Raw genomic sequence first — 56849 nt, 5'->3', positions numbered from 1 at the left:
CGATATATTCGGCGATCGCCAGCACGATCAGGACGATCGAGACGAGCAGAAGCGTGAAGACATTCGGGACGCCGAGACGGCGGGCCGCGCTTTCGCCGCCGATTTGCATGACCGAAAGCAACAGCACGAAAGCGATCGACGCGAAGCCGTTGAAACGCGCCAGGAAAACCATCGGGACGACCATCAGCGCATAGGCCGGATTCCAGTTCGCACGAACATTGCCCTGGACGCCGAGAATGTCGATCGCACCGCCCATGCCGCATAATCCTGCGGAAATGGCAAACACCGCCACGGTCAACAGCGGAACGCCGAGACCGGAGTGAACGGCGGCGCGCGGGTTCGCGCCGACGATCCGCAGCTTCAGGCCGAAAGCCGTGCGGGTCATCATCAGATGGACCGCGATGATGGCGACCAACGCGAAGACCAGGCCGCTGGTGATCGTGGTGTCGAACAGGCGCGGCAAACGGTCGGTCACCGGCAACGTCCGTGTCTGCGGCACTGTCGTCGACGGATCGAGGAACACGAGCTTGACCATGACATTGGCAAACGACGTCCCGAGAAAGGTCATCATCAAGGTCGTGATAATCTCGTTGATGCCCTGGTAGGCACGCAGCAATGCGGGGACCAACGACCAAGCGACAGCGATCAGGGTGGCAAGCAAAAAGGCTAGAACGACAGCCAGCCAGACCGGCAGGAAATCGGCGAGATACGGCGCCGCCGCAGCCGCCGTCACCGCTCCGAGGAGGAACTGCCCGTCGGCGCCAAGGTTCCAGATGCCGGCCCGAAAGGCAACGATCAGCCCTGCCGCGATGAAAAGCAGTGGTGCCATGCGGGTCAGCGTTTGCTGGACCCCCGACGGCGAGAACAGCCCGCGATCGATGACATAGCTGTAGTAGGTCAGCGGATTTATGCCAAAGGCGAGCAACAGGAGGCCGGCGATCACGAGCGCGATCAGGATTGGCCCGAGGGTCATGGCGATGCGCTTCAAGAAGGCCTTGCGCGCCTGTTTCGCATGCGACGCGTCGATATCCGTTGCGGCGTTCGTTGTTGCAGTGTGCGCGCTCATTCTTCCAGACCAATCATCAGCCGGCCAATTTCCGTCCGGGCGTTTTCACCATTGTTGACCATGCCAACCAGTTTCCCCTCCGCCATGACCGCGATCCGGTCGCAGAGCCCGAGGAGTTCCTCCAGATCGGTCGAGATCAGAAGAACGCCTTTCCCTTCGGCCGCGATGTCGAGGATGCGCTGACGGATCGCGAGCGTGTTGGCGAGATCGAGGCCATATGTCGGCTTGTTGAAGATGACGAGCCGCGCACCCTCGGCAAGTTCGCGGGCCAGCACGACCTTCTGGATATTGCCGCCGGACAGGCGGCCGACCGGCGTATGGCCGCGCGGCGTGCGCACGTCGTATTCTGCAATCAGCCGCTCGGCATGCTTTTCAATGTCGGAGGTCTTTTCGAAACCCTTGTTCCAGAGCGGCGGCTTGCCGACTTCCTTCAGCAAAAAGTTCATTGAGACCGGGAACGTCCCTACCGTACCTTCACCAAGCCGGTCGTCCGTCAGATAACGCAAACCGGCATCGCGCCGTCCGCCCACGGAAAGCGATTCCACGTTGCGTCCGTCGAGGACAATCTTACCGCTTGCGCCGCTGATCTGACCGGCCAGGACTTCGGCCAGTTGCTTCTGGCCGTTGCCGTCGATACCGGCGATCCCCAGCAATTCGCCTTCGCGAACATCGAAGGAAATATTGTGCAGGCCCGGAGACGTCTGGGTCGCGGGAAGGTTCACCCCATCGACGGCAAGAACGGTCTTCGCGTCTTCGGCGATGGTTGTGCCGGCGCGTTTGCCGTTTTCCGGGTCATCGCTGCGCTTGCCGAACATCATGTCCACGATCTCCGTGACGAGATCGTCCTCATGCAGCGCCTGGAAGCGTTCCGGCGTGATTTCCCCCACCTTGCGGCCGAGCTTGAGGACCGAGATCCGGTCACCGAATGCTGCCGCCTCGCGCAGCTTGTGGGTGATGAAGACGATGGCGAGGCCACGCTCGACCAGACGGCGCATCAGCGCGCCGAGTTCCTCAATACCGGACGGTGTCAGCATCGATGTCGACTCGTCCAGAATGACCATACGACTGTTGCGCAGAAGCGCGCGCATGATCTCGACGAATTGCTGCTCACCGAGCGACAGATCGGATGCGACCGCGTCGAGATCGACCTGCATGCCGAGGGATTTTGAGAGCGCCTCAACCTCGGTGCGCAGGCTTTCCTTCCGGGGCCGCTGCCACCAGGGCGCGCCAAGCAGAAGGTTTTCGGCGACCGTCAGCGTCGGCACCAGCATGGTATGCTGGAACACCGTGCCGATACCGAGTGCGAGCGCGTTGCGCGGCGATGTGATCGCACGCACCTCGCCGTCGATCAGGATGCGCCCTTCGTCCGGCTGCTGCAGCCCTGAGAGCATGCCGATGAGAGTTGATTTTCCCGCACCGTTCTCGCCCAAAAGGACGTGGACTTCGCTAGGCCGGATTTCAAGATTGACGGCATCATTGGCGACAACGCCGGGAAACCGCTTGGTCACGCCCTCGAGCGTTATGATGGGCTTGTCGCCGGGACTGACTGATCGTTCGGATAGCACGCGCATTTCCAGAATCTGTATTTGTTTGCTTCATGAGGCGGGGAGGAGCGGCAACGCCCCTCCCCGTTTTTGGCTCATTCCTTGACGTCGCTCATCAGGGCACGTACCTGCGTGGCTTCAAAAATCGGCTCGACCTTGATCGCGCCGGAGATGACGTCTTCGCGAAGGGTCTGCACCTTCGCCCAGACATCGTCGGGAATCTGCGGCGTCTTGAGCAGCTTGAGCGAGTCGTCCGCGAGGCCGATCGAGTAGCTCTTGGTGCCGAAGGTGTCGTTCTTCAGGTCTTCGATCATGGCCGCGTAGACCGGCTCGATGTTCCAGATCACCGACGACAGGAGATAACCCTTGTCGATGGGTGACTTGTCGCCGATCACATCGATGAAGTAGACCTTGCCGCCGTCGGTCGCCTTGGTGGTTTCCACCGCCTGCAGCATCCCGAAGCTGGAGCCGTTGCCCTGGCCAAAGATGATGTCGGCACCGGCAGCGATTACGCTCTCGGTCACGCGCTTGCCGCCTGCGGCGTCGCTGTATGCTGCGGGCCCGATCACGGCATAGATCACCTTGACGTCCGGATTTTCCGCCTTGACGCCCTGAGCGAATGCAGCCGACTGCGAATTCCAGGACGGCGGCTCACCGGAAACGACGATGCCAACAGCCTTGGTGCGGCTCATCATGGCTGCCATGCGGCCGGCAAGATAGGCGCCTTCATGGCCGGACAGGGTGTAATCGGCGACGAGACCCTTCTTCATTGCGGAGGGGTTATCGACGATGGCGACCGGCACTCCGGTTTCCTCGGCGATTTCCGGCGCTGCCGTATTGTAGCCGCTGGCATGGGCGATCATCAGGCTAGCGCCCCCTTCGGCCAATTCACGCAGGGTCGGACGGACATCGCCGTAGCCGAGCCCCTGGGCAACGATCGCCTCGATGCCTGCTGCCTTGGCCGCGGCCTTGGCCCCATCGACACCTTGCTGGTTCCAGCCGTAGTCAGTACCTTCTTCCGGCGTAAGAATGGCTATCGATTTGACTTCCGCAGCAAAAGCTCCGCTAAGCATAACGCCAGATAATATTATGGCGCTCGCAGTAGAGATTATGTAATTTTTCATCTGTACCTCCAAGTTGGCTGTTGTTGTATCGTTGATACTACGATAGTGTCCCGCCCGTGATCAGTCTTTTAATCTCATTTGGATGGGCATTATGTTGAAGCTCGCATTGGTTGTTCAAACTGCAGCCTTTCTCACCTGCACTGTTCCCTCGGAAGCGGTCGAGCTCAGACCGGTTTCGGTGCGCAAGGGAACCGAAGGACTCGTCAACACACCGTTGGTGGTCGCAAATTCGGGCTCGGTACAGCTGGCCTGCAAAGCAAACCTCGCGCACTGGTACTCGACCGAAATCGCAACTGTGGCTCCGGACGCTACGGCACGGATCGACCTGTGGTTCGACCCGAAGACCGGCACGTACACGCTGCTCAACGACAAGCGAGAGAACATGCCGGTTGAGGCGCTCTGGTGCGGAATCGACGGCCGCGCATACGCCACCCGCGCGCGCCTGCCGCTCGACCGCCGGCTGGCAGCCGAGCATTCCGCGAACACCGTGCGGTGTTCGGCAGATGCGGGGCGAACGGTCTGCGAATAGCGGGCCATCGCGCTTACTTCGCAGCCTTTGCGTCGACCAGCGCCTTCATCTGGTCGTATTCCGCCTTCACCGCCGGATCGGCATCCACCAGCTTGGTGGCGAGATCGGCGAACTCGGCTTCCATCTTGGACTGGTCTTCATCCGACAGGTGGTTCACGACACCGCCATTGTCCGTCCAGATCTTGTAAGTGCGCTCGACGTTCTTGATGCCCCACGGAAAGACCGCGGTTTCAGCAGCTCGGCCGGCGTCGATGATCGCTTGGCGGACATCTTCCGGCTGCTGCTGAAACCAGTCTTCGTTGACGACGGTCACCGAAACGATCTCGGCGAAACGAAGATCGGTGATGTTCTTGCCGATATCGTAATACTTGAACGCGGTAAGGATCGGCATCCCGACGAGCAGGCCGTCGAGACCGCCATTCTCCAGCGCCGGAACGACTTCGGTCAGTGCGAGCGGCAGCGGCGTAACACCGAGAAGCTCCATCGGCTTGACCTGCATCGGGGACGCGAAGGTGCGGATTTTCAACCCCTTCATCTCGTCCAGCTTGGTCACCGGCTTCATGGTGAAGACCACGGTCGGGCTGTTGTAGATCGCACCGATCACACGCAGGCCCTTGTCGAGGAACATCGTCTCCATGTGGTTGCGATATTCCGGATCATGGATTGCGGCGTCGACATCCTGCGGCGTCTTGAAGAGACCCGGGACATCGAATGCCTGGAATCGCGGATCGACGTTCGTCATGAACGATGTCGGTGTGGTGAATGCCTCGATCGTGCCAAGCAATACGCCTTCCGCCATACGGGGGATCGGGCCCAGCTGGCTCGCCGGATAGATTTCGGTCGTGACCTTGTCGCCGATGCGCTGCTTGAGTTCCTCGGCGAACACTTTCTGCCACTCATGCTGAACATCGTTGATGGTTGCCGAAGCGAGCTTCATCGTGGACGCCTGGGTGGTTGTCACCGATGCGCTCATCAACAGCAACGCCATGGACGTGCCGACGGCCGCGGCGCGAATGAATGACTTGATCATGCGTGTTCTCCTTCGGGTCAAAGTGAAGCACCGAGCATCAGGGATAGCTGCGGGACATAGGTGATGATGACGAGCGCGATGATCTGCACCGCGACGAACGGCAGAACGCCGCGATAAAGCGAATGAACCGGCAGGTTGGTCACGGTCTGCGCGACGAAGAGGTTGAGGCCGAAAGGCGGCGTGAACATCCCGATCGCAAGATTGACCGTCATGATGATGCCGAAGTGGATCGGATCGACACCCACCGAAACCGCGATCGGAACCAGCAGCGGCGCCAACACAAGGATCGCCGAGGTCGGATCGAGGAAGCAGCCGACGACCAGCAGCACGAGGTTGACCGCGAGCAGGAAGGTCACGAGGCTCATGTTCATCGCCTCCATGCCCGCCACGATTGCCTGCGGCACGCCCTGGGTGGTCAACAACCAGGTCAGTACGCCAGCGGCGGCGACGATGATCATGATCTGCGCCGATAGCATCGCCGAGTTGGCGGCACTGCGGATGATCTCCGCCCAGGTCATCGAGCGGTAGATGAAGCGCGCGACGATCATTGCGTAGAGGCAGGCAAAGCCACCGGCTTCAGTCGGCGAGAACCAGCCATTGTAGATACCGCCGAGGATCACGACCGGCATCAGGATCGCCCAGACCGCACCCTTGGTCGCGCTCCAGATCTCGCGTGGATCGAAGGATCCGGAAATTGGCAGTTTCTTGACCACAGCGACGGCCACGATGAAGGTCGCCATCAGCAGCGCGATCAACAGGCCGGGAAGAACTCCCGCCACGAACAGACGCGGGATCGATTGTTCGGCCGCAAGACCGTAAAGGATCATCGCGATACTCGGCGGAATGACGATGTCGATCGCGCCGGCCGATGCGAGTAGGCCCGCTGATCGCTCGGTTCCGTATCCGGCGCCGACGAGTTTGGGATAAAGCGTCTTCCCGAGGGCCGCGACCGCTGCGGCGCTGGAGCCCGAGATCGCACCGATGGCTGCCGATGCGCCCACGGTTGCGACACCAAGACTTCCGGGCAGCCGACCGGTCAGCGCGAGCACGAAGACGATCAGGCGTGAGGCGATACCGCTTGCCGCCATCAGTTCGCCGGCGAAGACGAAAAACGGGACCGCGAGCAACGCGTAATTGTCGAGTCCGCCGAAAATAACTTGGTGCAAGACCACCGGTGGGGTCGGCAGAACGAAGAAGAGCGTCAGAACCGCGCCTGATAGAAAGACGAGAAAGACCGGCGTACCGAGCGCGAGGAATACGACGGGTATGACAGCGAGCGTGAAGATCATGCGCTGTCCCCCCGGCGGGCATCGCTGGCGGGCGCACCGGCGAGAAGGAACAGGTCCCGGATCAGGCACACGAACGAGATCACGGCCATCGCACCAAAACCGATGAGGAGCGCGGAATGCGGGATCGTCATCGGAATGCCGAGCGTCATGCTCTTCGTTCCAAGTCGCGCGATCTTCGATACGAACAACCACGACGCATGGAAGGCGTAGGATGTGGCCGCGAGCCCAATCAGGTCATGGACGACATACAGAAAATGGAGCCGGCGGCCCGTCGCGTAGGACGGCAACAGGTTGACGCAGATGTGCCGGCGGCCGGCGAGCGCGAGAACCGCGCCCACCATGACGACGAAGATCATGATGAACACCATGAGCTCGTCGGCGCCCGTCATCGAGGCCGAGAAGAGATACCGGCCGGTAGCGTTGACAACGTTGATAAGGACAACCCCGATCAACACCAGACCCAGCACCCACTCGACGGCGGAACCGAGATGGCCCAGCGGCCCCTTGGAACCGCCATCGTCGGCCTTGATATCCCGGTATGCCGCCGATTTGCCCATTGAATCAGCTCCGGCCTTCCAGAATGCGGCGCACAGCGATCAGCTTGCTGGCCCTGTCCGCCTGGAGTTCGGCGATCCTGTCCGGCGTGTAGCTGTAGATCCCCTCTCCCGACTTGATGCCCAACCTGCCGGCCTCCGTCTTCTCCGTGACGATCGGAGCCACGTCGTTGCGGTTTGCGAGGTCTTGGTTGAGGAAGGAGGATACGGACCGGTAGATATCGAGCCCTGCCATGTCGAGCAGGGCCATCGGGCCGACCACCGCGATCTTGTAGCCGATGCCCCACGAAACGCAGGTATCGATATCCTCAGGCTCGATCACGCCGCGCTCGACCAGGTCGACAGCCTCGCGCAACAGCGCGTAAAGGACGCGGTTTTCGACGAAGCCCGGCACGTCCTTCTTGACGACCACCGGCAGAAGCCCCAGCGAGCGAATGAGGTCGCGAATCGTTGCGACGGTTTCCGGCGCGGTCTGCTCGCCGGCGATTACCTCGATCATCGGGATGATGTGCGGCGGGTTCGACCAGTGCATTCCGACAAAGCGGCCGGGATTGGAGATATTTGCCTGCAGCTTGGTGATCGGTATGCCGGAAGTGTCGGTGGCGACGATCACGTCGGAACCGATATGCTTCTCGATCTCCCGATAGGTCTCGGCCTTGATCTCGGCGTTTTCGGGCACGTTCTCGATCACGAGATCCGCGCCATCGACCGCTTCGGCGATCGAGGCCGCCATTTTCACGGTCCCCTCGCCGCTCTCGGGTGCGACAATCTCCAACCTGTCGAGCACGCCGGCCGCGACACCGAGCATCGCGTTTGCGCGCTCGATCGCCGCTTGCGACACATCAAAAGCAACCACATCCAGGCCGCCCCGCGTCAACCGCGCGGCAATGCCGGGACCCATCGTCCCGAGACCGATGAGGGCTACCCGCCGGATCGTCATCAGGCAACCTTTGCGGCTGCGCTGGCACCGGTTGCGCGCTCGAAGGCCGGACGCGCTTCCATTGCGGCGACCCAGCGTTCGAGGTTCGGCAGGGCCGGACGATCGATCTTGAAGCCGATGCAGCGCTTGATCACCGGGGCGCAGGCGATATCGGCGATCGTCAGCTTGTCGAGCGCAAAGAAGTCCTTGCCGGCCAGATGTGCATCCATGATTTTGAGCTGATCGACCAGCCCCTTGACTTCAGCCTTGTAGGCATCCGTGTGCTCTTCCGGCGGAAGCTTCGCGCCCTTGAACGCGGCGAGATAGCCGGCATTGACGGCGGCGAGCAGGAAATCCATCCAGCGCTCGACTTCGGCCTTTTCGGCCGGTGTCGAGCCGGTCAGTTCCGGTGCGGCGACGTTGGCGATGTAGCGCAGGATGGTGTTGGATTCCCAGATCACCACATCACCATCGATGAAGGTCGGAACCTTCGACGTCGGGTTCATCGCCTTGTATTCGGCGGTCTGCGTATTCTCGAACTGGCGACCATAGTCTTCGCGTTCGTAGGCAGTGCCCATTTCCTCGAGCATGAAGAGGACTTTCTGGACATTGCCGGAGGTTTGGCGGCCTAGAATTTTGTACATATGAATTTCTCCTCGATCCGGGTTCCGGCTCAGCTCTTCTTGGAGAGCGGCTTGTAGACGATGGCGTCCATTTCGATTTTGGTGCTGATAACCGCCCTGGCCTCGACCGTGGTACGCGCCAGGACCGCGTCGCCAATGCCTTCGAGAAATGCGCGGTTATAGCGGCCGAAGTCGCGTGTATCCTCGAGGTAGGTCGTAATGCGCACGACATCCGAGAGCGTTGCCCCTTCATGGGCGATCACGCGTTCGATGGTCTTGAGCGTCGCGAGTGTCTCTTCCTCGATCGTGCCGGAGATCATGTTGTTGTTCTCGTCCTTGGCCACCTGGCCCGAGACGAAAATGAAGTCGCCGGCGCGGACTGCTGGATGGAATGGCAGGTTCGGATTCTTGTTGCCGATCGCGTAATGCGTATCCGATTTCTTTGATTTGTCTGACACAAGCGTCTCCTAGAAAACCGATGTCTCGATGATGTCGACGCCGCGAATCCGATCGATGAGATAGATGATTCCGCGATCGTCGATGGTCACGTCATTGGACGAGGAACGCTCCGCGCCCTCCGGCGCGTCCGGCATGAAATGCCCCACTTCCTTCGGCGCGAAGGGGTCCGCGATATCGACCAGACGCAGGCCCTGGGCGAACCATGCAAACGGAATAATCGACCCCTTGAAGCGTTCGGAGGGCTGGTGGCAACCGGTCATTGGCGGCTGAGGCGCGCCGTCCGGATCGATCCCCGGCACCTGGAAGGTCGAGATCGGCAGCGGATTTGTCTCGTCCGTGATATCGTAGATCCATGCGAACGACGGCGGCGACGGATGGAGCTTGGCCACGTCCTCGTCCGCGACGACCATGATGTTGCGCCCCTTCAAGGGCTGCGGGATCGGCAGGCAGGTATGCGTCGGATGCGGGAAGGACGGACTCGAATTCATGTGCGCGATAGCGCGCGGCTTGGTCATGTCCGAGATATCGAGAATGAACAGTCCATGATGCCAGTAGCTGACATAGAGCCGGTCACCCATGCGCAACGGATGGTGGCAACGCGGCGTGACGTAATTGTGCCAGGGATATTCCTCGCCGCCGCCGGTCCACTGACCGGGGATCCACCAGCGCCCGACTTCCACCGGATTGGCGGGATCGATCAGATCGAGGATCATCACGATATTGCCGACGTAGCCATCCGCGGTCGGCGAGATATAGGCGTAGCGGCCATCGTAATCGTATCGATGAACGCCCTTGCCGCCGGTGATCCATTTGGAGATCAGCTTCGGCTCGGCCGGCTTGCTGGTATCGTATATCGCGAGGCCACCGCCGAATTCAGCCGGCCCCTCGTTTCCGAAGCGCTCGTGGTTGATGATCATCAGGCCGTCCTTGACCCGCACCTTGTGCGAGTGCCAGCCCGGCGGGACGTCGATCGTGGTAATTTTCTTCGGATTCCGTGGATCGGATATATCGACCAGGGTCGTCCCGCTGGGCGGACGCATGTGGCCAATATAAAGGATGTTTCCGTCCACCCACACCTGACCGCCGCCGGGGCAATCAATGTGGCCGAGAAGCTTTGTGTTTAACGCTGAAACCAACTGATTTTCACTTTCAAGAATCCGGAACGTGAACCAAAGGGTCACGCCCCGCGGCAGCGCGGGGCGTGACGTTCATTCGGATCATGCGAGACGCAGCAGATCGCCGGCCTGGTTGCGGCCGTAACGCTTATAGAGGTGAAGATGCTTCTGGGTCGGCGCATCGGTTGCACCGAAGAAGATCACCGGTTCGGTCGGCGATTCATTGACATGTTCGACCCAGCAGCCGCCCGGGATGGCGATCGTATCGAACTGATCCCAGTCAAAACGCTCACCGTCGATGATCGAGTGACCCTTCCCGCGGAACGGGGCGAGCAGGAGGCTCGCGGTTTCCCGCTGCGGCAAGGTCTTTTCGCCGGGACGCAGCATCTGGACATAGAAATTGATGGTCTGGAAGACCGGGCCGCCGGTGGTCGGATCGATATAATCCACCACAATGCCTTCATGCGGATCACCGTCCCAATCCTTGTGGGCGTCCAGGACAGCCTCCATCACTTCCCAGCGATAGACATACATGGGCGAGGACAGGCCGCCGCCGCGCTTATGGTCGACGAAACGAGGCATCATGCCGCCAGCGCCATAGATCCGCTGCGAGTAATCCGTCGGATAACGCGCGGTCTGCACCTTCCTGGCGACTTCCTTGCCGTCTTCGATCTCGGTGTAGTTGTGGTCGAAATGCACGGCATGCAGGGTTTCCACCAGCGGAAGGTCGAGAACCGAGAGGTTCACCGCTTGCTCGCCGCCGACAGTGCCATGATTGTGCCAGGCATCGTTGGGGGTCAGGACCATGTCGCCGGGTCCGAAGGTCACGTCCTCGCCCTCGACGCCCGTGAAGTTGCCCTCGCCGGTCAGGCCGAACCGGATGGCGCTCGGCGAGTGCTTGTGCGGCGGCATGATCTCGTCAGGATCGTTCAACCGGTAAGCCGTATACATCGTCGATACCGATGCGCGCTTCGGCGCGAGACCGGGATTGACCAGAATCAGGGAGCGGCGCTCGCTGTCGTCCATCGTCACCAGCTGAGCGGCGCGCTGCAGCAAAGGCTCGATGTCGGAATATTTCCAGACGAACGGGATTGCCTTCGAGGTCGCCATCAGCTGGGCGATCTCGTCATGCTCCACGCCTTCCGACGTCGCCCAGAAGGGGAACATGTTCTTGGAATAGAGGTCGTCATAAAGCCCCTTGAGCGCCGCCTTCTTATTGCTGATCGCGTCGTTCGCCGTTTGCGTATGAGACATATCAACCACCTTCACTACCGGAGAGAATTTTTCTTAACCAAGATAACCGTAGCAGATTGGTTGAGTGCATCAATACAGAAATTTGCATCCGGTTAAGTTTTTTTGGTTGAGGCTACAACCACCTGCCTCATAAGGCGTCACGCGATGGCGCTTTAAAATCTTTCTGTTATATAACAAAGAGTTATAAGAGAATTTATTGTGCATCCGGGACTTGTCCCGTCACCCGGAACGATCCGAAGAATGGCCGCGAAAAGATTCAACCAATAGCAATTTGGTTGAATTCCACCAAAAGGCGTCAGGCAGCAACCTTTTGCCTGGCAGCGGCCCTGATCAAGTCTGACGCCTTCTCCGCGATCATGATCACGGCGGCGTTGATATTGCCGCTGGGCAGATCCGGCATCACCGAAGCGTCAACCACCCTCAGCCCCTCGACACCGCGCAGCATCAGGTCCGAATCGACCACGGATGTCTTGTCCACCCCCATCCGGCATGTCCCCGCGGGATGGTGGACCGTAATCGACGTATCGCGGATATGGGCATCGATCGCCTCGTCCGTCCGGCAATCGGGACCCGGGAAAAACTCGGCATCCACGAATGGTTGCATCGACGGTTGCGCGGCGAGCGTGCGGGCCACCCCCAGGCCGTAGCGAAGCGACTGCCAGTCCCTTTCGGACGACAGGAAGTTCTGGTGGATGCGCGGCGCCTCGAACGGGTCTGCAGAAGAGAGCCCGACATACCCCCGGCTTTCGGGTTGAACCGCAACGATTCGGGTGGCGAAACCATCCGTGAACGGCTGCTTGAAAGGTGGGAAATAGGGCCAGGCGGCCAGCGGCGCCGCAGTGAACAGCAGCTGCACATCCGCCACGGGACGGCTCTCGTCACTCTTCAGGAATGCAACCACGCCCCCCGGCACATCGGCCGAAAAACCACGCCCGGTCAGGTACGTTTTCGCGAAATCCAGGCCAATCCGATCGGCTCGCATCATCTTGAGGAACGGCCCCGGTTCCTTGCGCCGGTACATCAGGATCACCGATACGTGATCCTGCAGGTTCGCACCGACATTCGGTGAAGAAACAACGGCTTGAATACCCAACTCGCCGAGTTTGCGACCATCCCCGATGCCTGAAAGCATGAGAAGCTGCGGCGTGTTGATGACCCCACCGGACAGGACCACTTCGCGCCGCGCACTGGCCGTTTTCGCGACACCGCCCTGCTGGTAATCGATCCCTGTGGCGCGTCCGCCCTCCAGCCTGATCCTGGTCGCCATCGCCTTGGTCGCAACCTTGAGGTTGGGCCGGCGCATGGCCGGCCGCAAATAGGCCGAGGCGGTGGAGTTGCGGCGTCCGTTGGCGATCGTCATCTGCAGCCGGCCGAAGCCTTCGTGCTCAGCGCCGTTGTAGTCCTCGGTTTGCGGATAACCGGCGGTTCTGCTCGCCTCGGCGAAGGCATCGATCAGTTCGTCCTTGTAGCGGCAGACCTGGGTGCGCACCGGGCCGTTTCCGCCGCGATATTCACTCTCGCCGCCTTCCCAGCTTTCCTGCTTCTTGAAGTAGGGGAGAACCTTCTCGAACGACCAGTCCGTCAGTCCGGTTTGCGCCCACCGGTCGAAATCCGCGCGATCGCCGCGCACATAGGCCATGGCGTTTGTTGACGAGCACCCACCTATGACCTTGCCGCGGGCGCACTCGACCTTGCGGCCGCCGACATTGGCCTCCGGTTCGCAGAAATACATCCAGTCATGGCGGCGTTCAGTGAGGATCTTGCCCCAGCCAAGCGGAATATGGATCATCGGATCGCGATCCCAGTCGCCGGCCTCGAGCAGCAGCACCGATACCGCCGGATCCTCCGTCAACCGATTCGCGAGCACGCACCCGGCAGAGCCGGCGCCAACGATGACATAGTCAAATTCCTCGGTCGCCGTCATGCCATGTCCTTGAAAAATATGAAGTGGTTGTGAAGCTGCTCATGCCGGCAGGCATCCGACGCCTCATTTCAAATCAACCACGCGGTTGGGCCGGTTGTCAACCATGAGAAAACCAGCTAAAAGATGGTTGAGTACGAATCTCTGTTGGCTTCCGCGCGATCACATGACATCGCAAACAGGCGCCAAATATTTCTGTTGGACTTCACGTGAGGGGAGACTGCTTTGTCGGTTACAGGTGACGCAAACCAGTCGCATGACGTGGACGGGATCATTGAGGCCGTCAAACAATTCCAGAAAGAGGGAGAAAAGCTCCCGTCCGAGCGAGTGCTGGCCGACCGGTTGAATGTCAAGCGCCACCAGCTGCGCAAGGCGCTAGCCGTGTTGCGCGAGAGCGGAGACCTGCATCAGGTCCAGCCGCGCCGGGTGCCTGCGCCCCATCCCCGCTACAGCGAGGAACTGGTTCGCATCACCAACCCGCTGGAAGTCCTTGAGATGCGCATGCTGATTGAACCCGGCCTTGCGCGCCTTGCATCTCTGCGCGCTTCGGCGCTGGAGATCAAACAGATCAGGGAAGCGGCCAAAACGCCGGAAAACGCAAACTCGGGCGCGGTCGACCTCAGTTTTCATCTGGCGATCGTCAGCGCCGCCCGAAATCATCTCGCGGGCGAATTCTACAAGATGCTGCGCCAGGTGGGCGTGGATTCGCGCGTCCGGGTCGCGCGCTTGACGCCGACGACCTGCCCCAAACGCATCGCCCAGCGCGACCAGGAACACTTGCTGATTGCCGAAGCGATTGCCCAGCGCGATCCGGAAGCGGCAGAAGCCGCCATGCGCGCGCACCTCCAATCCGTACAGCAACAAATCAACGAACGCTCCAGCGCCTACGCCGCATAGTTCTCGTTCGGTTTCCCGGCCGAAAGCGATGCTGGCGAGCGTGCTGACGGTCATCACGTACGCCTGCGATAATTCCCGCCATCCGCCGTTTTCCACGAGGAACACACCCCATGAAGCAACATTACGACGTCCTTGTCATTGGCGCGGGAACGGCGGGATCGGTTGTCGCCGCAAGGCTAAGTGAGGATGCCGGATGCGACGTCTGCCTGATCGAGGCCGGTGATTTTCCATCCGACCCGGATATCCGTGAACCGGGCAAATGGCCTTCCCTGCCCGGTCGCGCCTTCGACTGGGCCTACAGCACCGTTCCGCAGCCCCATACCGCGAACCGCGTTCATGACTGGCCGCGCGGCCGCGTCGTCGGCGGTTCGAGCTGCATGCACGCCATGGCGCATGTGCGCGGCCACCGCGACGACTTCGAAGCCTGGCGGGAAGCCGGTGGCGACCGCTGGTCATATGACGGGTTGTTGCCGGGATTCATACGCAGCGAATCCTTTTCCGCATTCCGGTCGGAAACACGCGGTTCCGCTGGCCCGCTCGATGTCTATCTGCCGGACGATGAAGTCAGCCCTGTCGTCCGCGCCTATATTGCCGCCGGCAACGCCCTCGGTGTTCCGCAACTCAGCGACCACAACAGTGGTCCGATCCTCGGCACATCGCCCAATTCACTGACAATCCGCAACGGCGAACGCGTGAGCCTTGCCGACGCCTACCTGACGGACGAAGTCCTCGCCCGTAACAACCTGACACTCGTCACGGGCTGCGAGATCGAGAACCTTGTCCTGGACGGCGCCAGGGCGACCGGCGTCGTCGCCTTGCGTGACGGTGAGGAACTGACGCTGACCGCCGACAGGATCGTCCTCAGCGCGGGCTCAATCGCCACGCCGCTTCTGCTCATGCGATCAGGCATCGGCGACCGCAAGGTGCTCCGGCAGGCCGACATCAATTGCAAGATCGAGAACCCCGAGATCGGTTCCAACCTGCAGGACCATCTGCTTGTATTGGGCAATGTCTACGCCGCGCGGCAACCGGTACCCGCGTCGAGGCTGCAGCATTCCGAGTCGCTGATGTACCTGAACAGCGCAGACATCACCGAAACGGAAGGGAGCCCGGACATCGTTCTGGCTTGCGTGGTTGCGCCCAGCGTCAGCGCCGAGTTCACACCACCGGCCTTTGGATCGGCCTTCACCATCCTTTGCGGCGTGACGCACCCGACCAGCCGCGGCTCGCTCCGCCCTGGCGGCCCCGGACGCCATGACCATCCGATCATCGACCCGAAATACCTGGATACCGAATACGACCGGACGACCTTCCGCAGGGCTTTCCGGATGGCGCGCCGGATCGGGCATCACGAGGCGCTTGCAGAATGGCGCAAGGCCGAAGCGATTCCAGGCATGGATGCGCAGACGGATGCGGAAATCGACGCATTCATCGCGAACGCCGCCTCGACGCATCACCATCCCTGCGGCACGTGCAGGATGGGCAAGGACGAGCGCGCGGTGGTCGATCCCGACCTGCGCCTGAATGGTCTCGACAACGTCTATGTCGTCGACGCCTCGATCATTCCCAAGATTCCCTGCGGACCGATCAACGCCGCGGTCGTGGCGATCGCGGAGACATGGTCCGCACTGGACATCAACAAGTCCGGGCGGTGAAAATCGCGAGCGGCTCTGCCGCTCAAGGGACCAGGCTTCGACGCGCTTCGTTTACACCGAAGATGTCGGGAGTTCGAACTTCTCACCGCCCACAAATCTTTTCAATGGCTTAGCGGATTGACTTCCAGCATCCGCCACGAAAACTGCCCCGAAACTCCGGGCTTTCGACGTTCGGAAACGGCAGAAAAGCGTCCTTACGTGCCGGAGTCTTTGACTGTCAGATGACGGATTTCGACGCCTTTTCGAAGTCGGCGAACCATCTGTCCTCGATCGCCTTCGCGGCCTCCCGAAGGGACGGTGCCATGCCCGTGCTGTCGGCGCCCCGGGTCACTCCCGGGATATGCCCCTGATAGCTCCAGAACCACGGTCCGGAGGTCGGGCCGTGCGCGTGCAGACAGATGCGTCCGACGTTGCCGCGGTGTTCCGGCGCAGCGCATGCGAAGTCGTGGTTCCTGTCGGGCCACGTGCGCCGCCAGTTCAGCTTGAGTTCGATGTCCGAGTCCTTGCCCATGGCCGTCCAGCATACCGCCCGTACGGGAACGGGGCAAGAACGTCGCCGTACCCGCGCCGCCGATTCGCGTTCGCTGGCTTCCCGGGTCAGGCCGCTTCGTCGGTTTCGACCATTTCGCGGTAAGCCGCGATCTCGACATCGCATCCTAGGATTCCTATCCGATCGGCTTCCTCGACCGCGATGCCAGCGACGAGGAGAACAAGCGCCGCTATCTTGGCGTCGGCGATCCCGACAACCAGGCGCTGCACCACGATCTCTACCACGCATGTGGCCAGGTGCGGAACGGCGAGTCCGAAGGACGCTGGTGGGTGATGGAACATGATCCTCCCCCAATGAGTTGGTCCACCGTTATGTTTAGGAAAACGGAGGATCAAAGATGGGAAACAAGCGACACAAGCCAGAGGAAATTGTCACGAAGCTGCGGCAAGTTGAGGTGCTTGTCGGCCGGGGAATGGCGCGGCCGCGAGCCACTTATCTATCTTCCCTCATCGTCGTTTCGGCCTTGATAGAGTGAATGTTCACTTCGGCGATGGCAGGCGACGTCAGCGCTGCAGAAATACTTTCACTGGCCGTTTCTTGAAATGTACTGGAACGGGGATAACCTTAATTAAGTCTAACCAAATCCCGAGTGAACACAGCATGTTCGTACAGCGTTGCCGCTATACAACCCTGCTAACGCAGTTGTGTAAGTGCATCCGGCACTGGTGAAGAAGCCAGTGCAAGTTTCAAACGCCGTATAGCCGGTTCGATTCCCTGCGCGATCCGCCTGAATTATAGGTGTTATGCTTCGAGTACGATTGCACCTGTCGTGCGTCCGGACTCGAGTTCGGAATGGACGCGGGCGACATCCTCGATCGGCGCTAATTGCGGCGGTGGGATATTTAGGAAACCCCTCTCGATCGCGGAGAACAGCCGCTCAGCCTGCATGGTCATCATCGTTCGGTCGGCGATGTAGTGGCCGTAATTGGGACGTGAAAGAGTCAGCGACTTACTCGCCATCGGTCCGATTTCGCGCGCACCTATGTCGCCCGACGCCTGACCGAAAGAGACGAGATGACCGCGCACTGCGAGCGCCGCCATCGAGGCATCGAAACTGTCCCGGCCGATCGCATCGTAGACAACATCGGCTCCGCGGTCGCCGGTTAGCCGCCTGACGCGGTCGACAAATTCCGGTCCGCGGCCGATGATGACATCGTCGGCTCCGCTCGCTTCCGCCAGCCGCGCCTTCTCCGCATCCGATACCGTGGCGATGACCCGTGCGCCGAGTGCCGCCGCCCACTGGGTAAGCAAGGATCCGACACCGCCCGCTGCGGCGTGGACAACGACCCATTCGCCACGTGCGATCGGGTGGACATCGTGCAGCAGGAAACCGGCGGCCACCCCCTTTAGCAAACCGGCCGCCGCATGTGCCGTATCGAGCCAGTCGGGAATACGCACCACCAAATCGGCGTTCATCGTTCGTACCGAGGCATAAGACCCCGCGGGGGGACAGGCGTAGGCCACCCGGTCGCCTGCGGCGAGATGGGAAACGCCCGATCCCACGCTTTCGACCGTCCCTGCCGCCTCCATGCCCGGAACGCCCGGCGGTGTGACCAGATCGAAGTACCCCGTCCGGCAGTAAACATCGATGAAATTGACCCCGACATGGCTCTGCCGGATCCGGACTTCGCCCGGCCCCGGCGTCGGAACGTCGATGTCGCGCAGCGAAAGGACCTCGGGGCCGCCGTGCCGGTCCATCACTACCGCGCGGGCTTTCAGGCTTCCTGCAGCATCGGTTGCGGGTTCGACTGTGGCTTCAACCGGGTGCACCGGTAGCAGTTTCTCACGTGGCGCAGCCGGCGTGCCTTCTGTTGCGCGCGCGACACGTAGAACACCGTTGCCGCCCTCCCCGGGCCCGGCACGCAATCGCCGCTCGAGACCGCGCATCCCGGCACGGTAGATGTCGTTTGCAACCAAGGCGACGAGTTCGCGCGCCCGGTCGCGCGGCGGGTTGAATTCGCTTTCCCATTGCCAGAACGTGGCGCCGGTATCGGTCACCGGCAGGAGCCGAATCGTCGCGACGTAGCCGTAGAGCGGGATCGGGGAGTCGATCAGGCAGTAGCTGAGTTCATGCAGCTCGTCGTCGAGGCTCAGCAGCTGTTCGCGCAGAAAGCTGCCATCCTTGAGCGTGAAGGCGCGGACGGCGCCGACCGTATCGGCGGGCAAGCCATTCTCGATCTCGCTGTCGTCGATCGCGGGATGCCAGTCCCGATGGCTGTTGAAGTCCCTCAGCCAGCGCCAGACCTCCACGATCGGAACGTCAACGATCGCGCTCTCACGCACCCGCGCCAAGACCGCCCTCCTGTATCTTACGGGTCGGGATCGAAACAACCATCGTCAGCGGCCGCCGAAGGATTGCCTGAGCGCGTTGAAAGCTGCTTGGAACACGTTCTTGCCGATCTGGTCGATCAGCGCCTGCTCGCGCTCCGGGGCGCAGTCGAAGTCTGCCTGCCACTGGGCGAAGGTGACGTTCCCGTCGGTCACCGGCGTGAGCGACAATTTCGCGATATAGTCCTCCACCCCCATCGGGCTTTCGAGGATCGAGTAGGTGCAGCTCATGTCGTAATCGGACAGAGCCAGCAACTGCTCGCGGATAGTGCCGCCGTCGGTCAGGATAAAGTTGCGGATGCACCCCACCTTGTCCGACGGCAGGCCCTGTTCGATCCGGCTTTCGGCGACGAATGGCGTCCATTCGGGCAAGCCGTTGAAATCGCGCACTCGCCGCCAGACACTTGCCGCCGGCGCGGGGATGACGCTCGAGACATAGACGCGAGTCATGACCGACTCCGCTGGTGACTATCGCCTACAACAGCCCTAGCGGTCACGGTCGCGATCCCGGTCGTCGTCATCGCTCGCCGCTTCCGTGCCCTTGGCCTTCTTGCCGTCGGCCTTGTCGACCAGCGAAGCCATGTCCTTGGCATCGCGCAATACGTCGGTCATTCGCCCAATCGAGCCACCCTCGATGCCAATCTCCTTCATCAGGTTATCGATCATCGGGGCCTGGACCCGGTAGCGAAGCGCCGAATCGATCACCTCGTCGGTGACGTTCTTTCGGTTGCCGTCATGCCCGTTCATGCCATCGACATGGAGGATCTTGATGCCCTCGATCTTTTCCATGGGACGGACGCTCTCCCGGACGATACCTTCGAGCCGCTCAAGCAGCTTCTCGCGGATCCGGGCCTGGCGGGCGTTGTCGGACAGCGCATTCTCGCTCTCGTTGAGCGCGCGCTGGCCGTCGGCGTCGACCTTGTAGCGTTCGCTGGCAGCAAGCGCGGCGATCTTTTCGGCTTCCGCTTTGGCGGCAGCCGCGATCTTCTGTGCCTCGGCCAGGCTCTTGGCTGCCTTCATTTCGGCATCGGCACGTCCGGTAACCCGTAGCGTTTCGCGCGCCACTTCCCGCTCGGTGGCAATCCGCTCCGTCAGGCTGCGGCGCTCGGCGATCTCCTTCTCGCGGGTGGTGAGCGCCTGTTCCTCAGCCTGCACGGCCTTGCCCCGGACAGCCGCCGCGGCCGCGAGCGCGGAGGACCGCTCCTGCGATTTCTTGGCCAGTTCCACCGCCTTCTCGATCTCGGCGATCTCGACGGCGCGGTCGCGATTGACCCGTGCGGTCGAGATCTCGCGCTCATTGACGATGCGGGCCTCGGCCACAGCCCGTTCGGTGGCGAGTCGGGCCCGTTCCACCTCCTCGGACATTGCCAGTTCGGCTTCCTCGAAAGCCTGCCGCTTGGCAATCTGCAGGGCGTCGAGCCTGCGTTCCCGTTCGATCCGAACTTCGTCCAGCGCGCGGTCCTGGGCGACACGTTCGGCCTCGGTCAACTGGTTCTGGACGATCTCGTTCCGTTGCTTCTCGGCCTCGGCGCTGGCCAGTTCCACCGCCTTCTCCGCGATGGCGATCTGGCGTTCGAGAGCGTGAATCTCGATCGCCTTCTCGCTTGCGATCTCCCGTTCCCGGCGATCGAGATCGCGGGCAATGCGGACCTTTTCGAGCTCGAGTTCGAGATTGATCTGCTCGCGTTCTGTCTTTTCGCGGCTCTTGATCTCGGCCTCGTCAATTGCGCGGCGGCGCGCGATCTCCCGGCGCTGGGTCTCTTCCTCGGACTTGATGCGCTCGTCGGTGATCGCCCGCTCCTGAGCAAGCCGCGCCTTTTCGACCGCCTCGCGGGATGCTAATTGCGCCTGCTCGCTCTCCTGTTCCTTCAGAGCTCGTTCACGCACCAGTTCGGACCGCTGCGCCGCACGGCGGATTTCAAGTTCCCGCTCCTGTTCGAGACGGGCATATTCCTGGTCCCTGTCGATGTCGAAGACCTGCTTCTGGGCCGCCAGGTTTTGCGTCCGGATCTCCACCAGCGTTCGCTGCTCGATCTCGTTGCGCATCTTGCGCCTAGTCTCTATCGACTCGGTGATCTGAGTGAGGCCCTCGGCGTCGAAGGCGTTGGACGGATCGAAGAACTCGAGCCCAGTCTGGTCAAGATCTGCGATGGCCACGGCGTCGAGGTCGAGTCCGTTGCGGGACAGGGACTGGGAGGCGAGTTCCTTCACCGCGTCGGCATATTCGCCGCGCTGTTCGTGCATTTCCTCGAGTGTCATCCGGGCAGCGACCGTCCGCATGGCCCCGGCGAATTTGCCTTCGAGCAGCGAGATAAGCCCGTCTTCCTGCATGGTGCGGCTACCCAGAGTCTGGGCGGCGGCGGCGACCGCTTCCCGCGACGAGCCGACCTGAACGAAGAACTCGGCTGTGATGTCGACGCGCATGCGGTTGCGGGTGATCAGCGCCTGTTCGTCGCGGCGAGGCACCTCGATCCGCATCACGTTCATGTTCACCGGCGTGATTTCATGCAGGACCGGGATGACAAAGGCGCCACCGTTGACGACCACCTTTTCACCCAGAAAACCGGTGCGGACGAAGGCCACTTCCTTGGTTGATCTCCGATAAAGCCATCTGAGTATGTAGACGGCCACCACAATGGCGATGACGACCACCACCAGCCAGATCAGCGTCTGACCAATCAATTCGCCTGACATTTCTATCCTCCCTTCTCGCGACGACCCGGACCGAACGGTCTCAGAAAGTCACCGCCTTGAACTTCTTCGTCTGTTCGGTCAGTGCGGTTTCCGTTGGCAGCCGTTCCATTGAGGACGCGCCGTAGAAACCGTGACAATTCGTGGCGCGGTTGAGCACGTAGCTCGCATCCTCCGGCGAGGACACCGGACCGCCGTGCACCAGGATGATCGCATCCTTGTTGACCTTCAGCGCCGCTTCCGACCATTCGTCGACAAGCGCCGGGCATTCCTCCAGCTTGAGCGCCGTCTCGGCTCCGATCGAACCGCCCGTCGTCAGCCCGAGATGGCAGACGATGATGTCTGCGCCTGCCTTTGCCATTTCCGCCGCGTCGTCCGGCGAGAAGACGTAGGGCGTGGTCAGAAGATCGAAGTCACGAGCCATGCGGATAACGTCGACTTCCTGTCCGTAGGACATCCCCGTCTCCTCGAGATTGGCCCGGAAGGTCCCGTCGATCAGTCCGACGGTCGGAAAATTCTGGATTCCGGCGAAACCAATATCCTTGAGTTGCCTGAGGAAGGGCTCGAACATGCAGAAGGGGTCTGTGCCGTTCACCCCCGCGAGCACCGGCGTCTTCTTTACTACCGGTAGGATTTCGCTCGCCATCTCGACCACGATCTCGTTGGCGTTGCCGTAGGCAAGCAGGCCCGACAACGAACCGCGGCCGGCCATCCGGTAGCGGCCCGAATTGTAGATGACGATGAGGTCGATGCCGCCTGCCTCTTCGCACTTGGCCGAAAGACCGGTGCCCGCGCCGCCACCGACGATCGGTACCCGGTCGCGCTTCATCTGCTGGAATTTCTCGACCAGTTCTCTTCGTTCAAATCTCGGCACTAGGCAGACCTCCTCATCGGACCGGCGACCGCGGAAAATGCGTTTACGACTGCATCGGAGAATGCCGGATCGTTGATGTTAGCGTTGACGCGAATGACTTGGCGCCGGGCGGTCTGACGTACCGTTCCCTCGATGGCGTCGAATAGAGCCTTGTCGGCGGCGGGTTCAAAAAAAGGCGCTCCGGGCTTGTCGAGAATCGACACTCCGCCCTCGGGAATGAGGAAACGCACCGGCCCTTCCATCTGGTTGATCCGCTCGGCGATCCATTCGCCGAAGGCGCGGTTTTCCTCAGGCGTCGTCCGCATCAGCGTCACGGATGGATTGTGGATGACGAAATTCCGCCCATTGAACCGTTCGGGCACCGTGTCGCGCGCTCCGAAATTGACCATGTCGAGAGCGCCGCAGGATCCGACCCACGGCAGGCCCGTCGCGATCGCCGCCCCGAAACGCTGGCGGTCGCATGGGAAGACGCCGCCGACGATCATGTCGGCGACTTCGGTGGTCGTGATGTCGATAATACCCGCCAGCAGGCCGGAATGGCCAATTGTCTCCATCGCCTTGCCACCGGTGCCGGTCGCGTGGAAGACGAGGCAGTCGTAATCTTGCTCTAGCGATTTCTGCACCGCCTGGACGCAAGGCGTTGTCACGCCAAACATGGTTATGCCGACCGCCGGCCGCGCGCTGGCCTGGCGCGCCGCAATCTCCTCGCCGCTCGGCATCCGCGCGACCATCCCGGCCAGCGCATGAGCCGCGTTGGCGAGCACCCGTTCGGAGATCAGATTGAGCCCCTGAACATCGGTAACCGAATGGAACATGTTGATGTCGGACGCCCCGACATAGGCGCGCGTGTCGCCGGAGGCGACCGTCGAGACCATGACTTTCGGAATGCCGATCGGCAGCGCCCGCATGCCGGCGGTCGCGATCGATGTGCCACCGGATCCACCTGCGGAGATCAGCCCGCCAACACCGCGTTGGGCAGCCATGTAGCGCGCAAATGCCTCGGCCATTGCTGCCACTGACTTGCCCCGGTCGTCGCCGAATACCGCCGATGCCCCCTGTAGATGGTAGCCCGCAACCTGGAGTGGCGTGACATCCGCGCGAGACGGCTTCTGTGAGGTCGACAGATCGATCGTCCGGACCGGGATCCCGAGCTTCTTGAGACAATCGCGTATGTAGCCCAGTTCCTGACCCTTAGTGTCGAAGGTTCCGGCGACAAACGCTATCTTTCCGATCCGCTCCGAATAAGGGATCTGAAAGACCTTCCTGCCGTCCGATTCCGCCGCCGGTTTGCGCCGATCGACCATTTCGTCACGCAGACTGGTCGCCGACAGGTTCCAGCGGTTGGGGATCTGCGAGACGGTCTGGATGGTGCCCGAAGAGGAGGGCGCACCGCCGCGCTCCCCGCGCGAGACGACAAAAACTCCGGCCATCCGTTCGGCGGCACTCTCGCGAGGCGCGGCTGCTTCCAGGACCGGTTCTTCCAGCTCATCGGCATGCCGCCCGACCCCCAGGAGGCGTTGCTGAAGATCGCGGTCGGCGGCGAGAACGCTCGCTTCCATCGTCCGGTTGATCTGGCCGTTGACCATGATCGCGACCGTGTCGGACACCGAGGTCGCGACGCCGATGTTCTGCTCGATGACGAGGATCGCCATGTCGCCGTCATGACCGAGTTGCAGCAGCATGTCGGCGACCTGGTCGACGATGACCGGTGCCAACCCTTCCGTTGGCTCGTCCATCACCAGGAGCTTAGGATTGGCGAGAAGCGCGCGCGAGATAGCCAGCATCTGCTGTTCGCCGCCAGACAACTGGGAACCGCCATTGGTCCGCCGCTCGTGGAGTCGCGGAAAGGTCTGGTAGACGCGGTCGAGGGTCCAGGCGGCATCGTTCCCGCCGGCTGCGGCGAGCCGCAAATGCTCGTCGACGCTGAGGCTCGGCCAGACCCGCCGTCCCTGAGGCACATATGCGACGCCGGCATTGTGGATCTGGTGCGGCTCGAGGCGCGAAATCTCGCGACCATGCAGCCGGATCGAGCCTGAGCGGGCTTCCTTGAGCCCCGTGATCGTATTGCAGAGCGTTGTCTTGCCCATGCCGTTGCGGCCGACAACGCTCATTACGCCCGCCTCCAGCGAAAGGGAGACGCCCTGGACCACATGCGCTTCGCCGTAGAAGACGTGCAGGTCGTCGATCGCCAGCGCCGCGCGCGGTCTGGTTTCCGGCCGTCTAGCCATGCCGGTGCCCTCCTCCAAGATAGATTTCCTGGACGGTCGGATCGTTCTCGATCTCCTCGGGCGTGCCCTCCTTGAATAGCCGACCATTGTGCATCATCGAGACGTATTCGGAGACGCGGAGCGCTACGTCGAGGTCGTGCTCGATAATGATGTAGCCGATGTGTTTCGGCAGGGCGTTGAGGATGTCGATCAGGTCTCGCCGTTCGGTCGGCGACAGGCCGGCCGCCGGCTCGTCGAAGAGGATGAAGCGCGGCGCGCCGGCCAGCGCAAGCGCGATTTCGAGTTGCCGCTGCTGGCCGTGCGAGAGCGTGCCGACCATCGCATCCTTCTCTCCGTCGAGATGGACCGCATGCACGATCGATTCCGCCTGCGCCATCGCCCCGTCGGAGGCCCTCGGCCTCAACAGGGAATACCGGCGGCGCGAAACGCCACGACAGGCGAGATATACCGATTCAAGCACCGTGAGATTGGTGAAGAGTTGCGAAATCTGGTAGGTGCGACGAAGCCCGCGGCGTATCCGTTCGTGGGCGGCGAGCGTGGTGATGTCCTCGCCAAAGAAGCGGATGGTACCGCTCGTCGGGTTGAAGTCGCCCGTGATCGTGTTGAACAGCGTGGTCTTTCCCGCACCGTTCGAGCCGAGGACCGCGCGCCGTTCCCCGGCCGCGATCCTCATCGATATGCCAGAGAGGGCCGCCAGCGCCCCGAACTGCCGGCCGACGCCATCGAGTTCCAGCGCGTTGGTGCCGGTTCCCTGCAAGCGTGATGCGGCGACATTCGTTGCCATGGTCGGGCCCTCTTCTGTCCGTGCGCCTTACGGGCAGCTCGGGTTTTCGCGGCTGACCGCGCCGAGCGCCAGGAACTCGTCCTTCGGGATACCGAGCGTCTGGTTGACCTGCGGCGTAACCTTGATGAGCTTGTTGACGAGCGTTCCGTCGCCGGCTTCGGTCACTTCCGTCAGGAACATGTCGGCGATCGCGTTGCGATTCTCGTCCAGCGACACCTTGCCGGTCGGCGTCTCGAATTCGAGGCCCGACAAGACCTCGCGCAACTTCTTGCCGCCGTCAGAAACGTCACCATTGACTTCCTGGAGCCCCAGAAGCGCCGCCTTCATGTTGATGTAATAGGCATGGGCGAACAGCGACGGTGACGGGAACGCGCCGTTCTGCTTCTTGTAGGCTTCGGAGAATTCCTTCCAGGCCGGATCGTCATTGGTGTCGGCGGTCGGACCGGCCGCCGGCGTGCCGACCAGCACGTCATGCAGGCGCCCCTTGGCTGTCAGCACGGTCTGGTCCACCGTGATGGAACCGCCGATAAGCGGCGCCTGGCCACCGGCGTCGTTGTACTGGGACAGGAAGTTGACGGCGTCCGCTCCGCCGAGCGCGACATAGATGGCGTCGACGTCGTCCGGAATGGCCGCGATGACTGAGGAATAGTCCTTGTTGCCGATCGGCACCCAGGATTTCGACGGAACGTGACCACCGGCCTTGCAGAACTCGGCCATGAAGCCGAAGACCTGCGTGTAGGGGAAGGAATAGTCTTCCGCCACCGTGGCCACCGTCTTGTAGCCCTTCTCGTTGAACGCGTAGTCGCCGAGACCCGCCATCCATTGCGCGCCGTCGGTCGAGAAGCGGAAGAAATTCGACGCCGGATCACGCAGCGTCGTGTCCTGCGCGGCCGAGCTGCCGTTGAGGAATGTCACGTCCGGCTGGGTCTTGGCATAGTCCTTGATGGCGATGCCCTCGTCGCCGGAAAGCGGCCCGATGAGAACCTTCACGCCGTCCTGCTCAACGAGCTTGCGCGCAGCGCGCACAGCGCTGTCCGGGGACGCGTCCGACGATCCCTTGACGATCTCGATGTCCTTGCCGGCGACCTTGCCGCCGAACTCGTCGACCGCGGTCATCGCGCCGCGTTCACTGTCCTCGCCGAGAACCGTAAAGGCGCCTTCGAACGTGGCCAGCAGTCCGATCTTGATAGATTCGGCCTGCGCCACGGCGAGTGTCGGAGCGCTCATGCCAGTTGCCAACGCAAGCGCAAGCAGTGTGCGTCTGTTGATGTTCATGCATTCCTCCCTTGGTTTTCACTTTTGTTCGCGGCCTTTTTGAACGACCGCCAATTATCCCGGCCCTCTTGCGGTTTGAACCGCTCCCACAGACCGAGAATTCCATCCGGTGATATGAAGACGATCACCAGAAAAACGAGACCGATGAGCGTATTGAATCGCTCCGCACCGACGAGATCGATCGCGAACGTCTGCATCAGGACCACAATGACAGCTCCAAGAAACGGTCCGATCGGGTGACGAAGGCCGCCGATGATGGCAATGACGAGGATATTGATCGACGGCCCGACGGCGATGGTTCCGGGCGAGATCCGCCCGTTGAACCAGACGAGCAGTATGCCCGCAGCCCCCGCGATCAGGCCCGCCAACCACCAGGCGAAGACCTTGTGCGCGGTCACGTTGAAGCCGATGGCGCGCATTCGGCGCTGGTTGTCGCGGATCGCCTGGAGGGTCAGGCCGAAAGTCGAGCGCGCCCCGTAAAGGACGGCGACATAGGCGACGACCGCATTGGCGAGACACAGGTAATAGAACGGCACCGGATCGCGCCAGTAGACGCCAAAGAATTCCGGCGCCCGCAGACCGTTGTAGCCGGGAAAACCGTTGAACAGCGCGTAATTTTGCTGGGCGAAATAGAAGCAGGCCGTCGCGACCGCCAGCGTGATCATGATGGTGTAGATGCCCTCGGTCCTAACCGCGATCCATCCGATCAGGGCCGACATCATTGACGCGATCATGATGGCGAGCGGCCCGTAGATCCACCAAGGCCAGCCAAAGCCATAGACCCCCGAATTGTTCTCGCCAAAAATTGCGACCACATAGCCGGCCGCCCCTGCCACCGTGATCTGCGCCAGTGACACCATACCCCCGTAACCAGCCAGCAACATCAGCGACAGCGCGATCATCCCGAGAACCAGCGAATAGCCGCCGATTTGGGTGAGGAAGAAATCGCTCGCCATGGCCGGGTAGATGAGTAGGAACAAGGCAAGCAGGATATGGCCGATACCGGCCTTCTCGATCCAGTTCTGCGACTGGAGTCGGTTCCGCGTCGGATTGAGGGTTAAGTCCGTCACATCGACCTCCCCATGATGCCGTGGGGCCGGATCGCCAAGGTGACGACCATGATGACGAAGGTCAGCACGACACCGTAGGTCGGGAAGTAGACGAGGCCGATCTGCTCGGCGAGGCCGATGATCAGCGCGCCGATTGCCGCACCGGTGATCGAGCCCATGCCGCCGACGATGACGACGACGAGAGACGCGAGCAGGTAACGTACGTCCTCGCCGGGCGCGACGGAGAGCGCCGAGCCGCCGACGACACCGGCCAGGCCTGCGAGCCCCGCACCGAGCGCGAAGACGATTGCGAAGACGAAGTGGACGTTGACGCCCGAGGCCGAAAGCATGTCGCGGTCGTCGACCCCGGCGCGGATCATCGAGCCGATCCGCGTGCGGTTGATGAGCAGCCAGAGCCCGATGCCAATGACAATCGCCGACAAAAGCACGACCAGTCGGTAAAACGGGTAGACGAGAAAGACTTCCGTGCCGTTCGACCGCACTGCGGTCACCACGGGCAACTTGATCGCACCGCTAAGCCAACCCGGCGTCAGGATCTGATAGGTGGTGCCACCCCAATAGGCGAGCATCAGATCGGCAGCGACCACCGAAATGCCGATCGTGACGAGCGTCTGGCGCAAATCGTCGCCCTCGAGCCGCCGGAAGACGAGGATCTGCATGACAAGCCCGACCACCGCGAGAATGATGAAACCCGCCGCCACGCCGATCAACCAGTAGCCCGTCCATTCAGCGAATTCGTAGCCGATATAGGCGCCCAAGAGGTAGAGCGATCCGTGCGCGAGGTTGACGTTGCGCATCAGCCCGAAAACCAGCGTGAAACCGCTGGCGACGAGAAAATAGAGTCCGGCGAGCGTCAGCCCGTTCAGGATAGCCGACAGGAACGCCTTCTTGGAGATCAGGATCGAATTCAGCCAATCGGGCCATTGCGCGAAAACCATCCAAATCAAGACAGCCGCGATCACGAGCACGGCGATGCCCCAAACCTGACGACGGGTCATGCCCTGGCTCTGGGCGAGCGGATTGGAGTGGCTGCCGGATGTATCGACCATGGCGGATCAGGCTGTCAGCCGGCGGCGGGTTTCGTTGGCACGCGGCGCTTTATGGAATTTACCGTCCTTCATGATGGCAAGAATTCGGTCCCTGTTCTGCAGGATGCGGACATCAGCCAGCGGATCCCCGTCAATCAGCAGGAGGTCGGCCAGGTAGCCTTCCTTGATCATGCCGAGTTCGGATTCCATGTTCATTATCTCGCCGCCATATTTCGTCGCGGCCTGGATCGCTTCCATCGGCGAGAAGCCGAGTATTTCGACGAATGTCTGAATGTCCTTGGCATTGGTGCCCTGTGGGGTCCACGCGAAGCCGTAATCGCCGCCGATACAGATGCGAATGCCGCGACGGTGCATCTTCTTCATCGTGTCGATGCACATCTCCAGTTCCCGCTCGTAGAGCATCGAGATTTGCGAACCGGGCTTGATGCCCCACTCCTCTGCATGGCGGGCCGTATTGATCAGCCAGGCAATCCCCGGCGCAACGATATGCCTGTCGCGGGCCGCTTCCAGTGCATCAAGCGCTTCTTCGTTGGCGAACGAGGCGTGGTAGATGTTCTGAATGCCGTGGCGAATACATTGCATCACTGAGCCCGATGAACGGGCATGGGCGGAAAGTACGCGATTTCGGCAGCGCGCCTCGGAAGCCGCCATTGCCACTTCCTCTTCCGCCATCGGCGTTTCCTCAGCACCCATGCCGGTTATCTCCTCGCCGGACAGGTTGAGCTTGATGGAATCCACGCCGTATTTGATCAGTGTGCGGACAACCCGCCGCACTTCCTCGGGCCCCGAAACCACGATCCCGAGATTGAGCCCTTCGTGTGGAATGTGCGAAGGCGCGGAATCACCCAGACCACCGACGGTGGTTATCTCCGGACCCGCGGCGAGATAGCGCGGTCCGGGGAAGCGCCCCTCATTGATGAAGCGTTTGGCGACCACATCGAGACGTGGCTTGGCAGCTGCTGCACCCCGACCCGCGGTGAAGCCGGCATCGAGCACCAGCTTCGCCATCTCCATGGTCACCAGCATGTGCTCCTCGAGTTCCATCATCTGGATGGGGTCGATGCCAGGCGCGTTATTCCAGGACAGGTGAAGGTGGGCATCGATCATACCCGGCATCAACGTCGCGCCCATGCCGTCGATCACGGTCGCGCCGGTCGATGTCACCGGTTGTGACAAGCGCGAAGAACCGCGGGTGATTTGTTTGATCCGGTTGCCTTGGACAAGCACCTCGCCCGAATAGGGCATCTCGCCGGTGGCATCGAGAATGCGCACATTAGTGAACAGGACGGAACCGCCGTTCCCGTTCCAGCTGTTCGAATAGTCAGCCATTCGTTCCTCCCTTGCTCCGCCGGCTCTCCCGGGCCTGGCGGCAATTGTTATTGCGCATCGGTCATGCTCTCCCGACGAATTCGGCGATTAGCCGCCTGCAGTCGGCCGGCTTTTCTATCGGCGTCCAGTGGCCACAGCCCGGCAGGATCACCGCCCTGCCGTGTCCCACCTCATCAGCCAACTGATGAGCGACGGAGGGCGGCCCCACAGCATCTTCCTCACCCGTCACAACCAGAACCGGCATTTTCAGCGCCCTGACGTCTGCCTTGTTGGCGCCGGCAAGCGCCTCGCATGACTTGGCGAAACCCTCGTTGTCTTGACGCATGTGGCTTTCACGCACGAAGGCGACCGCCGCGGAATTTGTTTCGTCGGAGCCTGATGCCAGTCCCGCCGCTGCAACCTGGTCGGCGACCACGGCCATACCCTCGTCTCGGGCCAGTTGCGCCCTACCCTTGAGGCGTTCGCGCGCCGAGTCGGCCGGCTCGATAATGGGACCGAAAAGGGTAAGCGTGCGGGCCAAGGCGGGCCGTGCCTGAGCCACGTGTTGGGCGACAAGCGATCCAAAGGAATGGCCGACGAGATCGGCTTCGTCGATGCCAAGATCGGAGCACGCCTTGATGATTGCATCGACGATTGATCGAACGTCGAGCGCTCCCCGTGGCGTCTGCGACCGACCGGCGCCTGGCAGGTCCGGACGCACGACCCGTCGCCCCCGAAGCGCCGGCATCAACGGCTGGAACGAGTTCGATGTCGCGCCAAGCCCGTGGAGAAGGATTATCGCCGGCCCCTCCCCGTCCTGTTCGATGCTCATTCCGGCGGTTACCGTTGTCGTCATGGCCGACGCTCCGAGAACCGGTTTTCGAGTGTACCAATGCCGGAAATGTCGACTCGAACCACGTCGCCGTCGCGCAGGTATTTTGGCGGCTTGAAACCGATACCCACGCCTTCCGGCGTTCCTGTCGCAATGATGTCGCCTGGCTTGAGCGTCACACCAGCAGAAATCGTCGCGATAATGGTCGGTACGTCGAAGATCAGGTCGCGTGTGTTGGCGTTTTGGCGCATCTCGCCATTCACCCAACTCGTCACGGCGGTATCAGAAATGTCGATCTCATCGGCAGTTACTGCGAAAGGCCCCATCGGACAGAAGGTGTCCTGCGACTTGCCGATCAACCACTGGCTATACTTGCCTTGCAGGTCGCGGGCCGTGACATCGTTGATGATTGTGTAGCCCCAGACATGTTCCATCGCATCTTCCGCGCGGATACCCCTCCCGCCCTTGCCGATAATGACTGCAAGCTCAGCCTCGTAGTCGATGGCGTCGGAAATCTTTGGATCGATGATAACCGGCATGCCCGAGGCGATCACGGTCTCGGGCACCTTTGAAAAGATGATCGGGTGAGCCGGCACCTCGCTTTGGGCAGCCGACGAATCGAAACCGCTGCGCGAAAATTCGCGGGCATGGGCGTGATAGTTCTTGCCGACGCAGAAGATGTTGCGGCACGGCCGCGGGAACGGCGCTTCCACTTCGACTTCGGACAGGGGTAGCGGCGACAGGGTTGCAAGCGTCGTTGGATCCTTGCCGATCAGCGCCAAGACGCCATGCTCGGCCTCTTCCATCGAAAGCGCGACCGGAGCGATCGATTGCCCGTCTTCGCTGACGATACCGACACGCCTCTCCCCGGCATGCCTGATCGAGGCTACCCTCATGCTTGATCCTCCCATATGCACCAATTTTCCATTGGCTTATTATTGAAGTTAGCTTATGGGGACCAATCTGGCGCTGCAAGTACGTATTCATTGAATAATTTGCGCCAATGTGCAGAAAGTTGGACGAATTGGTTCGCTTTAAGTGAACCATTCCTGGATTGGATCACCGGAGCAGACCGTTATGCCCGTCAAGAAAGCACCGATGCTGAGCGCGGACTTGCAACACCGGCTTGAAGGCGGCGAATGGCTGCCGGGAGAACTGATGCCAAACGAGCGGGCATTGGCGAGCGAATACGGCGTGGCCCGGAACACGGTTCGCAAAATATTGGCGCAGATGGAGGAGGACGGGCTTATCGAGCGGCAGGTCGGTCGCGGAACCATCGTGCTTGACCGGCCCGATACGCAGTTCACCGACATACTAGATCATTTTCTAGACGCAAGCCCGATCGACATCCTCAACCTGCGCATTTTCATCGAGCCCCATTGCGCCGAGGCCGCGGCGCGAAACGCCTCGTCCGCCGAACTCGAAGCGATCCTCGATGCGGACACGAAATGCGCCGAAGCCACCGATCTCGTCAAGTATGAGCACTGGGACAGCCAGTTCCACAAGCGCATCTACCAAGCGGCACACAACGCCTTCCTCACCGACTTCTTCGATCTCCTGTCGATCATCCGCTATCAGCGCCCGATGATGGAAATACGCCGCCGATCGTTCACCGAGGAACGTCGGCTCGCCTACGATCGCGAACATGAGGAAATCGTCACCGCGCTCCGGAACTGGGACGGCAAAGCGGCGGCGCACGCCATGCGTAATCATCTCCTGTCCCGTCGCCGCAACTATTTCGGTCAGTAGATTCGTTTTAGGAGATCAAATTTCATGCCCGCCCATCCGAAGCTCCGCAATATCGTCTCCACCGCCGGCACGACACGCGATTTCATCGCTATTCTCAAGCGGCTGGCAGGTGCCAGCCCGGCAGACATCCTGGCTGTACGCCTGATCATCGAGCCCCAAGCAGCAGCTGCAGTTGTATCGAGCGCGACCGGTGCCGAAATCAAACTGATACGCGATGCCCACGAACACGCAGTAAGCGCGGAAGACCTCGCCAGCTTCGAACGCTGGGATGCCGAGTTGCATAGTCGCATCTACGCTGCCACGCGGAACGAACTTTTGATCAGTTTGAACAACTTGCTCGGCGACATCCGCAACCGTACGCCTTGGATCCGATTGAAGAAGAAAGTAATCACGGAGGCCAAACGCAGGGAATATTGCGGCCATCACGAGGAAATCGTTGAGGCGATCGCCCGGCGCGATTCCGATAGCGCGTCGGCGGCCATGGACCGTCACATCTCGATCATCATCGAGGATCTGTTTCCCCGTCAAATCTCGACAATACGCCGCCTTTGAAATTGCACACACAGTGGGGCGCGTCGAAAAACCTTCGCAGACGTGCCGTGAAAGCGTTACTCCAAATGTCCGGCCGCCTTGGCATCCGGTTCCCAAGTCGCGCCCAGGAGCGCATAGAGAGCTCTTTCATTCCGCACGAGATCGGCCAGCGTGTACTTGTCGAAGACCGCAAGCCAGGCTTCGAGCGCTTCCTTCACCACCGTTTTCAAGCGGCATGACGGAGAAATCAGGCATGCTCCGCCGTCCTCCTGCAGACATTCGACCAGCGCGAAATCCGCTTCCATCCGGCGAATGACGCTACCCAGGTTGATGTCTGCCGGAACGATCGCAAGACGTATGCCACCGGATCGTCCGCGGGTCGCTTCGATGAGCCCGGACTTGCGGAGCCTCGCTGCCACTTTCAGAAGGTGGTTGCGAGACAGGCCGAAGCGTTCGGCGACGTCGTTGACCGTACACGGGCGGCCGTTGCCCACAGCGAGATGGATCAGCATTCTGAGCGCATAATCCGTATGGGATGTCATCCGCATAAAATATTCACCCGCCGTCAGGCCGCCGGCAGCCGAAAAAACATCGCATATTGCAGGCTTCTCGCAATCAACTCGGCTCTCTCATTGAACACACGCGAAACTTCCGGCGCGCAGAGGTCGCGAGTGGTTTCCCTGAAGATGCCGAGCCAGATCTGGAAATCGTCCTCGGTCACGTCCGCGAGTTTCGTGTGAGCCGGAACCGGGCGTCCGTGATAATTTCCGGTCTTCAAAATAACGGAGCACCAGAATTCGGTCATCTTCTCCAGGTGCGGCTCCCAATCGCCTTCGATCTCCCGCGCAAAAATCGGACCGAGCCTGGCATCCAAACGCACGCGACGATAAAACTCCCGTACCAATTGCCCGATGAAATTCCTGTCCACGCTTTCATCGCCCAGCGGCTTTTCCTGTACCGGCCGGGCTTGCTCGATTCTCACATTCACGGTCAGCACTCCATAAGTGGTATTTTAAACACCACTTTAATGCCGTTCGACGACGTCCGCAACGCAAAACAGGCTCCGCCCGAAGCCATTCCACAAGTCACGTTTTCCGGATTCGGGTCTCTCATCGCTCTCTAGACGCGGTCGGCCCGGAAACGGCTTGCACGAGCCCGCTGACCATTGGATCGATCAGCGACTCGCTGCGGTCCTCTCGGACAATCACCCAGGCGGGCAACTCGAAAACCGGCGCATCGGGAACGACAAACAGTGTTTTCTCGGCAATCCGGCGCTCGACGAGACGGCGCGGAAAATACCCGCATCCGCCATTCCGCTTGAGGTTCTGCAGGCCAAGCCATCCGATGTTCACAGTGATCGCCGGTCCGGGGAATTCGGGAAAGCTGGCGCTGAACTGGTTGTCGAACTCCGGCCCCCAATCCACGTGGATATAGGCTTCCGGCCGCATTGCGCCATCCGGCGCCGAAGTCACCATGACGAGGCGTTCTGTGAGCAATGGGCGGATTGTGAGATTGGGTCTGCGCTGGGGCGTGAACATGACGCCTATGTCGATGCGCCCCTCGACCAGCCCCTGCATGAGTTCCGGCTCAAATCCGATTTCCGCACGGAATGAAACAAAGGGGTATCCGGAAGGCAGTCCGGCGAACCAATCCACCATCGCGCCGTCCCAAAGACCGATCCTGGCCCCGATGACGACGCGGTCCCGGAATTGTTTCGGCAAGCCGATATCCTGACGCGCGCGTTCCATGGTGCGCACGAGCTGGCCGGCATATCTCAGGAACCGCCCGCCGGAACTGGTCAGCGTGGCGCCGGACTTGTTGCGTACAAACAGTCTTGCGCCAAGCGTTTCCTCCAGCGAACCGATGCGCGCGCTCACCGTGGACTGAGTCACATGCAGTCGTTCGGCAGCTGAAACAAAGCTGCCGGTATCGGCCACCGCGAGAAAGGTTCTGGCTTGTTCGATGTTCATGGCAGAGCTCAATGTATCGCTATTCTCGATGTTATCTACAATTAAAATTCGCTTTCACAATATTTGAAGCCGGAGGAGAATGCGAAATGCGCGGGACGCGCTTTCGACGCCCGCGGTAGCAGGAAAGCATCCGCAATGAGCAACTCGACAGTTTCATCGCCACCCTGTTTCGCTCACGAACTTGAAGCGGGCTGGAACGGCTTCGAGGCCGTTGATCCTCAGACGCAAATTGATGTCGCGCGCTGGCGAAAGGGAGAACGTGCCCGGCTGATCGCAGCGCGTCTGGCTGTCCCGGTCGAAGAACGCGTGACCGTGGCGAAGCGGGTAACGGCGGCGTTGACCGGGCTTACAACCGTGTTCCCGCGCGCCGTCGTAGGTCTCTACTGGCCATTTCGCGGCGAACTGGACCTGCGGGACTGGATGAAGGATCTCGCCGGACAGGGAGCCCGGATTGCTCTGCCCGTCGTTGTTGCAAAGGGTGAGCCGCTTGTCTTTCGCGAATGGCGACCGGGTTGCCGGATGGAGCGCGGCGTTTGGAATATCCCTGTTCCGGCGGCGGATCGGCCACTCGTTCCGGAAATCGTGATCTCTCCCGTCGTCGGTGCAGACCGTGCAGGCTACCGTCTCGGTTATGGCGGCGGTTTCTACGACAGGACACTCGCGAACCTCCCCCACCGCGCGCTGACGATCGGCGTCGGCCATCCGGTTGCCGAAATCGACACCATATTTCCCCAACCGCACGATGTGCCGCTGGACTGGATAATCCTCGGCGACAAGCAATGGGAACGGCCCCGATGACGGACATTCGGGTCAAACGCGCCTACCGCGCCGCACGGATTTCCGATGGACAGCGGATACTGGTGGATCGCATCTGGCCACGCGGGATGACTCGGGAACGCCTGCGTATCGCCGAATGGGCGAAAGACATCGCGCCAAGTCCCAATCTCCGGCGCTGGTTCGGCCATGATCCCGGAAAATGGGACGGGTTCCGGACGGCCTATTTCCGGGAATTGGACGGCAAAAAGCCAGAGACAAAGCGAATCCTGGAGAGCCTCCGGAACGGTCCGGTTACCCTCGTTTACGGTGCGAAAAACGACGAAATGAACAACGCCGTCGCGCTGAAGGAATACCTGGAACGGCAATTGTCGGCGTGCAGCGCATCAGCGGCAGACGTCGAGGACAATCAAGCCGTTCGCATGTCTGACCAGGAGACTTCCCGAAACTTCGAAGGAGGAAAAGACCGTGGCTGGCAACACGCGAAGCTTGCATGACGGTGAGAAGCTGCTGCTGGCGGGGCTCGGATCGGCTCTCCTTGGCATCGTTTTCTACTGCGCCGGAAATGCAGTGGCAGGTCAGGACCTTCTGCCCTTCATGACACCCGAGACCGGCGGCGGCATCATCGCTACCGGCATCCTGATGTGGCTGTCGGGCGCAATCCTGCTGTCATTGGAGCACTGAGACCAATTCGATATCGACCCCGCTCATTTGACACCGGAATTGCGAATTGCTCAGGGTTTCAGGGAAGTTGTTCTCCGTCGGACGTGGTGCATCCGCTCCCGCGGCGCGAATGCAAGCTCATGATCGACCCTGCCCTGCTCCCGTGCGCTGCGTTCGCCGCCGGAATTCTGAAACCGTGCGACGCAAACTCTATGCGGTCTGCGTGAGGGAAGTCGGGCCGCGACGCTTCAGCTTTATTGTATTCGACACAGCAAAGCGCGCCCGGCCGACATCTATGTCCGCGAGCGTATGCTGGTCGAAAACCGCGACAAAAGCGCCAAGCGCGTCGTTGAGGAGGCCGGGCAACCGGCAGCAATTCGACAGGACACACTCATTGCCGGGCGAAAAGCACTCCACCAGAGCGAAATCAGGCTCGGTTACCCGGATCACTCTGCCAAGGTTGATGTCCTCCGGTTGCTTCGCCAATGTGAAGCCGCCGGATCGGCCTCTCACCCCTCGCAGATAGCCGGCTTTCGTCAGAAGGTTGACCACCTTCATCAGGTGGGCCCTCGAGATGTTGTAGATCGCCGCGGTCTCGTCGATCGTTATCAGTCGGGGTGCCTCGGCGGCGGCGTACATGAGCACCCGCAGCGCATAATCAGAAAATGTGGTCAGTCGCATGGAACCGCCGTCCCTGGCTGATTTCGGCCCTGAAGGTCCGCGCTAACCATCAAACAAAGGCCATTATCGCCAAGGCGCCGATAACGGCCAGAACGAGGCCGATGACAAGCATCGGAAGCAGCGTTCTTTCCTGTTCGGCATCAACGGATGTGTAAGTGGCGATACCCGCTTTTGCGGGGCTTCCATTATCGAGTGTCATCGGTCGTCTCCATAATTGCTCGCGCATTCGCAACCGATAGTCGCGTTCGGCGTCCCCGATGCTGTACTTGATAAAAGATACATATTCAATGTATCTTATTTTGCAAGGGCAACCCGGCGGCGCGAGCAGCGGCGCGAAAGTGGAGCACATCGAGCACAGGCGGTGGAAAAGGTGAACTGCCAATGTCCGGAAAGACAACAGAGCGGGCGATGCTGGTGGAAGTCGGCGACAGGGATCTGACCGTCGATTGCCGAACGCTGGCACCGATGCTCGGTGTCCAACCAGCTGATATTCCAGAGCTCCTGCGCGCCAGGGCGATAACGAGTCTGTGCGAAAAGGGCATCGACGAAAATGAAGGAGAATTCCGCCTGACCTTTTTCTTCAAAGGGAAACGCGCGCGAATACTGGTCGGCCCGTCGGGCAAGGTAATGGGACGTTCCGTCATCAACTTCCGCGATCGCCCGCTTCCTCCAGCTCTCAGGCGCGATCACACATAGGAGAAATTCGTCGCGGGCTCGACCGCCGATCGCGCTCAGCGTATCGTTTGGCGTATTGCAACAGCAGAGATCGCGGCCCACACGAATGTTCGAAGGAACATGGCTCCGACCGTGCGCATTTCAAAAGCCCCGCCCAGGAAAACATGCAACCCGAATGCGACAAGAACCAGTGCCGTACCTCCAGCGATAAGCACTGACAGCCAGCTCGCCCAAAGGCGAAGCGACCACAATCCCGTTCCGGCTGCCACATATGCGAAGCCGGCCGCGAAATTGAACCAAAGCACGAAAGGCACCGCATCGCCGACCGCCGCTCGCGCCACGGCGCCGCCAAAGAGCGCACGACCGCCCGCGGCTATGGTCAACGCCCCGAAAACAATCGCGATCGCGCCAGAAACTTTCAATGCCTTTGCGCGCTGGCAGTTCCCGGTCATTTCTGATCGCCCTCCGCACCGTCGAGCCGGCCGTCCCGTAGATGGAAAAGGCGGTCGAACCGATCGTAGATTTTCTCGTCGTGGGTCACCGCAATGATGCAGGCGTCGTGTTCGGCGGCCAGTTTGCGAAGTAGGTCCATGACGATCCCCGCTCGTTTTGAATCGAGGGCGGCAGTCGGTTCGTCAGCCAGGATAATCCGGGGACTGTTTGCAAGCGCCCTCGCTATCGCAACGCGTTGCGCCTCGCCGCCGGAGAGCAGCGCAGGCATCGAATCCTTGCGATTTCCGACTTCCAGGTAATCTAGCAGTTCGGTAGCCCGTCGCTGCGCCTCGGGTCCGGACTTGCCTGCCAGCTGCAGCACGACCGCCACATTGTCCCGGGCATTGAGAAACGGCAGCAGGTTGTGGAACTGGAAAATGAAGCCGATCTTGTCGAGCCGGAGCCGTCGCAGGTCACCGCGCAGCCAGCGATTGTCATAGACCTCTTCGCCGTCGAGCCGGACATTGCCGATCGTCGGTTCGACGATGCACCCGATGATGTTCAACAGCGTTGTCTTGCCTGAACCGGAAGGGCCCAGCAATGCGACGACCTCCCCTGCGCGGACGGTGAGATCCAGATCACGCAGCGCATCGACCCGCGTGTGTCCTTCGCCATAGTGCTTCGACAGCCCCCTGATTTCGACGATTGCGTCGCGCGTCTGCCCGGACATTTTTCTATCCCCCGATTGCCGTCGCCGGATCGACTTTCAGGGCCGCCCGCACGCCGAGGCCGCTCGCCGCGATACAAACAACCAAGATGATGCCGGCCAGAACCGCAGCGTTGTATGGCTCAAGAAGGACGCGGCGGGGAAAGCCATCCTTTGTCAGCGTGATCAGGGCAAGGCCGAACGCCCAACCGACCATGCCAAGGGCAATCGCCTGCTGAACGATCAAACCGACGATCGTACGATCCGGCGCGCCGATCAGCTTCAGGGTGGCGATTTGCTTGAGCTTTTCCATCGTCATCGTGTAGACGATCAGCGCGATGACGACGGCGGAGACCGTCAGGAGAATTCCCAGGAAAAGGCCGATCTGACGCCTTGCCCTGTCCACAACGGACTTAATCAACAACTGTTCCTGATCCGCTTGCGTCATGGCTGACAAATGTTTCCATTGGCGCACGGTACGCGCCACGGCGTCTATGTCGGCATTTGCCTCAAGGCGTGCGACTACAGCTGCGACGGTCTTCGCGATTTCCGCGCTGGCGCCGCGTGCTGCCTGAACTCGCGCCGCTGGCGGAGCCAATTGGGATTGGAGCGTCTGGGCATCGGCCAGTGTGACAAAGACCACCGGATCGCCGCCGGAATTCATTGTGTCTTCAACCAGCCCGACGACCTTGAACCGATTGCGTCCGAGCCGGATGGTAACCCCCAGGGTCAAACCAGTATCGCGGTCGGCGACCAGTTCGAAATGGCTTTGCACGATTTTGCGACCTTCGACGACGTCGCCAGGACCACCGGGACGATCCCGCTCATAACCGATGACGTAAAGGCGCAATGTCTTTCCTGCAAGGGGGGCTTCGACGGTCTGATAGGTTATGTTTCCGGCTTCGGAGACACCATGCAGTCTTTCCACGGCTTCCCTCGTGTCTTCCGGAATCTTGGACGCTTCGGCGAATGGTCCCTTGGTGCCGGATTCGACGACCCACAGGTCCGCCTGCGGCGCCTTCACCAAATTGAGCGCATCCGCGACGAGCCCGTTGTAGATGCCGATCATCGCCAGAACGACAGACATCAACAGGCCAAGCCCAAGGCACGTCAAAACGAAGCGAAAAAGGTTGTGCCGCACGTCTCGGTAAGCAAGATTCATTGCGCGCTCCCGCCCGTCGCGCGCGCGAGACGCCCCTCGGTCAATCCCTTCACCGGTGCTGACACGATTTCCGCGCCGTCCGGAAGGCCGCTTTCCACTTCCGCGCGGGCGTCCTCCGTCCTGTGGCCGAATAGTAGCGGGACTTGGCTGAGCTTGCCGCCGCGCACTGCCCAGACGAGGCCTTGATGCCCATTGAAACCTTCGATCGCGGTTTCAGGCACCAGAAGGGCGTTGGGGAGTTCGGCAACCGTAATCCATACTTCGGCCTGCTCGCCGAGAAACGCCTCTGGCGGGCAAACGTCGCATGTAATCCATACACGGCGCTCCTCGTTCACGCGGTCGCTTTCGATGCCGATCCGCGAAACCGATCCGGAGAAAACCTCGTGCGGCAATGACCTGAGGCGGATCTCCGCGGTTTGGCCTATTGCGAGACTGCCCGCTCGCTCCTCGTCGATATACGCCAGGGTCCATACGGTCCGGGGATCCATCAAGGTGAAAATCGTATCACCGGCATGCACGACGGTGCCCGCTTCGGAATGGCGCTCGACGACCACGGCATCGAAAGGCGCCTTGAGGACGTGGTGTTCCAGTTGCACCGTTTCAAAGACAAGCGCCGCACGCGCATCAGCGACCCGGGCCTTGGCCACGTCCAACTCGCTTTGCGCAACAGCGAGATCGGCGGCGGCGATGGCCATATCCCGTTGCGCTTCTTCGGCCGCTTGCGCCGAAATCGCACTGCGGCCCACCAGTTCCTGCTGACGCGCATTGGCCGCCTCGCGCTGCGCAAGAACCGCCTTCGTTCGTACGATGACCGCTTCGGACTTGCCAACCCCGGCCTCCGCTGCCTCCAAATCAGCCTTGGCGCGCAACACCTTGGCCTCCTGTTCCGCAGAGTCCAAACGGGCCAGAATCCGGCCCTTGCGGACGATGTCACCGCTGTCTGCCGCCAATTCGGTCAGCGCCGCGCCCACCTCAAATCCTATTTTTGAAACGATCCTCGCTTCGACGGTGCCAAGCCCGTAGACGCGAACCGCGACGTCTTTCTCGGGCATCACGACCGGAACGAGCAGGGGGCGCTCATTGGCAAATAGGTAACCGCCGCCGATTACGGCCAATGCTATAGCCAACCCCAGCAAGATCCGGATCCTTCGGCGCATCATGATGTTTCTCCTGCCGGGCCGGACTGGAACAGTTTGATCTGCGCGTCGAGAAGGCGCCTCCCCTCGGCTTCCATCGAAAATGTGCGCGCCCCGAGCGACCATCGCATCGCCAGCCCCTGGACCAGGGAGATCAGCAGGATCGCACCATCTTCCGGATCGAGGTCCTGGCGGATAATTCCGTCTTTTCTCGCGTCGGCGAGTTCGGCCGTGATGGTCGCGTGAAAACGCGCGAGCACGCCAAGCAATGCCTTCCGCAGCGGTTCGTTGTCTGCTTGCAGTTCGCGCGAGAACAGGATTGCGGGGATCGCCGGATAAGTTTCGATCTGCTTGAGCTGCGCCAGTATCAGGCTTTTGATCCGCTCCCGCGGGTCATCCCCGCTGGACAGCGCATCCTGCCAGGCTGCGCTCATCTTGTCCGCGATCAGTTCGGCGACCGCCTGCCAAAGCGCTTGTTTCGTCGCGAAATGGCGAAAGATTCCCGGCTGGGTCAGACCAACCTCGTCAGCGATCGATTGCGTCGTCAACCGGTCGGGCCCGAGTTTATCGGCAAGGCGCAGCACGGCCATCACGATCTCGGATTTGCGTTCGTCAGCGGGTTTGCGCGCCATATCAAGCCTGCATAGTTAGTTATTGATCACTAACTATGCAGGCTTGAACGCGTTGTCAACAGGCATCCGAGTGGAAGCTGCAGCATCACGTAATCAATAGGGAACTGGGTATGCCCGTAGGCGGAAAAGTCCGCGGCCTTCGCGGAACTTAGTGTGACCGAGATGCCGCGGATCGCGAAATCCGCTGCGGATTCGTACGGCAAGCGAATTCGTCAGATGACGGCGGATCGCGTTCGTCCGGCATGATGTTCTCGGGTTCCGCCAGAGTTTTCATTGCCGCGATTGCCGGAGAGCGCGTTCTCCTCTCCTCGCCCTGGGTGAATGAGTAGGTATCAACGCTTCCTTCCATGTTCGAATGCGCGACTGCCTTTTGGTTGACGCTACGCGCTCATCTTCAATCATATCCTCGCCGTGCGTAATGAATATCCTATGATAATCCAGAGCGAACTATCCGCAGGCTTCAACCGCTTTGCTGACGACATGAAGCGCTCTTACCCCTGTCATGGACGAACTCTTCTCGCCGCCAGTTTGCGCAAGCACAAAGAAGGCAAGTGAATTGTCTCATAAAACCTCGCCATCCAAACCAGGGATGACAAGGAGAACGGAGATGTTCACGAGAAGACAAGCCATGATGACCGCCGGCGTTGCCGCAGTTGTCGCCGCAATGCCCGCCGCAGTGGCAGCAGCCGAAAGGACGGACATCGCCGCTCTTCCGCGCGAGAAGGTGACGCTGGTCGCGCCGCCTTATGTGCATACGCACGATCAGGTTGCCAAGGGCGGCCCGAAGGTCGTCGAATTCATCATGACGATCGAGGAAAAGCCTGTCGTCATCGACGACGAAGGCACGACCCTGCAGGGCATGACTTTCAACGGCTCTATCCCTGGCCCGCTGATGGTCGTCCATGAAGGAGACTATGTCGAACTTACGCTGGTCAATCCGGCCAGCAATTCGATGCCGCACAATATCGACTTCCACGCCGCGACCGGCGGCCTCGGAGGTGGCGCCCTTACGCTTATCAATCCGGGCGAGCAGACTAAGCTCCGTTTCAAGGCGACACGCTCGGGCACTTTTGTTTACCACTGCGCGCCTGGCGGCGCGATGATTCCGTGGCACGTGGTTTCCGGCATGAGCGGCGCGATCATGGTGCTGCCGCGCGACGGCCTGAAGAACGAGAAGGGCGAACCTGTTACAGCATCCGGTTCCGGATAAGCACGCCGATGGTCTCCGGCCACTGCCGCATGATGTCGTCCATGCACAAGTCGGGATTGATCGTCTGCTTGCTTTTCATCGCGTTCTCCTCGCTTTCCTGTTCGAACATGCGGGAAGTGCGGATCGCAGACTTTGTGTCGGGACAAAGAAATAACAGATTGGGCTGCGGCCGCTGCAACCTGAAAGTCAGCTACTTGGCAAATTGCCAGCGTTGGTTCGGTCTGCAGCGAATGTCGCCTTCTCGCCCGTCTCAGACCTTCGATCAGGCCGCGGGGAACGGCCGCATTCGGGACACTAAAATTTGATCGCGAATGGCGGAGATAGGGCGCGTTGCTGACAGGCAGTTCTGGGGCCGGAAGCGGACGGTCTGCTTTTAGTGCGGGGTCGTAAGAAGCGGCCATTCTGTTTTCGACCCATAGCAGACATTCCCGCCCATGGTTGGCGAGATCGGATTGAACCCGATATGAACTTCCGTACCCAAATGTGGCGGGGCTCCACGTAGCCCCGTCGGGAATTGGTCACTGTCTCACCGAACGATGGAAAACCTGGGATCGGTCATAAGTCCCGCAACGTCTCCACTGCGTCTTTGCGGCTATGCGCGCTGGTATAAAACACTGCAGCGACGACCGAGCCCAGAAGCAATACGAGAACGATTCCTAGATAGATCCAAGGGATTGCGAGAGCTTCGGGCGGTGGGTCGAACACGCCGGTCAGGAGCTTGACCAGCATCCAGGCAGTCACCGCTCCGGAGATAACACCGAATACAATACCGGTTGTCGCAACAAGTGCGCCCTCTGCCCAAAGGAAGGCGCCAAGCTGTGCCGGCTTCGCTCCGATCGCCGAGAGTATCGCGAAATCGCGGCTGCGGTCGTTGAAGCCGAGGGCTAGGACAAGGCCGGCGGCAGCAGACGCGAGGATAACAGCGAACAAGAGCTCGATACGCGTCAAGCTGGAGAGATCCACCGCGGTCAGGCTCGAGCCGATGATGTGGGAGACCGTGCCGACATCTTTCACCTGGAGCGCCGGATTGCCGGCGAGAGCCTTGCGCGCCTGATCCGCTAGAACCGCAGGTTCGCCGGAGGCACGCATCAGTACATATTCGGCCGTGTCGTTGCCCGTCATTTTGGCAATGTAGGCGGCATTGGCGACAAGGAACGAATCCTTGGGCGCGGTCGGAAATTCGCGCGCGATGCCAATGAATTTGAAAGGCACGGCATGGTACTGGTTGTTACTCGCGCTTATCAGCCGAAGATTCACCGTATCGCCAGGATTGAGCTGAAAATCCTTCACGGTTTCCTCGGAGACCAAGACACCGTTCGGTGTCTTTGCCAGTCGCGCCAGGATTTCGGATGCTGTTCCGCCGGTGAAATAGGCGTTGGACAGGCTCGTTGCCCTTCCGATAGCCGCCGGGTCGATACCGTAGATGTCCTGCAGGTCCGATCCGACATATGCGAAGCGATGCTGCATGGGTTCGGCAGCAACGACGCCGGGCAGCTTTGCAAGCACTGGTGCATGCGGACCGGCGGGATTCGCGGTCGTTCCAAATACGGTCACGTCTGCGCCGTTGGTAAGTTCCGCGTCGACACGGGCTTGTGCGTTGTATGTCGTGTTGAAGATCGCTGTAGACGTGGCGAAGGATACGGCAAGTGCCGTCATCGCAATGCCGAGCGTGATCCGCCGCGCCTGACGCGACAACGATGCGGCGACCGTTTCCGCCAGCCTTCCGGCAAAGGGCAATGCCAGTGCGCGTAGGAGGCGGCCGTTCGACGAAATGGTCGTCACAGCGATCCGGATGATCAGCAAGGCCGACCCGATCCAGAACAATGCCGGAGTAAGAAAGGCCTTGTAGTCGACCGATGCCGCGGGAACCCCCTCGGGCGCGAGAACGACCTGGTATCCGGTGCTTGCGGACTGCCAGAACAGCAGTCCGGACGCGGCCAGGAAAATGACATCCAGCCAGGCATGCTGCCATAGCGGTGCGGATCGCCGACCAACCGTGCGCCGGGCAGCCGAAACCGTTTCCTGGCGCGATGCAAACCAGGCCGGAAGCAACACCGCAGCCAACGCCACGATGCATCCCGCCACGGCCGCGAATACGGCTGAAAATACCGCGATCCATGCCGAACCGCCAATCTGCAGCCCTAACCGGGCGAAGAGATAGGCGCCTGCGAGACCAAGCAAGACACCCGTTGCTCCGGTTGTCATGGCCTCAGCCGCCGAAAGCGACAGAATTCGCCTTGTTGTCGCGCCGCGCACACGCAACAGGGCTTGTTCGAGTTTGCGCCGGCCGGCCCCGCTCGCGGTGGCGGCGATCGTCAAGGCCGCGGCAAGCGCAACTCCGGGCACGCCGAGGAACAGGAACAGCACGGTCGCGTAGAGAGCATCGCCGCGTACGGCATCAAGGCGCGCCCCGAGATTGTTGGCGACGAGCGCCTGTCCCGCAACCTGGACTTCCAGGTTCTTTACGGCTCCGGCGACCTGAACATACGCGGCAGTCGGCTGCGCGGGGAGGTTTGTATGGTCCAGCCGGACATGGAACTGCAGCCGTGTCGTAGCGGGCCTGACGGCCTGCTGCGGATCGAAAATCCTGTGCCAGTCGGCAAGGGGAAGAATAAGCACGTTGTCCGGCGGCGCCTGCGGCGCGGCCTGTGGCGGCAAGCCCACTGCCTGAAAAAGTGAATCCGCATCCGGAAGGTCCACCACGCCTGTTACGGTCACCGATTCAGGACCAAGCCCAACCCGGTTGATTGTGACCTTGTCGCCGGGTCCCACATGCAGGTTGGCGGCCGTCTGCTGGGCGATCAAGGCACCATCGGGCGTACCGGACAGCGGACGTATCTCTTTCGGGAAATCCTTCAGATAGCCCGCGTCGAAAGCGATGACCTTTCCGGGCCCGGTGGTCTGAATCGTTGCGCCTGTCTTTGCCTCCAGTCCTGTCGTCTGTGCGTAGACCACCTCATGAATCGCGTCTGTCTTGGCCGCTGTGCCTATCGCGTCGTGAATGGCATTTACGTCCGCCGCCGGAACGGCCTCGACCTGCCAATCTATCGGCACCGCTGAGACAGCCCGCTGGGTCATCGAAGCTGAACTGTTGGCCAGGAAGAAGCCGAGGCACGCCAGCAGCGCGACGGTTATTCCGACGCCGAAGGTGGCTCCGGCAAGGCGTACGATCCGATGGCGCACAAGTCCGCTGATCCAGTACATGTTCATGAGTTCAACTCCAGGTGTTCGCGCGGAATGCTCAAATTGCCATGCGCGAGGATCAACCGTCGGTCCATCCGATCGGCTATTCCCAAATCGTGTGTCGCGATAACCAGGGCCGCGCCGGAACCTGTGACGAGTTCGAGTACGGTATCCAGGAATTCGCTCGCCGTCCGGCTGTCGAGTTGCCCGGTCGGTTCGTCTGCGAGGATCAGTTTCGGGGAAATGGCAAGCGCCCGCGCCATCGACACCCGTTGCGCCTGCCCGCCCGAGAGTTCTTCCGGCAATTTTCTGGCAAGATCGGCCAATCCAAACCGCTCCAGCATTGTGTTCGCCCGGACATGCGCGTCCGCAAAGCCACCGGCCAGTATCATTGGAAGCGCCACATTGCGGGCGACCGTCAGGGCGGGAAACAGGCTTGGCGACTGGAAGACAAACTGTACCTTGGATGGCTGAAGATCCGCGCGGGCGCCGAGACCTGGCCAACTGACGGTGCCGCGGGTTGGCTCGATCAAGCCGCCGAGAATATGCATCAGGGTGGATTTGCCGCTGCCCGACGGTCCGAGAAGCGCGATCCTGTCATTGGCACGAATGCTGCAGTCGATGCCCTGCAACACGCTAACCGCGCCACCTCCCGGGATCGGATAATCCTTCGACACTCCATGTGCTGCGACCAAGATACTATTCATCCGTCAGCCTCCCGTCCTTCAGGCGCACAATGCGGTTGGCTCGGTTGGCCAAGGCCTCGCTGTGCGTCGCGATAAGAGTTGCAAGTCCGGCATCCCGGCGCGTGTCGAACTGGTCGAGGAGACGCGATTCCGTCGCTACATCGACCTCGGCTGTTGGCTCGTCCGCAATGAGCAGAGGAGGATTATTGGCAAGCGCGACTGCAAGACCCGCGCGAGCGGTTTCGCCACCGGACAAATGTGCCGGATAAGCATCGGAACGTTTTTCGATGCCTGCGGTTTCGAGCAGGCTGTGCAGCCGTTTCTCGTCTACGGCACCAAGCAGCATCATCTGGAAACGAATGTTTTCAGCGACGGTGAAGTGCTGAAACAAGTTGCCCGATTGAAGGAGAATGCCGCAACTTCGGGCGCGTAACCGTGCCCGCTCGTACTCTGGACGGCGCGACATGCGTTTGCCGTCGATCATCACCATACCGGCGTCCGGTTCGTCGAGGCCCGTCAGGCAATTGAGCAATGTCGATTTGCCGCTGCCGGACAGCCCCATGACCGCGACGGTTTCGCCACGAGCTACGGTCACGCTGACGCCGCGCAGCGCGGCGGTCTCTTCGTCGCCTACGTGGAAAAACCGATAGAGTTCATGCGCTTCAAGAACGGTCACGATCAGTTCCAACGAAACGAGTGCGACATCAATTGCCACTGGTCGACATTGTCGGCACCAAACGGCGCGTAGAGATCGAGCGCGACCAGCTTGCCGCTCTTGAAAAAGAGGTATCGGTTGTTTTCCTGGCGAACCTGCTTGTTGGTCACCGGATTTGGTTCCGAGTTGGAGCTGTAGACGATCAGGATCGCGGGGCCTGCAGGCATTTTGACCGACTTGACGCTCTCGACCTTGATTGCCCGGACCGATGCCTCCATTGCCGGGAGATAGTCGGCCTTGATACTTTCGGGCGTTGGGGCGGCGTCCGCATTGCCTACCGTCACGATCACTCCGTCGAGTTTATCGACGAAGCTTGCGCCATCGGCCCGGTCTGTGCGCGCCCAGCCTTCCGGAACTTTGAGCGTGAATCCTTCGGGGGACGTGTAGTCGATGAAAACCTGGGTGTCTGGAATATCGCCGGGCGGGTTCTTTTCCGGCGCGACAGCCTTCTCGGCATGGGCGGGAATGGCGGCGACTGCCGGAGAAAGGATCGTGCCGGCAACAGCCATTGCGATCAGAGCACCATGTGCTCTGGTTTTCATATTCCGTCGATTTTGCATGTCTGTCTCCATTGATCAGGCGCGGCGTTTGCGTCTGACGGGAGACTGACCTCGAAAACTATCCTCTGGTTTGCGGGTGCTTTACAGATTTGTAATCTGTCTGGTCAGCACGGCTATTGCGGTTCCGGAACCAGGAACAGCTTTCCAACATTCGCGTCATGTTCGATAGCATTCTCGCCCAGCGCTGCTGACACCGAGGCCGCCAACGCGGCGCTTTCTGCCGATGTCATCGGCGCGGCGTCCATCACCGCATACCCGAAGGGCAACGGATCGCGGACTTCCATTGTCGTTGAAATCAATAGCAGCGGGCTGTTCCCCGAAGCTCCCGCCACGGTCACACCCGAATCCCAAAACCTGAGAACTAATCTTTTTTCCGCGGTGTCCGGCTCCGCAGATGTAAGAGCCGCAAGCGGTGGCTTTCCGCTGTTCGTCAGCGGCAGAACCGACATTTGGTCCAACGGTGCACGGGCGGGAAGGATCGCATCAGCGATCTGAAGGATTCTGCCCGCGCCGGTTATCGACCAGCCGGATGCTTGCAGCTTCTCTATGGCACGCGCCAGGTCCATGTCGGTCTGCACCAGGATCGGTTCGCCGAATTCGCCGTCGAGAAGGACCCGCTGCGAATCGACAGCATTCCACGCGCCGGAAAGCCAATCCTTGCGGGAAATCGCTTTTTCTGTCGGAGGGAGTTCATAACGTGACAAGGCGGTGGCGTAGCCGGTGTAGAGATGGAAAGGATAGCTAATCGTGAGCACAATTGCTGCGAGGGCCGCGGTCCGCTTCGATATCGGGACGAGTGTCTCGTCGTGGAGCAAATATGCCAACAGGAACACCAACGTTCCTCCGAAAAGTAATCCGGCGCCCACATCGCTAGGCCAATGGGCGAAAAGATAAAGTCGCGAAAACGCGATCAAACCGACAGCGGAGGCTGTGCCGAGATAAATCCAGCGGCGGATACGCGGCTCGAAATCGCGAGCTGCAATCAACGCCGTGATACCGATGATCGTGGCTGAAAGCGTCGCATGTCCGCTGGGGAAGCTGTAACTGTCGGCACCCGAGTAGAGCGCCATCGGCCGCGCGCGGTGAATAAGCGATTTGAACAATGGGACGAACAACGCAGCGCTGACGAACGCGGTCAAGACCGCGCCGGACAGCTTCCATCGCTTGTGCCATATCAAGGCAGCGATGACAGCCGCTGCGACCGGTGTCAGGACTACCCCGTCGCCCAGCATTGTTATCCCGGTCATAATCTCGTTGAAAACGGGAGTGCGCAGGGACTGCAGGTATGCGCTAATCGCCGTATCGGACCTCACGAACTCCGGATCGAACAAGTACTGGGCCAGCACCATTGCGAAACCGGAGAGCGCGAGCAATGCAAGCGACGCGAAGAAAAACGCCACCAGAATGTTATTTTCGTTTTCCAGCAATCGACGTAACAGCGCTGCTCGCGGCGTCTGTCGTTGCGCCAACGCCGATATGGCCTGGCCATGCCACCGTTCCGCGTGGGGCAACAGCCAAAAGAATGCAAACTTGGCCAAGTACCATGCCGCTCCCGCAGCGAGAGCGCTTACGATGAACAGCTCCAACAGACGCGGATTACCGGATTTGGCGACATCTATGCCCCGTCCGATGCCGATGCCAGGCAACAGGTGGACAGCCGCCCAGACGACTGCGGACACGATATTGATCACGGTAAATCGCCATGGCGACATGCCGACAATTCCGGCGATCCCCGGTACTACGGACTTGATGCCGGGAATAAAGCGCCCGAGAAACACGCTCTTGCCGCCATGGTGATCGAAGTAGGCTTCGCCTTTATCGAGCATACCTGTGTAGCGGCTGAAGGGCCAAACTGACCGTATGTGTTCCTTGTAGGCGTGCCCAATCCAGTAGGACAGTGCGTCGCCAGCTATGGCGCCGAGCGCGGTCGCTGCGAAAACCGGAACCGGCGCGAGCTTGCCCATCCCGATCAGCGTGCCTGCGCCTACGATAACGACGGTCGAAGGTACGAAAAGACCAAGGACGAAAATCGCTTCGCCGGCCGCGATGAGAAAGACAATGATGAAGGCCGAATGAGGGTGGTCGCCGATATACGTGACAATCGACTGAAGGAATTGGAGCATGGCGCTTACAGATCTTTCAATCCGACCAATGGAAAACGCGAGGTGACACAAAGGCCCGGTTTGTTGTCTTCGAGCGACAATGTCGCGTGATGCAGATCGGCGATCGCATTGACCATGGAAAGCCCAAGGCCGGAACCGGGCGTGGTCCTGCTGGTTTCGAGCCGATACAGGCGGCGCAATACATTATCACGCTCGTTTTCAGGGATTCCCGGTCCGTTGTCACAGACAGACGCCACGGCCAGCGAATCCTTTGACGCAAGCGAACAGGTTATGACTGATCCCCCGGGGCAGTGGCGCAGCGCATTTTCGATGAGATTGGCGAACAGTTGGCTGAGCAATTCGCGATCGCCATGGACGATCAATGGGCGCTCGATCTGCACCTCTAGCTTCATTCCTTCATCCTCGACAAGCGTGCTGTAGAACTCGGCGATGTTTTCGAGAATGGTGGCCAAGTCGACGTCGGCAAACCTCGCCTTACGTGCTCCGGACTCGATCTGTGCGATCCGAAGCAAAGCGTCGAACGTTCCGATGATCCGGCTGATTTCGCCGATCGCTTCCTCGATCTCCCCAGCAACCGGTTCACCGGCCGCCTGCTTCTCGAAGGCTTCTTCCATGATAATCCGTAGCCGGTTTAGCGGCGTCTTCAGGTCATGGGAGATGTCATTGCTGATCTGACGGACGCTCTCGACCGAGGTGCCGAGCCGACTGACGGTCGAGTTTATTATCTCGGAGAGCCTGTCGATGTCGTCACCGCCTCCGGTGGCCGGAATTTGCGCATCGAATTTACCGTCTGCAACAGATTCAAGCGTGTTTTGGATAACTTCGATACGCCGGTTCATTCTGTGGGACAGGAAGACCGCGCCGGAAAGCGAAATCGCGATCAGAACAACGAATGCCCATAGCGAACCTTCAACGAATATCTCCTGAAGCTCGCTGATGTCCTCCGCGCTGCTGCCGACGACCAGCGCATTACCGCCGACCACGCCACGTTGAATGAAATACCCAAAATCAGCATTAAGTCCCAGTTCCTTGGCGGGCACCATTTGCGGGGTGGAAACGCTTGGAGCTGCATCGATATTGCCTGCGATCTTGGCGGAGCCGGGATCCAGAAGCAGGTATACGCTCTCGTGGTTTCGAGAAGCGGCCGCATGGGCGGCGACCGCTTCGGAGAGATCGGTAAGCCCGCCGGCGAGGAAGGTAGATCTCAAGGTCTCGTAATCCGAGGCGAGTACGCGTTCATGCCGCTTGACGAGTTCCTCACCAATGATGCTGAAGGCCGTCGCTCCGGCGATGGACGCGGCCAGAAGGAACACAAGCGTAAACGTAAAGGCGATACGGAAACCGCTGCTTTGAAACAGCTTAATCGGGCGCATGAATGGAATAACCGGTGCTTCGGATTGTGTGCAGCAACGGCACCTCGAACGGTTTGTCGATCTTCGCCCGCAATCTGCTGATATGGGTTTCCACGACGCTCGTTTGCGGATCGAAATGGTAATCCCAGACACGTTCCAAGAGCATCGTGCGCGTAAGGACTCGCCCTTCATTGCGCATCAGCGTTTCCAGCAGCAGAAACTCTTTCGGTTGGAGTTCGATCTCCTTTCCCGCCCGTGAGGCTCGCCGGCGGATCAAATCCAGTTCCAGATCATGCACCTTCAGAACTGTTTTCTCCTGCTGCATGACGGGGCGCCGTGCAAGCGCAGAGACTCGAGCCGCAAGTTCCGAAAAGGCAAAGGGCTTGACGAGATAATCGTCGCCGCCAGCCTCGAGTCCCTCAACACGGTCATCCACACCGCTTATCGACGTCAGGAAAATCACCGGCGTCTTCTTCCCGGTGCTTCGGAGCGCCTTGATGACGGACAACCCGTCGAGGCCTGGCAACATGCGATCCGCAATGATCACGTCATAGTTTTCGCGGGAAGCCTGAAACAAGGCATCGTGACCATTCTCGATGTGATCGCAGACATTACCGTTTTCGCGGAAACCGCGAAGTATGTAATCCGCGGTTTTCTGATCATCCTCGATGAGCAATATTCTCATGGTTCATCTATCTTTCTGGGCATCCGAAGTCTGAAACGTGGCGAGCTTCAGTTGCCTTGAACTTCCGTCACAGGGGCTCCGGCATCGGGGCGCAAGGACCACATTTCCATAAGTGACCTTTTTGACACGATTTGGTGGACTACCGCGAGTGCTGCATGCCCGATCAGGTAGGCCCAGACGACATTAGCAAAGAGGACGTGAAGCTGCAGATCGGCCGTAACCCACGCGGTTTCTTCACCAAGGCCGCTGCGCGCCGCGACGAGAAAGGCGACGCCAGTGGCGGCCATGCCCGTCATTAGCAAAAGCCCAAGACCGTGGACTGCAGAGGCAAGCGGGTTTTCGGCCCTGTAATCGGGAATATGGAAGCGCGATATCGCCGCGCCATGATCCCTGAGGTCATTCGCCAGAAGGCTAAGTCGTTTCCTGGAAAACCAGGGGAACAGCGACAAAGCATGGGTGCCGCGCCGTCGCGATGCGATTACCAGCCAAAATGCGAGCGCAGCGACAAATGCTGCAATGCCGGCGTATTTATGCACAGCAAACGCGAAATCTGCGGTGTTCCCGTCAAGCGGCGGGATCATGACAAGACTGCTGATCAGTTGGGTGACAATAGTCACCGCCAGTGCCATGTGCGCGATGCGTGTCGGTTTCGAATGCCGCTGGCCGGAAGATGTGTATTCCATGATGGTCTCCTTGTTGCCTCCTCACATCTGCCACCGGGCTTACCTGCGTCTGGCGAGCCAATTACATTTTTGTAAACTCAACAGAGCATCGGAATTTGCGGTTCGGCTTTCCGAGACCGGCTCCCGAATTTTTCCTCCATGCTTGAGATGGGGTTTGGAGTTGTGAGGTTGACCCGCTCCGGGACCGACAACAGTTGACGGCCGGACGTCTAAGTCCGGCCGTTCTCGTCGTATCGCAATTCCTGTTTCAGCGAGGTCTCGATGGAAAACAAGGAAACGGCGGCCGAAGAAACGGTTTGCCTCTGACGCTGTTTTCCCGATCCCGAGGCCTTCTGCCTAGTCGTATGAGAACGACCAGTTCACCTAGGATCCAATTCTCGGAGAATCCTATTTCCCGTAGAGCAGATCGTGCATCATGTCGTGCTGCTGGATGTCGCTGGTCATATCGCCGCTGGTCTTGTCGAAATTCATCGTATGCATTGCGCCATCGTCTCCATCAACGACCACACGGATTGTCGCATTTCCTTTTTCCATCACTTCCTGCACGGCCTTCACTTTTCCCGGATGGGTCTGCACCGCGGTGTGGACAAAGTCGAGTGCGGAGCTGTTTGCCTGTGCGCCGATGCCCGCGGCCAGGACCAGGGCGGACGAAAGAAAGGCGATACGTGCCGTTGAAAGAATGCTCATGATTTTTCTCCTTGGGTTGGATGCGAGCGCCAATCGCTCGTCACGATGTCAATCTCGCTGAGGAACTTTGCCGGCACTGTGCCAAAGCCTTACCGATTTGTCTGAAACGCAATTTGCTGATGGATTTTCAGGCGTTGTCTTCGAATAGACAGCCAGCCAAAACGAATTTCGCCACCAAATGGCGGCGTAATTTTACTAAAAACCTGTGGCGTTGCGGGCATGGTCGCCCAGCTGTTATCTCGTGGCAGGCTCCCCCAGTTCAGCGCATCCGACGGTCAGTTTCGTGATCGTTCCGGCATTTCGCGTAACGGATTCGCTGCACCTCACGAGGGAATTGTCTTTGCGTAGAAACTACACAGTCGCCTGAACGGAGACCGGGGTAATCCGGTCGAGAAGAATAGTTTGGATATCATATCCCCCGCCACGTAGTCGGACAGCATCCTGTCGACGGGTCGCCATTGATCCCGGATCTCAGCAATTACGGGCGTCAAAGAACCCGTCGACAAATGTTAAGGCTGTAGCGAGGGGCAAAACCACCTCGCGTGTGTTGGGCAAATATTGGCTCAAAATTGGGTTCTCCAGTTCTTTGAGTTCACTGCTATTCCGTTGCCGTTGGTCCGCGGTCCGGTCGATCGTGAGGCAATTGCCCGTCGACGTTATTGGTGTCAAAATTATAGACGGACCGGGTTGCCCCGATCCGTCCCGCCACTCGTGTTGCCCCAGTATCGATCCTTCTTCGGAATTACGTTGCTCAAGCACGGGGGTGTGCCTGCATTACGCGCTCCGAAAAAAGAACCCACGAGCAGCGTACCCGGTAATCACTCCGCCTTGACGCGAACAGCAACCAGTTCTTCGCCGTCATCGACCAACTCGCGACCGTCAGGCGCATTATCGATGTCGGGAACGGCAATCAGTTCGTCGCCGTCATGAGTGATCTGCATGTAGGCGATCACAGCAACGATGCCCCCGAGAAACAGCAGACTGGTCATGATCGTGCCGAAGCCGAGGCCTCCGTATTCGACGGGCTGAGAGAACAGATCGCCAAATGACGCGCCCATAGGCCGAGTGAAGATATATGCCAGCCAGAATGTGAGAATGCCGTTCACCTTGAAGACATAGTATGCGGCGGCGATCACAGCGATCAGGGCCAGATATGCCAAACCGGCCTGCAGGTAGCCCAATGCAAGCCCTTCGGCAGCGAGGTCGCCGGCGGCGGTGCCGAGAGCAAAAGTGAACAGGATGGCCAGCCAGTAGAACACTTCCCGGCGGAACGTGTAGATGGTGTGGATCGACAACGTTTTCTCGAACGCGAACCAGACTGCAAAGGTTGCAGCGAGCGCGATGGAAAAGCCGATCGTGCAGGCCTGAAGGCTGTAGCCCAAATTGTCGACGAGGTTGTCGGTAATCAGCGTACCGACCACCGAAATCAGCACAACAGCCAACCAATAGATCCACGGTACGTATTTGCTCTGCGCGAATTGAAGGAACAATGCGGCGAGTAGCAAGCCACTCATGATAAGGGACGTAGCCGATAGCCCGAGGCCGAGATTCATGTTGAGAAAATCCGCCGCCGTCTCGCCGACCGTAACGGCCAGCAATTTGACGAGCCAGAAATCGACGGTGACTTGCGGAACGCGATTGTGAACCAGCGTGTCCGCCGGAAGCGCGGATGACATATCCGCTTGAACATTGGTCATGAGACCTCTCCTTGTTGCCGGCGAGCGGCGTTGAATGGACACGCCGTTGATAGGAGAGGCGAATTGCCGACGCTTTGCCGCGATCTTACCGATTCGTAAGAAACCCGCTGCAGCCGCTTTACCAATCGGTAAGGTAGAGGAAATGCGCAAGACAGGATTGCTGCCGATTGTGCGGCAAGCGGCACCCGCCAACCGATCTGCCGCTTGTCCATCACGCTGGCTGTTCCAGCTGAAATCTCAGGAGATCGAAATGCGTAAACCTGTTCTGGCTCTTATCGCCGGCATTACCGTTATCCCTTCCTTCGCCGCCGTATCCGCAAATGCGGCAACGGTTCCTTGCGAAGACATGCAAAAGCAGTTGGAAACAGCGTTACAGGCCAAAAAGCCCCTCGATGCCAACAAAGCGAAATTCGATGAACTCAAGGCAAAGGGCGACGAACGCTGCAAATCCGAGGACGACCACAGAGCGGATGATTTTTATACTCAGGCTTTTGCTATTCTCGGGAAGTAGTCGGCTCATCTTCGGCAATTGAAAGCATCGACACCTGGCCGACCGAGCCCGTGAGCCGGGTGGATGCTGTTTTGGCTTTTTGAGTTAGGTGGGGCCGGAGGAGTGTTGGTTATCAAGCCGGTCTCGGGCTGGATTCGGGACGTAATGACAACGAAGTTGCTTCTCCCGTGTACCGTACAATTTTTGCTTTCCCGATCCGGAAAGGCGTCATCAAGGACTGACGCAAACGACAAATATTCTCCTCTTGCGAGGCAGTTCCGGCATCCAATCCTTTCACATTCAAATACTGCATTAGCAGTCGCACGAGTTCGCGCAGCACCTACAAATTTCGGGTTAGTTCAGAAACAATAGATACGCTTGGTGCACCCGTGGCCGACTACGGCCGAAGATTCGTCTACAACCGATGTCCGTTATGGAGGTCCAATTGGTTATCAGGCGAAGAGCTGTCCGATGTTGAGTTCTGGGCCGAAAGTCGCCGTCTGGCACAGCCACCCTCAAAGACCGCTCTCGCCGCGCTCCTGACGTGCTGCATGGTCACCAGCGATGTCTGCTTTCAGGAAACGACGAGGTTCATCTCAACGGCCGCTATGGTGAAGGTTTTCGGGTGCCGTCAGGCGTACGAAAGCCTCTCATGCAGGAACCCGCGGGCCACAGGCGAAGGCTATGGAGATTTCGATC

Annotated in this window: 56 protein-coding genes, 1 tRNA gene and 1 pseudogene (1 of these 58 running past the window's edge); 12 read left to right on the top strand and 46 right to left on the bottom strand. The window is 60.2% G+C overall.

Going from position 1 to position 56849, the window contains the following annotated elements; translation table 11 throughout:
- From IG169_RS22705 to IG169_RS22695, 3 genes are all read right to left on the bottom strand, one after another.
- On the bottom strand, positions 1–1066 hold the 5' portion of the coding sequence (locus IG169_RS22705; protein WP_193178556.1) for a putative B6 ABC transporter permease subunit 2. 32 nt of this gene lie to the left of the window's left edge; only the first 1066 of its 1098 coding nucleotides appear in the window; it begins with the start codon at positions 1064–1066; the stop codon falls past the left edge of the window.
- A complete protein-coding gene (locus IG169_RS22700) occupies positions 1063–2637 on the bottom strand; it encodes a putative B6 ABC transporter ATP-binding protein (protein WP_193178555.1) in 1575 nt (524 codons plus the stop codon). The genes IG169_RS22705 and IG169_RS22700 overlap by 4 nt, the downstream gene beginning before the upstream one ends.
- A gap of 68 nt (positions 2638–2705) precedes the next feature.
- Positions 2706–3734 (bottom strand): putative B6 ABC transporter substrate-binding protein, encoded by a 1029-nt coding sequence (locus tag IG169_RS22695; RefSeq protein WP_193178554.1) that lies wholly within the window; start codon positions 3732–3734, stop codon positions 2706–2708.
- A 91-nt stretch (positions 3735–3825) separates the two neighbouring features.
- On the opposite strand from IG169_RS22695, the gene IG169_RS22690 reads away from it, so the two are divergent.
- On the top strand, positions 3826–4263 hold the full coding sequence (locus IG169_RS22690) for a hypothetical protein (protein ID WP_193178553.1): 438 nt from the start codon (positions 3826–3828) through the stop codon (positions 4261–4263).
- 13 nt (positions 4264–4276) lie between these two features.
- Here the strand turns inward: IG169_RS22690 and IG169_RS22685 are convergent, their stop codons facing one another.
- From IG169_RS22685 to IG169_RS22645, 9 genes are all read right to left on the bottom strand, one after another.
- Complete coding sequence (locus IG169_RS22685; RefSeq protein ID WP_193178552.1) at positions 4277–5293, bottom strand: TRAP transporter substrate-binding protein; 1017 nt, start codon at positions 5291–5293, stop codon at positions 4277–4279.
- Positions 5294–5310: 17 nt separating this feature from the next.
- On the bottom strand, positions 5311–6582 hold the full coding sequence (locus IG169_RS22680; RefSeq protein WP_193178551.1) for a TRAP transporter large permease: 1272 nt from the start codon (positions 6580–6582) through the stop codon (positions 5311–5313).
- Entirely contained in the window at positions 6579–7139 is a 561-nt protein-coding gene (locus IG169_RS22675; protein WP_193178550.1) for a TRAP transporter small permease, read from the bottom strand. Before IG169_RS22675 ends, IG169_RS22680 begins: the two co-directional genes overlap by 4 nt.
- 4 nt (positions 7140–7143) lie before the next feature.
- Positions 7144–8076, bottom strand: a complete 933-nt coding sequence (gene fhmpcd1 / locus IG169_RS22670) for a 5-formyl-3-hydroxy-2-methylpyridine 4-carboxylate 5-dehydrogenase (RefSeq protein ID WP_193178549.1) — start codon at positions 8074–8076, stop codon at positions 7144–7146.
- Positions 8076–8699, bottom strand: a complete 624-nt coding sequence (locus IG169_RS22665) for a glutathione S-transferase family protein (protein ID WP_193178548.1) — start codon at positions 8697–8699, stop codon at positions 8076–8078. Before IG169_RS22665 ends, fhmpcd1 begins: the two co-directional genes overlap by 1 nt.
- Before the next feature lie 29 nt (positions 8700–8728).
- Entirely contained in the window at positions 8729–9136 is a 408-nt protein-coding gene (locus IG169_RS22660; RefSeq protein WP_193178547.1) for a Rid family hydrolase, read from the bottom strand.
- A 9-nt stretch (positions 9137–9145) separates the two neighbouring features.
- Positions 9146–10207 (bottom strand): LVIVD repeat-containing protein, encoded by a 1062-nt coding sequence (locus tag IG169_RS22655; RefSeq protein WP_343225696.1) that lies wholly within the window; start codon positions 10205–10207, stop codon positions 9146–9148.
- 147 nt (positions 10208–10354) lie between these two features.
- Entirely contained in the window at positions 10355–11506 is a 1152-nt protein-coding gene (locus tag IG169_RS22650) for a cupin domain-containing protein (RefSeq protein ID WP_193178545.1), read from the bottom strand.
- A gap of 295 nt (positions 11507–11801) precedes the next feature.
- Positions 11802–13430, bottom strand: coding sequence for a GMC family oxidoreductase (locus IG169_RS22645; protein WP_193178544.1), 1629 nt, complete (start codon positions 13428–13430; stop codon positions 11802–11804).
- A 222-nt stretch (positions 13431–13652) separates the two neighbouring features.
- On the opposite strand from IG169_RS22645, the gene IG169_RS22640 reads away from it, so the two are divergent.
- The 3 genes from IG169_RS22640 (at position 13653) to IG169_RS22630 (ending at position 16071) form a co-directional block, all read left to right on the top strand.
- Positions 13653–14324, top strand: a complete 672-nt coding sequence (locus tag IG169_RS22640; RefSeq protein ID WP_193178543.1) for a FadR/GntR family transcriptional regulator — start codon at positions 13653–13655, stop codon at positions 14322–14324.
- A gap of 110 nt (positions 14325–14434) precedes the next feature.
- A complete protein-coding gene (locus tag IG169_RS22635) occupies positions 14435–15979 on the top strand; it encodes a GMC family oxidoreductase (protein ID WP_193178542.1) in 1545 nt (514 codons plus the stop codon).
- A tRNA-Val gene (locus IG169_RS22630) sits at positions 15971–16071 on the top strand. The genes IG169_RS22635 and IG169_RS22630 overlap by 9 nt, the downstream gene beginning before the upstream one ends.
- 125 nt (positions 16072–16196) lie before the next feature.
- On the opposite strand, the gene IG169_RS22625 is transcribed toward IG169_RS22630, so the two are convergent.
- From IG169_RS22625 to IG169_RS22560, 14 genes are all read right to left on the bottom strand, one after another.
- Positions 16197–16490, bottom strand: a complete 294-nt coding sequence (locus IG169_RS22625; RefSeq protein ID WP_193178541.1) for a hypothetical protein — start codon at positions 16488–16490, stop codon at positions 16197–16199.
- Between the two features lie 86 nt (positions 16491–16576).
- On the bottom strand, positions 16577–16810 hold the full coding sequence (locus IG169_RS22620) for a hypothetical protein (RefSeq protein ID WP_193178540.1): 234 nt from the start codon (positions 16808–16810) through the stop codon (positions 16577–16579).
- A 460-nt stretch (positions 16811–17270) separates the two neighbouring features.
- Positions 17271–18812, bottom strand: a complete 1542-nt coding sequence (locus IG169_RS22615; protein ID WP_343225698.1) for a zinc-binding dehydrogenase — start codon at positions 18810–18812, stop codon at positions 17271–17273.
- Positions 18813–18866: 54 nt separating this feature from the next.
- Positions 18867–19307, bottom strand: a complete 441-nt coding sequence (locus IG169_RS22610; protein ID WP_193178538.1) for an SRPBCC family protein — start codon at positions 19305–19307, stop codon at positions 18867–18869.
- Positions 19308–19343: 36 nt separating this feature from the next.
- A complete protein-coding gene (locus tag IG169_RS22605; RefSeq protein ID WP_193178537.1) occupies positions 19344–21551 on the bottom strand; it encodes a flotillin family protein in 2208 nt (735 codons plus the stop codon).
- Positions 21552–21591: 40 nt separating this feature from the next.
- On the bottom strand, positions 21592–22422 hold the full coding sequence (locus tag IG169_RS22600) for a phosphoenolpyruvate hydrolase family protein (RefSeq protein WP_193178536.1): 831 nt from the start codon (positions 22420–22422) through the stop codon (positions 21592–21594).
- A complete protein-coding gene (locus tag IG169_RS22595) occupies positions 22422–24650 on the bottom strand; it encodes an ABC transporter permease (RefSeq protein ID WP_193178535.1) in 2229 nt (742 codons plus the stop codon). Before IG169_RS22595 ends, IG169_RS22600 begins: the two co-directional genes overlap by 1 nt.
- Positions 24643–25434, bottom strand: coding sequence for an ABC transporter ATP-binding protein (locus IG169_RS22590; RefSeq protein ID WP_193178534.1), 792 nt, complete (start codon positions 25432–25434; stop codon positions 24643–24645). The genes IG169_RS22595 and IG169_RS22590 overlap by 8 nt, the downstream gene beginning before the upstream one ends.
- Positions 25435–25461: 27 nt before the next feature.
- Positions 25462–26709 carry an ABC transporter substrate-binding protein gene (locus IG169_RS22585; protein ID WP_193178533.1) on the bottom strand — a complete coding sequence of 416 codons (1248 nt, stop codon included), beginning with the start codon at positions 26707–26709 and terminating at the stop codon, positions 25462–25464.
- Complete coding sequence (locus IG169_RS22580; protein ID WP_343225695.1) at positions 26706–27779, bottom strand: branched-chain amino acid ABC transporter permease; 1074 nt, start codon at positions 27777–27779, stop codon at positions 26706–26708. The genes IG169_RS22585 and IG169_RS22580 overlap by 4 nt, the downstream gene beginning before the upstream one ends.
- A complete protein-coding gene (locus IG169_RS22575; RefSeq protein ID WP_428982280.1) occupies positions 27776–28828 on the bottom strand; it encodes a branched-chain amino acid ABC transporter permease in 1053 nt (350 codons plus the stop codon). The genes IG169_RS22580 and IG169_RS22575 overlap by 4 nt, the downstream gene beginning before the upstream one ends.
- Before the next feature lie 6 nt (positions 28829–28834).
- Complete coding sequence (locus IG169_RS22570) at positions 28835–30157, bottom strand: metal-dependent hydrolase family protein (RefSeq protein ID WP_193178532.1); 1323 nt, start codon at positions 30155–30157, stop codon at positions 28835–28837.
- Positions 30158–30218: 61 nt separating this feature from the next.
- Positions 30219–30992: an alpha/beta fold hydrolase gene (locus tag IG169_RS22565; protein WP_193178531.1), complete on the bottom strand. Its 774-nt coding sequence runs from the start codon at positions 30990–30992 to the stop codon at positions 30219–30221.
- Entirely contained in the window at positions 30989–31774 is a 786-nt protein-coding gene (locus IG169_RS22560) for a fumarylacetoacetate hydrolase family protein (RefSeq protein ID WP_246717528.1), read from the bottom strand. Before IG169_RS22560 ends, IG169_RS22565 begins: the two co-directional genes overlap by 4 nt.
- Positions 31775–32045: 271 nt before the next feature.
- On the opposite strand from IG169_RS22560, the gene IG169_RS22555 reads away from it, so the two are divergent.
- A complete protein-coding gene (locus IG169_RS22555) occupies positions 32046–32717 on the top strand; it encodes a FadR/GntR family transcriptional regulator (protein ID WP_193178529.1) in 672 nt (223 codons plus the stop codon).
- A 24-nt stretch (positions 32718–32741) separates the two neighbouring features.
- Positions 32742–33269 carry a FadR/GntR family transcriptional regulator gene (locus tag IG169_RS22550; protein ID WP_193178528.1) on the top strand — a complete coding sequence of 176 codons (528 nt, stop codon included), beginning with the start codon at positions 32742–32744 and terminating at the stop codon, positions 33267–33269.
- Positions 33270–33325: 56 nt separating this feature from the next.
- Here the strand turns inward: IG169_RS22550 and IG169_RS22545 are convergent, their stop codons facing one another.
- From IG169_RS22545 to IG169_RS22535, 3 genes are all read right to left on the bottom strand, one after another.
- Positions 33326–33790 carry an RrF2 family transcriptional regulator gene (locus tag IG169_RS22545; RefSeq protein ID WP_281435963.1) on the bottom strand — a complete coding sequence of 155 codons (465 nt, stop codon included), beginning with the start codon at positions 33788–33790 and terminating at the stop codon, positions 33326–33328.
- 23 nt (positions 33791–33813) lie between these two features.
- Positions 33814–34236: a globin family protein gene (locus tag IG169_RS22540; protein ID WP_193178526.1), complete on the bottom strand. Its 423-nt coding sequence runs from the start codon at positions 34234–34236 to the stop codon at positions 33814–33816.
- A gap of 121 nt (positions 34237–34357) precedes the next feature.
- Positions 34358–35218 carry a LysR family transcriptional regulator gene (locus tag IG169_RS22535; protein ID WP_193178525.1) on the bottom strand — a complete coding sequence of 287 codons (861 nt, stop codon included), beginning with the start codon at positions 35216–35218 and terminating at the stop codon, positions 34358–34360.
- Positions 35219–35353: 135 nt separating this feature from the next.
- Here IG169_RS22535 and IG169_RS22530 point away from each other — a divergent pair, with 135 nt between their 5' ends.
- From IG169_RS22530 to IG169_RS22520, 3 genes are read left to right on the top strand one after another with little or no spacing between them, the layout of a single operon-like run.
- The gene (locus tag IG169_RS22530) at positions 35354–36016 is read left to right on the top strand and encodes a 5-formyltetrahydrofolate cyclo-ligase (RefSeq protein ID WP_193178524.1); all 663 of its coding nucleotides are present in this window, start codon (positions 35354–35356) and stop codon (positions 36014–36016) included.
- A complete protein-coding gene (locus IG169_RS22525) occupies positions 36013–36489 on the top strand; it encodes a DUF488 domain-containing protein (protein ID WP_193178523.1) in 477 nt (158 codons plus the stop codon). The genes IG169_RS22530 and IG169_RS22525 overlap by 4 nt, the downstream gene beginning before the upstream one ends.
- Entirely contained in the window at positions 36461–36676 is a 216-nt protein-coding gene (locus IG169_RS22520; RefSeq protein ID WP_193178522.1) for a hypothetical protein, read from the top strand. Before IG169_RS22525 ends, IG169_RS22520 begins: the two co-directional genes overlap by 29 nt.
- A gap of 189 nt (positions 36677–36865) precedes the next feature.
- On the opposite strand, the gene IG169_RS22515 is transcribed toward IG169_RS22520, so the two are convergent.
- Both IG169_RS22515 and IG169_RS22510 read right to left on the bottom strand, forming a co-directional pair.
- Positions 36866–37336 carry an RrF2 family transcriptional regulator gene (locus IG169_RS22515; RefSeq protein WP_193178521.1) on the bottom strand — a complete coding sequence of 157 codons (471 nt, stop codon included), beginning with the start codon at positions 37334–37336 and terminating at the stop codon, positions 36866–36868.
- Positions 37337–37385: 49 nt separating this feature from the next.
- The gene (locus tag IG169_RS22510; RefSeq protein WP_193178520.1) at positions 37386–37535 is read right to left on the bottom strand and encodes a hypothetical protein; all 150 of its coding nucleotides are present in this window, start codon (positions 37533–37535) and stop codon (positions 37386–37388) included.
- A gap of 182 nt (positions 37536–37717) precedes the next feature.
- On the opposite strand from IG169_RS22510, the gene IG169_RS22505 reads away from it, so the two are divergent.
- Entirely contained in the window at positions 37718–38032 is a 315-nt protein-coding gene (locus IG169_RS22505) for a DUF6522 family protein (protein WP_193178519.1), read from the top strand.
- A gap of 35 nt (positions 38033–38067) precedes the next feature.
- Here the strand turns inward: IG169_RS22505 and IG169_RS22500 are convergent, their stop codons facing one another.
- The 5 genes from IG169_RS22500 to IG169_RS22480 are packed head-to-tail and all read right to left on the bottom strand — an operon-like array spanning position 38068 to position 42037.
- Positions 38068–38463: a hypothetical protein gene (locus tag IG169_RS22500; protein WP_193178518.1), complete on the bottom strand. Its 396-nt coding sequence runs from the start codon at positions 38461–38463 to the stop codon at positions 38068–38070.
- The gene (locus IG169_RS22495) at positions 38460–39173 is read right to left on the bottom strand and encodes an ABC transporter ATP-binding protein (protein WP_193178517.1); all 714 of its coding nucleotides are present in this window, start codon (positions 39171–39173) and stop codon (positions 38460–38462) included. Before IG169_RS22495 ends, IG169_RS22500 begins: the two co-directional genes overlap by 4 nt.
- A 4-nt stretch (positions 39174–39177) precedes the next feature.
- Positions 39178–40311 carry an ABC transporter permease gene (locus IG169_RS22490; protein ID WP_193178516.1) on the bottom strand — a complete coding sequence of 378 codons (1134 nt, stop codon included), beginning with the start codon at positions 40309–40311 and terminating at the stop codon, positions 39178–39180.
- Positions 40308–41471 (bottom strand): efflux RND transporter periplasmic adaptor subunit, encoded by a 1164-nt coding sequence (locus IG169_RS22485; protein ID WP_246717526.1) that lies wholly within the window; start codon positions 41469–41471, stop codon positions 40308–40310. Before IG169_RS22485 ends, IG169_RS22490 begins: the two co-directional genes overlap by 4 nt.
- Positions 41468–42037, bottom strand: a complete 570-nt coding sequence (locus IG169_RS22480; protein WP_246717525.1) for a TetR/AcrR family transcriptional regulator — start codon at positions 42035–42037, stop codon at positions 41468–41470. Before IG169_RS22480 ends, IG169_RS22485 begins: the two co-directional genes overlap by 4 nt.
- A 649-nt stretch (positions 42038–42686) precedes the next feature.
- Between IG169_RS22480 and IG169_RS22475 the strand changes: the two are divergent.
- Positions 42687–43268, top strand: a pseudogene (locus IG169_RS22475) (multicopper oxidase domain-containing protein); the annotation flags it as partial.
- 576 nt (positions 43269–43844) lie between these two features.
- Here the strand turns inward: IG169_RS22475 and IG169_RS22470 are convergent.
- From IG169_RS22470 to IG169_RS22425, 10 genes are all read right to left on the bottom strand, one after another.
- Positions 43845–46499 (bottom strand): FtsX-like permease family protein, encoded by a 2655-nt coding sequence (locus IG169_RS22470; protein ID WP_193178514.1) that lies wholly within the window; start codon positions 46497–46499, stop codon positions 43845–43847.
- A complete protein-coding gene (locus IG169_RS22465; RefSeq protein ID WP_343225694.1) occupies positions 46496–47107 on the bottom strand; it encodes an ABC transporter ATP-binding protein in 612 nt (203 codons plus the stop codon). The genes IG169_RS22470 and IG169_RS22465 overlap by 4 nt, the downstream gene beginning before the upstream one ends.
- 64 nt (positions 47108–47171) lie before the next feature.
- Positions 47172–47834 (bottom strand): ATP-binding cassette domain-containing protein, encoded by a 663-nt coding sequence (locus IG169_RS22460; RefSeq protein ID WP_193178512.1) that lies wholly within the window; start codon positions 47832–47834, stop codon positions 47172–47174.
- A 2-nt stretch (positions 47835–47836) separates the two neighbouring features.
- On the bottom strand, positions 47837–48433 hold the full coding sequence (locus IG169_RS22455; RefSeq protein WP_246717523.1) for a hypothetical protein: 597 nt from the start codon (positions 48431–48433) through the stop codon (positions 47837–47839).
- 113 nt (positions 48434–48546) lie between these two features.
- Positions 48547–50556 (bottom strand): bifunctional DedA family/phosphatase PAP2 family protein, encoded by a 2010-nt coding sequence (locus IG169_RS22450; protein WP_193178511.1) that lies wholly within the window; start codon positions 50554–50556, stop codon positions 48547–48549.
- A 5-nt stretch (positions 50557–50561) separates the two neighbouring features.
- The gene (locus tag IG169_RS22445) at positions 50562–51929 is read right to left on the bottom strand and encodes a sensor histidine kinase (RefSeq protein WP_193178510.1); all 1368 of its coding nucleotides are present in this window, start codon (positions 51927–51929) and stop codon (positions 50562–50564) included.
- Positions 51916–52593 (bottom strand): winged helix-turn-helix domain-containing protein, encoded by a 678-nt coding sequence (locus tag IG169_RS22440; RefSeq protein WP_193178509.1) that lies wholly within the window; start codon positions 52591–52593, stop codon positions 51916–51918. The genes IG169_RS22445 and IG169_RS22440 overlap by 14 nt, the downstream gene beginning before the upstream one ends.
- 47 nt (positions 52594–52640) lie before the next feature.
- Entirely contained in the window at positions 52641–53276 is a 636-nt protein-coding gene (locus IG169_RS22435; RefSeq protein ID WP_193178508.1) for a cytochrome b/b6 domain-containing protein, read from the bottom strand.
- A 387-nt stretch (positions 53277–53663) separates the two neighbouring features.
- A complete protein-coding gene (locus IG169_RS22430) occupies positions 53664–53963 on the bottom strand; it encodes a hypothetical protein (protein ID WP_193178507.1) in 300 nt (99 codons plus the stop codon).
- Positions 53964–54781: 818 nt separating this feature from the next.
- On the bottom strand, positions 54782–55660 hold the full coding sequence (locus IG169_RS22425; RefSeq protein ID WP_193178506.1) for a COG4705 family protein: 879 nt from the start codon (positions 55658–55660) through the stop codon (positions 54782–54784).
- A 34-nt stretch (positions 55661–55694) separates the two neighbouring features.
- On the opposite strand from IG169_RS22425, the gene IG169_RS24155 reads away from it, so the two are divergent.
- Positions 55695–56171, top strand: coding sequence for a hypothetical protein (locus IG169_RS24155; protein WP_246717522.1), 477 nt, complete (start codon positions 55695–55697; stop codon positions 56169–56171).
- The last annotated feature ends 678 nt before the right edge of the window (positions 56172–56849 follow it).

Source organism: Oricola nitratireducens, assembly GCF_014904745.1.
GTDB lineage: Bacteria > Pseudomonadota > Alphaproteobacteria > Rhizobiales > Rhizobiaceae > Oricola > Oricola nitratireducens.
The sequence above is the reverse complement of the archived record's forward strand: the minus strand, read 5'-3'. Positions and strand labels throughout refer to the sequence as shown.

Excerpts from the sequence above, each read along its gene's own strand:
- IG169_RS22505 (WP_193178519.1), top strand. The coding sequence starts at position 37,718 with ATGTCCGGAAAGACAACAGAGCGGGCGATGCTGGTGGAAGTCGGCGAC.
- IG169_RS22560 (WP_246717528.1), bottom strand. The coding sequence starts at position 31,774 with ATGGAAGAGGCCGAGCATGGCGTCTTGGCGCTGATCGGCAAGGATCCA.
- IG169_RS24155 (WP_246717522.1), top strand. The coding sequence starts at position 55,695 with ATGGACACGCCGTTGATAGGAGAGGCGAATTGCCGACGCTTTGCCGCG.
- IG169_RS22470 (WP_193178514.1), bottom strand. The coding sequence starts at position 46,499 with ATGAACATGTACTGGATCAGCGGACTTGTGCGCCATCGGATCGTACGC.
- IG169_RS22575 (WP_428982280.1), bottom strand. The coding sequence starts at position 28,828 with ATGGTCGATACATCCGGCAGCCACTCCAATCCGCTCGCCCAGAGCCAG.
- IG169_RS22555 (WP_193178529.1), top strand. The coding sequence starts at position 32,046 with ATGCCCGTCAAGAAAGCACCGATGCTGAGCGCGGACTTGCAACACCGG.
- IG169_RS22610 (WP_193178538.1), bottom strand. The coding sequence starts at position 19,307 with ATGACTCGCGTCTATGTCTCGAGCGTCATCCCCGCGCCGGCGGCAAGT.
- IG169_RS22440 (WP_193178509.1), bottom strand. The coding sequence starts at position 52,593 with ATGAGAATATTGCTCATCGAGGATGATCAGAAAACCGCGGATTACATA.
- IG169_RS22590 (WP_193178534.1), bottom strand. The coding sequence starts at position 25,434 with ATGGCAACGAATGTCGCCGCATCACGCTTGCAGGGAACCGGCACCAAC.
- IG169_RS22685 (WP_193178552.1), bottom strand. The coding sequence starts at position 5,293 with ATGATCAAGTCATTCATTCGCGCCGCGGCCGTCGGCACGTCCATGGCG.
- IG169_RS22550 (WP_193178528.1), top strand. The coding sequence starts at position 32,742 with ATGCCCGCCCATCCGAAGCTCCGCAATATCGTCTCCACCGCCGGCACG.
- IG169_RS22645 (WP_193178544.1), bottom strand. The coding sequence starts at position 13,430 with ATGACGGCGACCGAGGAATTTGACTATGTCATCGTTGGCGCCGGCTCT.
- IG169_RS22570 (WP_193178532.1), bottom strand. The coding sequence starts at position 30,157 with ATGGCTGACTATTCGAACAGCTGGAACGGGAACGGCGGTTCCGTCCTG.
- IG169_RS22535 (WP_193178525.1), bottom strand. The coding sequence starts at position 35,218 with ATGAACATCGAACAAGCCAGAACCTTTCTCGCGGTGGCCGATACCGGC.
- IG169_RS22620 (WP_193178540.1), bottom strand. The coding sequence starts at position 16,810 with ATGTTCCATCACCCACCAGCGTCCTTCGGACTCGCCGTTCCGCACCTG.
- IG169_RS22605 (WP_193178537.1), bottom strand. The coding sequence starts at position 21,551 with ATGTCAGGCGAATTGATTGGTCAGACGCTGATCTGGCTGGTGGTGGTC.
- IG169_RS22455 (WP_246717523.1), bottom strand. The coding sequence starts at position 48,433 with ATGCAAAATCGACGGAATATGAAAACCAGAGCACATGGTGCTCTGATC.
- IG169_RS22425 (WP_193178506.1), bottom strand. The coding sequence starts at position 55,660 with ATGACCAATGTTCAAGCGGATATGTCATCCGCGCTTCCGGCGGACACG.
- IG169_RS22480 (WP_246717525.1), bottom strand. The coding sequence starts at position 42,037 with ATGGCCGTGCTGCGCCTTGCCGATAAACTCGGGCCCGACCGGTTGACG.
- IG169_RS22650 (WP_193178545.1), bottom strand. The coding sequence starts at position 11,506 with ATGTCTCATACGCAAACGGCGAACGACGCGATCAGCAATAAGAAGGCG.
- IG169_RS22500 (WP_193178518.1), bottom strand. The coding sequence starts at position 38,463 with ATGACCGGGAACTGCCAGCGCGCAAAGGCATTGAAAGTTTCTGGCGCG.
- IG169_RS22625 (WP_193178541.1), bottom strand. The coding sequence starts at position 16,490 with ATGGGCAAGGACTCGGACATCGAACTCAAGCTGAACTGGCGGCGCACG.
- IG169_RS22445 (WP_193178510.1), bottom strand. The coding sequence starts at position 51,929 with ATGCGCCCGATTAAGCTGTTTCAAAGCAGCGGTTTCCGTATCGCCTTT.
- IG169_RS22510 (WP_193178520.1), bottom strand. The coding sequence starts at position 37,535 with ATGACACTCGATAATGGAAGCCCCGCAAAAGCGGGTATCGCCACTTAC.
- fhmpcd1 (WP_193178549.1), bottom strand. The coding sequence starts at position 8,076 with ATGACGATCCGGCGGGTAGCCCTCATCGGTCTCGGGACGATGGGTCCC.
- IG169_RS22695 (WP_193178554.1), bottom strand. The coding sequence starts at position 3,734 with ATGAAAAATTACATAATCTCTACTGCGAGCGCCATAATATTATCTGGC.
- IG169_RS22495 (WP_193178517.1), bottom strand. The coding sequence starts at position 39,173 with ATGTCCGGGCAGACGCGCGACGCAATCGTCGAAATCAGGGGGCTGTCG.
- IG169_RS22490 (WP_193178516.1), bottom strand. The coding sequence starts at position 40,311 with ATGAATCTTGCTTACCGAGACGTGCGGCACAACCTTTTTCGCTTCGTT.
- IG169_RS22675 (WP_193178550.1), bottom strand. The coding sequence starts at position 7,139 with ATGGGCAAATCGGCGGCATACCGGGATATCAAGGCCGACGATGGCGGT.
- IG169_RS22565 (WP_193178531.1), bottom strand. The coding sequence starts at position 30,992 with ATGACGACAACGGTAACCGCCGGAATGAGCATCGAACAGGACGGGGAG.
- IG169_RS22515 (WP_193178521.1), bottom strand. The coding sequence starts at position 37,336 with ATGCGACTGACCACATTTTCTGATTATGCGCTGCGGGTGCTCATGTAC.
- IG169_RS22435 (WP_193178508.1), bottom strand. The coding sequence starts at position 53,276 with ATGGAATACACATCTTCCGGCCAGCGGCATTCGAAACCGACACGCATC.
- IG169_RS22595 (WP_193178535.1), bottom strand. The coding sequence starts at position 24,650 with ATGGCTAGACGGCCGGAAACCAGACCGCGCGCGGCGCTGGCGATCGAC.
- IG169_RS22665 (WP_193178548.1), bottom strand. The coding sequence starts at position 8,699 with ATGTACAAAATTCTAGGCCGCCAAACCTCCGGCAATGTCCAGAAAGTC.
- IG169_RS22530 (WP_193178524.1), top strand. The coding sequence starts at position 35,354 with ATGAGCAACTCGACAGTTTCATCGCCACCCTGTTTCGCTCACGAACTT.
- IG169_RS22690 (WP_193178553.1), top strand. The coding sequence starts at position 3,826 with ATGTTGAAGCTCGCATTGGTTGTTCAAACTGCAGCCTTTCTCACCTGC.
- IG169_RS22545 (WP_281435963.1), bottom strand. The coding sequence starts at position 33,790 with ATGACATCCCATACGGATTATGCGCTCAGAATGCTGATCCATCTCGCT.
- IG169_RS22430 (WP_193178507.1), bottom strand. The coding sequence starts at position 53,963 with ATGAGCATTCTTTCAACGGCACGTATCGCCTTTCTTTCGTCCGCCCTG.
- IG169_RS22635 (WP_193178542.1), top strand. The coding sequence starts at position 14,435 with ATGAAGCAACATTACGACGTCCTTGTCATTGGCGCGGGAACGGCGGGA.
- IG169_RS22585 (WP_193178533.1), bottom strand. The coding sequence starts at position 26,709 with ATGAACATCAACAGACGCACACTGCTTGCGCTTGCGTTGGCAACTGGC.
- IG169_RS22525 (WP_193178523.1), top strand. The coding sequence starts at position 36,013 with ATGACGGACATTCGGGTCAAACGCGCCTACCGCGCCGCACGGATTTCC.
- IG169_RS22680 (WP_193178551.1), bottom strand. The coding sequence starts at position 6,582 with ATGATCTTCACGCTCGCTGTCATACCCGTCGTATTCCTCGCGCTCGGT.
- IG169_RS22700 (WP_193178555.1), bottom strand. The coding sequence starts at position 2,637 with ATGCGCGTGCTATCCGAACGATCAGTCAGTCCCGGCGACAAGCCCATC.
- IG169_RS22485 (WP_246717526.1), bottom strand. The coding sequence starts at position 41,471 with ATGATGCGCCGAAGGATCCGGATCTTGCTGGGGTTGGCTATAGCATTG.
- IG169_RS22450 (WP_193178511.1), bottom strand. The coding sequence starts at position 50,556 with ATGCTCCAATTCCTTCAGTCGATTGTCACGTATATCGGCGACCACCCT.